This is a genomic window from Azospirillum argentinense (genome assembly GCF_000632475.1).
GTDB classification, from domain to species: domain Bacteria; phylum Pseudomonadota; class Alphaproteobacteria; order Azospirillales; family Azospirillaceae; genus Azospirillum; species Azospirillum baldaniorum.
On sequence record NZ_CP007795.1, the window covers coordinates 817,501 to 875,171 of the forward strand.

General features: G+C 69.3%; 44 protein-coding genes and 1 pseudogene. 26 read left to right on the top strand and 19 right to left on the bottom strand.

The window, feature by feature from the left end:
- The first annotated feature begins 109 nt into the window (after positions 1-109).
- The 7 genes from ABAZ39_RS26025 (at position 110) to ABAZ39_RS26055 (ending at position 8,858) form a co-directional block, all read left to right on the top strand.
- A complete protein-coding gene (locus ABAZ39_RS26025; protein ID WP_040136931.1) occupies positions 110-880 on the top strand; it encodes an enoyl-CoA hydratase/isomerase family protein in 771 nt (256 codons plus the stop codon).
- Positions 881-1,003: 123 nt separating this feature from the next.
- The gene (locus ABAZ39_RS26030) at positions 1,004-2,077 is read left to right on the top strand and encodes a polyamine ABC transporter substrate-binding protein (protein ID WP_040136933.1); all 1,074 of its coding nucleotides are present in this window, start codon (positions 1,004-1,006) and stop codon (positions 2,075-2,077) included.
- A gap of 30 nt (positions 2,078-2,107) precedes the next feature.
- Positions 2,108-3,211, top strand: a complete 1,104-nt coding sequence (locus ABAZ39_RS26035; RefSeq protein WP_040136936.1) for an ABC transporter ATP-binding protein — start codon at positions 2,108-2,110, stop codon at positions 3,209-3,211.
- A complete protein-coding gene (locus ABAZ39_RS26040) occupies positions 3,208-4,977 on the top strand; it encodes an ABC transporter permease subunit (RefSeq protein WP_040136938.1) in 1,770 nt (589 codons plus the stop codon). Before ABAZ39_RS26035 ends, ABAZ39_RS26040 begins: the two co-directional genes overlap by 4 nt.
- A gap of 55 nt (positions 4,978-5,032) precedes the next feature.
- A complete protein-coding gene (locus tag ABAZ39_RS26045) occupies positions 5,033-6,562 on the top strand; it encodes an AMP-binding protein (RefSeq protein WP_040136940.1) in 1,530 nt (509 codons plus the stop codon).
- A gap of 121 nt (positions 6,563-6,683) precedes the next feature.
- Positions 6,684-8,387, top strand: coding sequence for a methyl-accepting chemotaxis protein (locus tag ABAZ39_RS26050; protein WP_040136942.1), 1,704 nt, complete (start codon positions 6,684-6,686; stop codon positions 8,385-8,387).
- Positions 8,388-8,504: 117 nt separating this feature from the next.
- On the top strand, positions 8,505-8,858 hold the full coding sequence (locus ABAZ39_RS26055) for a hypothetical protein (RefSeq protein WP_040136944.1): 354 nt from the start codon (positions 8,505-8,507) through the stop codon (positions 8,856-8,858).
- 69 nt (positions 8,859-8,927) lie between these two features.
- Here the strand turns inward: ABAZ39_RS26055 and scpC are convergent, their stop codons facing one another.
- Entirely contained in the window at positions 8,928-10,421 is a 1,494-nt protein-coding gene (gene scpC / locus ABAZ39_RS26060) for a succinyl-CoA:acetate CoA-transferase ScpC (protein WP_040136946.1), read from the bottom strand.
- A gap of 281 nt (positions 10,422-10,702) precedes the next feature.
- Here scpC and ABAZ39_RS26065 point away from each other — a divergent pair, with 281 nt between their 5' ends.
- The 13 genes and pseudogenes from ABAZ39_RS26065 (at position 10,703) to ABAZ39_RS26120 (ending at position 30,342) form a co-directional block, all read left to right on the top strand.
- Positions 10,703-11,881, top strand: coding sequence for a pyridoxal phosphate-dependent aminotransferase (locus ABAZ39_RS26065; protein WP_040136948.1), 1,179 nt, complete (start codon positions 10,703-10,705; stop codon positions 11,879-11,881).
- A 356-nt stretch (positions 11,882-12,237) separates the two neighbouring features.
- Positions 12,238-13,590 carry an MdtA/MuxA family multidrug efflux RND transporter periplasmic adaptor subunit gene (locus ABAZ39_RS26070; protein WP_040137321.1) on the top strand — a complete coding sequence of 451 codons (1,353 nt, stop codon included), beginning with the start codon at positions 12,238-12,240 and terminating at the stop codon, positions 13,588-13,590.
- Positions 13,591-13,605: 15 nt separating this feature from the next.
- Positions 13,606-16,707 (top strand): MdtB/MuxB family multidrug efflux RND transporter permease subunit, encoded by a 3,102-nt coding sequence (locus tag ABAZ39_RS26075; RefSeq protein ID WP_040136950.1) that lies wholly within the window; start codon positions 13,606-13,608, stop codon positions 16,705-16,707.
- Positions 16,704-19,966, top strand: a pseudogene (locus ABAZ39_RS26080) (efflux RND transporter permease subunit). The gene ABAZ39_RS26075 and the pseudogene ABAZ39_RS26080 overlap by 4 nt, the downstream one beginning before the upstream one ends.
- A gap of 156 nt (positions 19,967-20,122) precedes the next feature.
- Positions 20,123-21,604, top strand: coding sequence for an efflux transporter outer membrane subunit (locus ABAZ39_RS26085; RefSeq protein WP_051658558.1), 1,482 nt, complete (start codon positions 20,123-20,125; stop codon positions 21,602-21,604).
- A gap of 228 nt (positions 21,605-21,832) precedes the next feature.
- On the top strand, positions 21,833-23,506 hold the full coding sequence (locus ABAZ39_RS26090) for an FAD-dependent oxidoreductase (protein WP_040136951.1): 1,674 nt from the start codon (positions 21,833-21,835) through the stop codon (positions 23,504-23,506).
- A gap of 177 nt (positions 23,507-23,683) precedes the next feature.
- Entirely contained in the window at positions 23,684-25,174 is a 1,491-nt protein-coding gene (locus tag ABAZ39_RS26095) for a PAS domain-containing sensor histidine kinase (RefSeq protein ID WP_040137323.1), read from the top strand.
- Positions 25,164-25,856 carry a response regulator transcription factor gene (locus ABAZ39_RS26100; RefSeq protein ID WP_063922725.1) on the top strand — a complete coding sequence of 231 codons (693 nt, stop codon included), beginning with the start codon at positions 25,164-25,166 and terminating at the stop codon, positions 25,854-25,856. Before ABAZ39_RS26095 ends, ABAZ39_RS26100 begins: the two co-directional genes overlap by 11 nt.
- A gap of 158 nt (positions 25,857-26,014) precedes the next feature.
- Complete coding sequence (locus ABAZ39_RS26105) at positions 26,015-26,389, top strand: response regulator transcription factor (protein WP_051141058.1); 375 nt, start codon at positions 26,015-26,017, stop codon at positions 26,387-26,389.
- 106 nt (positions 26,390-26,495) lie between these two features.
- A complete protein-coding gene (locus ABAZ39_RS26110; RefSeq protein ID WP_040136954.1) occupies positions 26,496-27,170 on the top strand; it encodes a nitroreductase in 675 nt (224 codons plus the stop codon).
- 634 nt (positions 27,171-27,804) lie between these two features.
- Entirely contained in the window at positions 27,805-28,497 is a 693-nt protein-coding gene (locus ABAZ39_RS35830; RefSeq protein WP_144243637.1) for a hypothetical protein, read from the top strand.
- Between the two features lie 366 nt (positions 28,498-28,863).
- On the top strand, positions 28,864-29,718 hold the full coding sequence (locus tag ABAZ39_RS26115; protein WP_040136956.1) for a hypothetical protein: 855 nt from the start codon (positions 28,864-28,866) through the stop codon (positions 29,716-29,718).
- A 45-nt stretch (positions 29,719-29,763) separates the two neighbouring features.
- Positions 29,764-30,342 (top strand): YceI family protein, encoded by a 579-nt coding sequence (locus ABAZ39_RS26120; RefSeq protein ID WP_040136958.1) that lies wholly within the window; start codon positions 29,764-29,766, stop codon positions 30,340-30,342.
- Between the two features lie 9 nt (positions 30,343-30,351).
- On the opposite strand, the gene ABAZ39_RS26125 is transcribed toward ABAZ39_RS26120, so the two are convergent.
- The gene (locus ABAZ39_RS26125; protein ID WP_051658559.1) at positions 30,352-31,050 is read right to left on the bottom strand and encodes a Crp/Fnr family transcriptional regulator; all 699 of its coding nucleotides are present in this window, start codon (positions 31,048-31,050) and stop codon (positions 30,352-30,354) included.
- Between the two features lie 158 nt (positions 31,051-31,208).
- On the opposite strand from ABAZ39_RS26125, the gene ABAZ39_RS26130 reads away from it, so the two are divergent.
- Positions 31,209-32,909 (top strand): adenylate/guanylate cyclase domain-containing protein, encoded by a 1,701-nt coding sequence (locus tag ABAZ39_RS26130; protein WP_040136960.1) that lies wholly within the window; start codon positions 31,209-31,211, stop codon positions 32,907-32,909.
- 41 nt (positions 32,910-32,950) lie between these two features.
- Here the strand turns inward: ABAZ39_RS26130 and ABAZ39_RS26135 are convergent, their stop codons facing one another.
- From ABAZ39_RS26135 to ABAZ39_RS26205, 15 genes are all read right to left on the bottom strand, one after another.
- Positions 32,951-33,610: a TerC family protein gene (locus ABAZ39_RS26135; RefSeq protein ID WP_040136962.1), complete on the bottom strand. Its 660-nt coding sequence runs from the start codon at positions 33,608-33,610 to the stop codon at positions 32,951-32,953.
- Positions 33,611-33,780: 170 nt separating this feature from the next.
- Entirely contained in the window at positions 33,781-34,479 is a 699-nt protein-coding gene (locus ABAZ39_RS26140; RefSeq protein ID WP_040136964.1) for a response regulator, read from the bottom strand.
- Entirely contained in the window at positions 34,476-37,220 is a 2,745-nt protein-coding gene (locus ABAZ39_RS26145; RefSeq protein ID WP_040136966.1) for a DUF4118 domain-containing protein, read from the bottom strand. Before ABAZ39_RS26145 ends, ABAZ39_RS26140 begins: the two co-directional genes overlap by 4 nt.
- Positions 37,221-37,308: 88 nt before the next feature.
- Entirely contained in the window at positions 37,309-37,917 is a 609-nt protein-coding gene (locus ABAZ39_RS26150) for a K(+)-transporting ATPase subunit C (RefSeq protein ID WP_040136968.1), read from the bottom strand.
- 10 nt (positions 37,918-37,927) lie between these two features.
- On the bottom strand, positions 37,928-40,057 hold the full coding sequence (kdpB, locus tag ABAZ39_RS26155) for a potassium-transporting ATPase subunit KdpB (RefSeq protein WP_040136970.1): 2,130 nt from the start codon (positions 40,055-40,057) through the stop codon (positions 37,928-37,930).
- Positions 40,058-40,070: 13 nt separating this feature from the next.
- Positions 40,071-41,780, bottom strand: a complete 1,710-nt coding sequence (kdpA, locus tag ABAZ39_RS26160) for a potassium-transporting ATPase subunit KdpA (protein WP_040136972.1) — start codon at positions 41,778-41,780, stop codon at positions 40,071-40,073.
- Between the two features lie 10 nt (positions 41,781-41,790).
- Positions 41,791-41,880: a K(+)-transporting ATPase subunit F gene (locus ABAZ39_RS26165; RefSeq protein WP_035680142.1), complete on the bottom strand. Its 90-nt coding sequence runs from the start codon at positions 41,878-41,880 to the stop codon at positions 41,791-41,793.
- A 409-nt stretch (positions 41,881-42,289) separates the two neighbouring features.
- Entirely contained in the window at positions 42,290-43,000 is a 711-nt protein-coding gene (locus ABAZ39_RS26170) for a GntR family transcriptional regulator (protein ID WP_040136974.1), read from the bottom strand.
- A gap of 64 nt (positions 43,001-43,064) precedes the next feature.
- Positions 43,065-44,111 (bottom strand): AbrB family transcriptional regulator, encoded by a 1,047-nt coding sequence (locus ABAZ39_RS26175; protein ID WP_040136977.1) that lies wholly within the window; start codon positions 44,109-44,111, stop codon positions 43,065-43,067.
- Between the two features lie 107 nt (positions 44,112-44,218).
- Complete coding sequence (locus ABAZ39_RS26180) at positions 44,219-44,872, bottom strand: isochorismatase family protein (protein ID WP_040136979.1); 654 nt, start codon at positions 44,870-44,872, stop codon at positions 44,219-44,221.
- 10 nt (positions 44,873-44,882) lie between these two features.
- Positions 44,883-46,016, bottom strand: a complete 1,134-nt coding sequence (locus ABAZ39_RS26185) for an ABC transporter ATP-binding protein (protein ID WP_040136981.1) — start codon at positions 46,014-46,016, stop codon at positions 44,883-44,885.
- Positions 46,013-47,086 carry an ABC transporter ATP-binding protein gene (locus tag ABAZ39_RS26190; RefSeq protein ID WP_308217019.1) on the bottom strand — a complete coding sequence of 358 codons (1,074 nt, stop codon included), beginning with the start codon at positions 47,084-47,086 and terminating at the stop codon, positions 46,013-46,015. The genes ABAZ39_RS26185 and ABAZ39_RS26190 overlap by 4 nt, the downstream gene beginning before the upstream one ends.
- Positions 47,087-47,097: 11 nt before the next feature.
- The gene (locus tag ABAZ39_RS26195) at positions 47,098-47,985 is read right to left on the bottom strand and encodes an ABC transporter permease (RefSeq protein ID WP_040136983.1); all 888 of its coding nucleotides are present in this window, start codon (positions 47,983-47,985) and stop codon (positions 47,098-47,100) included.
- Positions 47,986-47,989: 4 nt separating this feature from the next.
- Positions 47,990-48,928 carry an ABC transporter permease gene (locus tag ABAZ39_RS26200; RefSeq protein WP_040136985.1) on the bottom strand — a complete coding sequence of 313 codons (939 nt, stop codon included), beginning with the start codon at positions 48,926-48,928 and terminating at the stop codon, positions 47,990-47,992.
- Between the two features lie 2 nt (positions 48,929-48,930).
- A complete protein-coding gene (locus ABAZ39_RS26205; protein ID WP_040136987.1) occupies positions 48,931-50,514 on the bottom strand; it encodes an ABC transporter substrate-binding protein in 1,584 nt (527 codons plus the stop codon).
- A 346-nt stretch (positions 50,515-50,860) separates the two neighbouring features.
- Here ABAZ39_RS26205 and ABAZ39_RS26210 point away from each other — a divergent pair, with 346 nt between their 5' ends.
- The 4 genes from ABAZ39_RS26210 (at position 50,861) to ABAZ39_RS26225 (ending at position 54,892) form a co-directional block, all read left to right on the top strand.
- Entirely contained in the window at positions 50,861-51,490 is a 630-nt protein-coding gene (locus ABAZ39_RS26210) for an isochorismatase family protein (protein ID WP_040136989.1), read from the top strand.
- Positions 51,491-51,592: 102 nt separating this feature from the next.
- Positions 51,593-52,993 carry an amidase gene (locus ABAZ39_RS26215; RefSeq protein WP_040137013.1) on the top strand — a complete coding sequence of 467 codons (1,401 nt, stop codon included), beginning with the start codon at positions 51,593-51,595 and terminating at the stop codon, positions 52,991-52,993.
- A 43-nt stretch (positions 52,994-53,036) separates the two neighbouring features.
- On the top strand, positions 53,037-54,320 hold the full coding sequence (locus ABAZ39_RS26220) for an amidase (protein ID WP_040137016.1): 1,284 nt from the start codon (positions 53,037-53,039) through the stop codon (positions 54,318-54,320).
- A 92-nt stretch (positions 54,321-54,412) separates the two neighbouring features.
- Positions 54,413-54,892 (top strand): GFA family protein, encoded by a 480-nt coding sequence (locus tag ABAZ39_RS26225; RefSeq protein WP_040137018.1) that lies wholly within the window; start codon positions 54,413-54,415, stop codon positions 54,890-54,892.
- Positions 54,893-54,911: 19 nt separating this feature from the next.
- On the opposite strand, the gene ABAZ39_RS26230 is transcribed toward ABAZ39_RS26225, so the two are convergent.
- Both ABAZ39_RS26230 and ABAZ39_RS26235 read right to left on the bottom strand, forming a co-directional pair.
- Positions 54,912-55,685, bottom strand: a complete 774-nt coding sequence (locus tag ABAZ39_RS26230) for an ABC transporter permease (protein ID WP_200478491.1) — start codon at positions 55,683-55,685, stop codon at positions 54,912-54,914.
- Entirely contained in the window at positions 55,682-56,608 is a 927-nt protein-coding gene (locus ABAZ39_RS26235) for an ABC transporter ATP-binding protein (RefSeq protein WP_035680117.1), read from the bottom strand. The genes ABAZ39_RS26230 and ABAZ39_RS26235 overlap by 4 nt, the downstream gene beginning before the upstream one ends.
- Before the next feature lie 226 nt (positions 56,609-56,834).
- On the opposite strand from ABAZ39_RS26235, the gene ABAZ39_RS26240 reads away from it, so the two are divergent.
- Positions 56,835-57,518 carry an HD domain-containing protein gene (locus tag ABAZ39_RS26240; RefSeq protein ID WP_051658560.1) on the top strand — a complete coding sequence of 228 codons (684 nt, stop codon included), beginning with the start codon at positions 56,835-56,837 and terminating at the stop codon, positions 57,516-57,518.
- Positions 57,519-57,671: the final 153 nt, after the last annotated feature.

Genomic DNA, 57,671 nt, shown 5'->3' on the forward strand with positions numbered 1-57,671 from the left:
AGCCAAGCTATTCAATACCAAGTATCGTATTGCAATACGACGCGCCGCCCCGACGGGCGCCGGAACATCCGCAAGGCGCGCGAAACGCCCCGCATACAGGAGTGGTCCCGTGTTCAAATTCATCCTCACCGAGGTCCGCGGCCCGGTCGGCATCATCACGCTGAACCGCCCGGAGATCCTGAACGCCTGGAACGCCGCGATGCGCGACGAGTTGGTCGTCGCCTTCGACCAGTTCGAGAACCAGGACGGCGTGCGCGCGATCATCCTCACCGGGGCCGGGGACCGTGCCTTCGGCGCCGGACAGGACCTGAACGAGACCAAGACCTTCGACGCCGACCGCGCCGAGGAGTGGGTGGCGGAGTGGGAGCGCCTCTACCACCGCATGCGCACCCTGTCGAAGCCGCTGATCATCGCGCTGAACGGCGTCGCCGCCGGCTCCGCCTTCCAGGTCGCCCTGCTCGGCGACTTCCGCATCGGCCATGCCGGGGTGCGCATGGGCCAGCCGGAGATCAACTCGGGCATCGCCAGCACCACCGGCCCGTGGATCATGAAGGAGATGATCGGTCTGGCCCGCACCATGGACCTGACGCTGTCGGGCCGTTTGATGGACGCCGAGGAGAGCCACCGCATCGGCCTGATCAACCGCATCGTCCCGCAGGACCGCGTCATGGCCGAATCGCTGGCCCTGGCCGAGGAGCTGGCCGCCAAGCCGCCGGTCGCCATGCGCCTGGACAAGCAGCGCTTCCGCGAGATGACCGAGGCCGGCTTCCGCGACGCGCTGGCCGCCGGCGTGCGCATCCAGCGCGAGGCCTACGCGTCCGGCGAACCGGCCCGGATGATGGAGGAGTTCCTCGCCAAGCGCGCCGCGAAGCGCGCGTAAAGCAGACACCCAGTCCAACAGCCAGTCCAAGGGCGCAACGATCCGCCCATCCGCGCCGCCATGGCGGCGCTCCTCCACCGGGGCAACAGAGACGCCCCGGCCGCACAGAACAGGGAGTTTCACATGAGCAAGACCTCCGGCTTCTCCATGGGCCGCCGCAGCCTGATGAAGGGGGCCGCCGGCGTCGCGCTGGGCGCCACCCTGCCCGCCGGGCTGCTGCGTCCGACCTTCGCCGCCACGCAGATCACCGTCGCCGATCCGGGCGGCCCCTACAGCCCGGCCTTCCGCAAGGCCTTCTACGACCCGTTCGAGAAGGCCACCGGCATCAAGGTGGTCAACGTCGCCCGCGAGGCGGAGCCGACCGCCCAGTTCAAGGCCATCGTGGAGACCAAGTCCTACACCTGGGACGTCTGCACCCTGACCCTGTCGGCCCGCGACATCCTGATGACGCAGAACCTGCTGGAGCCGCTGAACTTCACCGCGGCGGACGCGCCCGGCCTGATGCCGGAATCGCTGACCAGCCATTGGATGGGCACCGACGTCTATTCGACCATCCTCGGCTACCGCGCCGACAAGTTCGCCTCCAACGCCCCGCAGAGCTGGGCCGATTTCTGGAACGTCGAGAAGTTCCCCGGCCGCCGCTCGCTGCGCAAGAACCCGATCGACACGCTGGAGCAGGCGCTGCTGGCCGACGGCGTGCCGCTCGACAAGCTCTACCCACTCGACGTCGACCGCGCCTTCAAGGCGCTCGACCGCATCAAGCCGCACGTCGCCGTGTGGTGGACGGGCGGCGCCCAGTCCAGCCAGCTCATCCAGAGCGGCGAGGTCGACATGATCGCCCTGTGGAACGCCCGCGCCCAGGCGGTGATCGACGGCGGCGCCCCGGTGAAGATCAACTGGAACCAGGGGCTATACTCGATCGAGGGCTGGGGCATCCCGCGCGGCAACCCGCGCGCCGACGCCGCCCGCCAGTTCATCAAGTTCTGCGCCGATCCGTCCCGTCAGGCCGTCTTCACTGAGGTTCTGGCCTACGGCCCGACCAACCTCGACGCCTACAAGAGCATCCCGAAGGAGCGCGCCCAGGCGCTGCCGACCTTCGAAGACAATCTGAAGGTGATGACCATCGCCAAGGAAGATTGGTGGGGCGCCAACCGGGCGAAGATGAACGAGCGCTTCAACGCCTGGATCCTCGGCTAAGCCCGCCTGTCGGAAAGGAGACCCGCCGCCATGCTCTCACCGCTCGCACAGGCGCGGACAGCGCCGGTCCAGGCCGGAGCCGCCGCCACGCCGAAGCTGCTGGTCGACGGCCTGACCAAACGGTACGGCGCCATCACGGCGCTGGAACCCACCCGCCTGGAAGTCCCGGCGGGCGAGTTCCTGACGCTGCTCGGCCCGTCGGGGTCCGGCAAGACCACGCTTCTGCAGATGATCTGCGGGCTGGTGGAGCCGAGCGGCGGGCGCATCCTGATCGATGGGCAGGATGAGACCCGGACTCCCGTGCACAAGCGGGACATCGGCCTCGTCTTCCAGCACTACGCTCTGTTCCCGCACCTGACGGTGGCGGAGAACATCGGCTTTCCCCTGCGCATGCGCGGCGTCGCCGCGGCGGACCTGGCGCGGCGCGTAAAGGAAGCCCTGGAGATGGTCCATCTCGGCCACCTCGCCGGGCGCTTCCCCAAGGAGCTGTCCGGCGGGCAGCAGCAGCGCGTCGCCTTGGCGCGCTGCTTCGTCTACCAGCCCTCGGTCATTTTGATGGACGAGCCGCTGGGCGCCTTGGACAAGAAGCTGCGCGAGCATATGCAGTACGAGATCAAGCGCCTGCACCGCGAAACGGGCGCGACGATCATCTACGTCACCCATGACCAGGAGGAAGCCCTGGCCATGTCGGACCGCATCTGCCTGATGAACCACGCCCGGATTGAGCAGCTCGGCACCCCGCACGACATCTACGCCCGCCCGAAGACCGCGTTTGCCGCCGACTTCATCGGCGTCTCGAACATCTTCCGCGGGCAGGTCCGGCGCGACGGCAGCGGAGCGCCCATGCTGGTCACCGGCAACGGCAGCTTCCGCCTGTCCGTCGACACGCCGGACAGCCAGGACGGCACGCTGGTCGTCCGTCCCGAGCAGCTCGACATCGACGGCGACGGCGACAACGAGGTGCGCGGCGAGGTGGTGGACACCGTCTATGCCGGCTCCGAGACCCGCGTCCTGGTGTCGCTCGGCGGCGAGGAGACGATCACCGTCCGGCTGCGCCGCGGCACCGCCCCGCCGCGGCTGGGCGAGGTGGTCGCGGTGCGCTGGCGCGCCGACGCCGGGGTGCTGGTGTCATGAGCGCCGCCACCCTGAACCATGACGGCGCCTTCGCCGCGGCGCGGCGGCGGCTGCGCTTCGGCCCGCTGTGGCTGGCCGCCCCGGGCCTCGCCTTCCTCGCCATCTTCTTCCTGTTCCCGGTGCTGCGGCTGCTCGGCCTCAGCGTCCAGGACCTGGAGACCTCGGTCTGGACCGGCGACCATTACGCCCGCATCGTCGCCACGGACGTCTATTTCCGCGTCCTGATGAGCACCTTCCGCATCGCCGGGCTGACCGCCCTGCTGTCGCTCCTGTTCGGCTATCCGCTGGCCTACTGGCTGGCGCAACTGCCGGAGCGCCAGCGCGGGCTGGCGATCCTGGCGGTAATGGTGCCCTTCTGGACCAGCTATCTGGTGAAGACCTTCGCCTGGATGGTCATCCTGGGGCGCACCGGCGTCATCAACCAGATCCTGTCCGGCACGGGGATGTCCCCTCTGCCGCTTCTGCACAACGAGTTCGGCGTGATGGCCGGCATGGTCCACGCCATGCTGCCGCTGGCCGTGCTGACCATGCTGCCGGTGATGACCACCATCGACCGCCGGCTGGTCCAGGCGGCGGAAACGCTGGGCGCGCCGCCGGCCAACGCCTTCTGGCTGGTCTATTTCCAGCTGTCGCTGCCCGGCGTGGCCGCGGCCGGGCTGCTGACCTTCATCTCCTCGCTCGGCTTCTTCATCGTGCCGGCGCTGCTCGGCGGGCCGCAGCAGACCATGCTGGCGCAGCTCATCATCTCGCAGATCCAGGAGATGCTGAACTGGGCCTTCGCCGGCGCGCTGGCCACCTTCATGCTGGTCGCGGCGCTGGTCACCTGCTGGGTCTACGACCGGCTGTTCGGCCTGTCCTCCCTGTCAGGAGAAACCTCCGGGCGGACCGGCGGCGGCCAAGGGCACCTGCGCAGCGCCGGGATAAAAATCCTGTCGGCGCTTGCCAAGGCGTCGTCGGCACTGGGCGGACCGGTCGGGCGCGCGCTGGGGCCGAAGATGATGGACCGGCTGCTGCCGCTCTACTCCGCGGCGGTGATCGTCTTCCTGGTCGCTCCGGCGCTGGTCGTCGTTCCCATCGCCTTCACCACCTCCCCCTTCCTCGACTTCCCGCCGCCGGGCTACGGGCTGGAGTGGTTCCGCGTCTACTTCAACTCCGACCTCTGGGTGTCGGCGACGATCCGCTCCTTCGCGGTGGCCTTCGCCACGGCGGTCCTGGCGACGCTCGTGGCCGGTCTGGCCGCGCTGGCGCTCGCCCGCTCCTCCTCGCGCTGGCGGGGGGCGATCTTCGCCTTCTTCCTGGCGCCGATGATCGTGCCGCGCATCGTCATCGCGGTCGGGCTGTTCTACCTGTTCGCCCAGATCGGGCTGGTCGCCACCGACCTCGGCCTGATCATCGGCCACACGGTGCTGGCCCTGCCCTTCGCCTTCGTCGCCATCTCCGCGGTGGTCAAGGGGCACGACTGGCGGCTGGACCAGGCGGCGGCGACGCTGGGGGCGAACCGCTTCAAGACGCTGATGCTGGTCACCGTGCCGCTGATCCGCGGCGGTCTGGTGGCGGCCTTCCTGTTCGCCTTCATCACCTCCTTCGACGAGCTGACCGTGGCGATCTTCGTCAGCGGCGGCGTCAAGACCACGCTTCCGAAGCAGATGTGGGACGACATGATCCTCCAGTTGAACCCGACGCTGGCCGCCGTGTCCGTCGTGGTCTTCGCGATCGTGATGGCCCTGCTGCTGATGGCGGAATGGCTGCGCCGTCCTGCGCGGTGATCCGCAACCCCTTTCGGCCGTAACCAACCGACCAAACGCATTCGAGATACGCATCATGTCCGATTTCGAAGAAGGGTTCGTCCGCCTGTTCACGCAGGCGGCCCGGACCGGACACGCCCGCCTGTTCGCCCGCTTCAACGGCGAGGCGCTGAGCTTCGCCACGCTCGACCGCCAGTCCGACGGCGTGGCGGCGGAGCTGCGGCGGCTGGGGCTGAAGCCCGGCGATCGCGTGGCGCTGATGCTGCGCAACAGCCCGCTGGTGCTCTCCACCCTGTTCGGCCTCGCCAAGGCCGGGCTGGTCTGGGTGCCGATCAACGCCCAGCAGCGCGGCGAGGGCCTGCGCTACATCCTGGAGCATTCGGAGCCCGGCGCCATCATCGCCGAGGCCGAGTTCCTGCCGGTGATCGCCGAGACGGGCGCCGTGCCCGCCGGCACGCCGCTGATCGTCCAGGGGGACCCGGCTGCGGCTCTGCGGCTGGAGACCCTGCTGGAGTCCGACGCCGCCTTCGAGGAGGCGCCGCCCGCCCCCGACGACACCTTCGCCATCATGTACACCTCCGGCACCACCGGGCGGCCCAAGGGCGTGCTGGTGTCGCACCGCATGATGCGGCTGGCCGGCGAGGCGGTGGCCCGCGTCTCCGCCGCACGCGACGGCGACGTGCTGTTCGTGTGGGAGCCGCTGTACCACATCGGCGGCGCGCAGATGATCGTCATGCCGCTGATCCGCAGCGTGTCGCTCGCCATGGTCGATCGCTTCAGCGCCAGCCGCTTCTGGGATCACGTGCGGGAGTATGGGGCCACCCACATCCATTATCTGGGCGGCATCCTGCAAATCCTGCTGAAGCAGCCGGTCTCGCCGCGCGACCATGACCACCCCGTGCGCATCGCCTGGGGCGGCGGCTGCCCCAAGGAGACCTGGACGCCCTTCGAAGAGCGGTTCGGCGTGCAGATCCGCGAATGCTACGGCATGACCGAGGCGTCGAGCATCACCACCTGCAACGACGAGGGCGTGGTCGGCGCGGTCGGCCGTCCGATGCCGTGGTTCAGCGTGGAGCTGCTGGACGGCGCCGGCCAGCCGGTGCCGAAGGGCGAGCGGGGCGAGATCGTCGTCCGCACCGACCGGCCCGGCGCCATCTTCGCCGGCTATTTCCGCAACCCGGAGGCCACGGCCCGCGCGCTCAAGGACGGCGCCCTGCACACTGGCGACCTCGGCTCGCTCGATGACAGCGGGACGCTGCTGTTCCACGGCCGGATGACCGACAGCGTGCGCTGCAAGGGCGAGAACGTGTCGGCCTGGGAGGTCGAGCATGTGGCGGCCACCCACCCCTCCGTCGAGGACTGCGCCATCATCGGCGTCGCCGCCGACGTCGGCGAGCAGGACATCAAGCTGTTCGTGAAGCCGAAGGCCGGGGCGACCCTGGACATCCCGTCGCTGTCCGGCTGGCTCGGAAAACAGCTCGCTCCCTATCAGAATCCGCGCTACATCGCGGTGGTCGAGGAGTTCGAGCGCACCCCCAGCCAGCGCATCATGAAGCACAAGCTGTCCCCCGCCTTAGACGGCTGCTGGGACCGGCTGGCCGGCTGACGGCGCGTCTCACCTCCCCCCGCATGCCGCAAGGCTGCGGGGGAATTTTTTATGGACCCGGCTCCTGGCGCCGCCCGCGCCGTCCCCCCGATCGAGCCCGATTTACTGGAAAGCCCTGGACATGCCGCTGCACCGCTGGTTTTCGAACCGCAAATTATTGCACAAGATTCTCGTTCCGGTTCTCGTCCTGCTGATCGTCATCGCCAGCCTCGTCTGGACCGCCCGGAGCGCGATCTCCGATCTGACAAGCTCCACCGCCCGCATCACCGAGCTGGTCGCCGACCGGCTCGGCGCGACCATCGCCGTGCAGTCGGCGCTGGGCGACGCCATGGACACCGAGGCGAACGCCATCGTCGCCTCGTCCCGCGAAGCCATCGACGCCGCCAACGCGCAGCTCACGACCAACATCGCCAAGGCCCTGTCCGCCATCGACACGCTGGCCGAGGCCTACGACGACCCGGCGGAACGCGAGAGCATCCAGGCCATCAAGTCGATCGTCGGGGAGTATGAGCGCGTCGCCCAGACCACCGTGCAGCTGGCCCGCGGCTTCGACACCGACGGCGCCATCCGCGTGTCCATCGACGTCGGCCGCCCGGTCCGGCAAAAGCTGACCGCGGCGCTGGGCGAGCGGGTGGAGCAGAGCATGGCCGAGACGCGGGAGGCCGAGCGGCGCGCCACCACCCTCTCCCAGCAGGTCATGACGCGGCTCTACACGGTCGCGGGCGCCGGTCTGCTGTTCGCCTTCGGCCTGCTCGGCTCCATCCTGCTGTTCTTCGTGGTGCGTCCGCTGCACCGCCTGACGTCGGAGATGACCTCCATCGCCGCCGGCGACCTGACCGTGGCCATCCAGGGCACTGAACGCACGGACGAGGTCGGCCTGCTCGCCCGCGCGCTCCAGGTCTTCAAGAGCAACGGCCTGGACATGCGCCGCCTCCAGGAGGAGAGCGACGCGCAGAAGCGCCAGATGGAGGCCGATCGCCGGTCCGCCATGCTGGCCCTGGCCGACCAGTTCGACGCCAACGTGCAGGGCGTCGTCCAGGCCGTCTCGCAGGCCGCCCGCCAGCTTCAGAGCAACGCGCAGACGATGACCGGCGCCGCCGAGACGACGACGGAACAGGCCTCCTCGGTCGCCGCCGCGACGGAGCAGGCGTCGGCCAACGTCGCGACGGTCGCCGCGGCGTCGGAACAGCTGGGCAGTTCCATCGGGGAGATCGGCCGTCAGGTCAACGGTGCTGCGACGGTCGCCCGCGACGCCGTGGCCGAAGGGGAACGGACCAACGCGCTGGTCGAGCGGCTGGCCAGCGCCGCCCAGAAGATCGGTGACGTCGTCAACCTGATCCAGAACATCGCGAGCCAGACCAACCTGCTGGCGCTGAACGCCACCATCGAGGCGGCCCGCGCGGGCGAGGCCGGCAAGGGCTTCGCCGTGGTGGCGGGCGAGGTGAAGGCGCTGGCCACCCAGACCTCCCAGGCGACCGAGGAGATCGCCAGCCAGATCACCGAGATCCAGGCGATCACCGAAGGCACCGTGACGGCCATCCGCAACATCGCCCGGACCATCGCCGACGTGGACGCCATCGCCGGCGCCATCGCCGCCGCCGTTGAGGAGCAGACCGCCGCCACGCACGAGATCGGCCGCAACATCCAGCAGGCCGCCCAGGGCACCCGGCTGGTCTCGGGCAACATCGGCGGCGTCAGCCAGTCGGCCACCGACGTGCGCGAGGCCGCCGCGGAGGTGCTGGACGCCGCGAACAGCCTGTCCCGCGACTCCGACCTGCTGCGCGATGAGATCCACGGCTTCATCGCGCGGGTCCGCGCCGGCTGATATCTCCGCAAGAGCGTGACCCCCGCGTGACCATTTTCGCATCACGCGGGGGTGGCGCCCCCAACGGCCGAATTCGTGGTAGCATGGCGCTCCACAGTCGGAAGCCTTTGGAACCCCATGCCGAGCCTGTCCAGCGGCCTCAACGCCCTCATCGCCACGGTCCTGCGCAGCCACCCGTCGCTGCGGGTGCTGCCGGTGTCCCGCTACACCCGGGATCAGGCCGCCGCCTACGCTGCCGCCAACGGGCAGGCCATCGCCCACGCCGTCGACGAGCGGGGGCGGCAATCGCTCCTGGTCGCCATGACCGGGCTGGATTACGTCAGCGTCTGCGACCTCGACCATGACCTGACGGTACCCGCCGAACAGCCGGTGTCGCTGATCGTGCCCGAGCTGCGCGGCGGGCTGCTCGCCCGCTTCACCCCGCGGACCGCCGGAGACGTGTGCCGGATCGTCGAGGCCGTCTGCCCCTGAACCGAGGCAACAGGCCCTCGCGGCCCCCACCCAACCCTCCCCCGCTGCGCAGGGGAGGGCATCGGGACCTCAGGCCGGCTGCATGCTCCCCGTCTGCTGGTAGCGCAGGTGCCAGGAGAAGGCCTCCTCCAGCAGATGCGGCGTGTGGCCGCCGCGCTGCAGCGCCCGGCGGTGATAATCCAGCGCCAGCTCGCGGTAGCTGGGGTGGACGCAGTTGCGGATGATCGTCTCCGCCCGCTCGCGCGGGGCGAGGCCGCGCAGATCGGCCAGACCGGTCTCGGTCACCAGGACATCCACGTCATGCTCGTTGTGGTCGGTGTGGGTGACCATCGGCACGATGCTGGAAATCCTCCCATCTTTCGCCAGCGACTTGGTGACGAAGATGGCGAGGTGGGCGTTGCGGGCGAAGTCGCCGGAGCCGCCGATGCCGTTCATCATCTGCGTGCCGTTGACGTGGGTCGAGTTCACGTTGCCGTAGATGTCGCACTCCAGCGCCGTGTTGATGCCGATCACGCCCAGCCGCCGGATGACCTCCGGGTGGTTGGAGATTTCCTGCGGGCGCAGCAGCAGCCGGCCCTTGTAGCTGCCGATCCTCGGCAGGACCTCCGCGTATTTCCCGGCGCTCAGCGTGATGGAGGAGCCCGACGCGAAGGTCAGCTTGCCGGCGTCGAACAAGTCGAAGGTGCTGTCCTGCAGGACCTCGCTGTACATGGTCAGGTCGTGGAACGGGCTGTCGATCATGCCGTGCAGCACGGCGTTGGCGATCGTCCCGATCCCGGCCTGGAGCGGGTTCAGCGAGCGACCCAGCCGGCCCTGCCGAACCTCGCGGTCGAGGAATTCGATCAGGTGCCCGGCGATGTTCCGGGTCTCGCCGTCCGGCGGCAGGATGGTGGCGCTGCTGTCCTGCTTGCGGGTCACCACGATGGCCGCGATCTTCGACGGGGCGATGGGGATGTAGGGCAGGCCGGCGCGGCTCTCCGCCGTCACCACCGGGATCGGCTCGCGGAAGGGGCGGCGCGTCGGAATGTAGACGTCGTGCATCCCCTCCAGGTCGAGCGGCTGGGTCAGGTTCAGCTCGACGATGATCTTCTCCGCCAGGATGGCGAAGGTCGCCGAGTTGCCGATGGAGGTGGTGGGGACGATCCCACCCGTCTCGGTGATCGCGCAGGCCTCGATCACCGCCACGTCCACAGGCCCCATCTGGCGGGAGCGCAGAAGCTCCACCGTCTCCGACAGGTGCTGGTCGACGAACATCACCTCGCCGCGGTTGATCGCCTTGCGCAGCACCGGGTCGGCCTGGAACGGCAGGCGGCGGGCCAGCACCCCGGCCTCCGTCAGGATGCGGTCCACGTCGTTGCCGAGCGAGGCGCCGGTCATCAGCGTGACCTTCAGCCGCTCCGTCGCGGCGCGCTCGGCCAGCGCCAACGGCACCGCCTTGGCATCCCCGGCGCGGGTGAAGCCGCTCATGCCGATGGTCATGCCGTCACGGATCAGCAGGGCCGCCTCTTCCGGCGTCACCACCTTGCCCCACAGGGACTTCAGGCGAATACGATCGCGGTACATGGTTATCCTTTGCACGTTCTCGGGCGTTTGTTGCCTGTTGAAATTGTTCGGCGGACGATTCACTCATTCTTTTCTTTGAGGTCCGTCATAGGCCCCGTTTTCGCAGCGCTGCAATTGCCGGTCGGTCATATCAGGGTGTCCTAATGGGCATGAATGGCCGCCTTGCGCCGCCGCTTCTCAAACGCCCGGTTGTGCCCCGGCATTGCCCTGGGGCATATGGATGGGCTTCCGCCGTGACCCGTGTCCGGCCAACGGGAAAGCCTGTCAGGGAGCCTCCGTCGATGCGTTTCTCTTCCCTCACCGACCGCATCCGCGGCGACCGCGTCGCGGCCTGGGACATCCATTTCGCCGCCTGGACCGCCAAGGGCCGCGGCGAGGATGTGATCGTGCTGAGCGTCGGCGACCCGGATTTCGACACGCCCGCCCCGGTGCGCGACGCCGCCATCGCCGCCCTTCACGCCGGCGACACCCACTACACCCCGATTCCCGGCCGTCCGGAACTGCGCGCCGCGCTGGCCCGCGACGTCGCCCGCCGCACCGGCCTGCCGGTGGAGCCGGAGAATGTCATCGTCTGCGCCGGGGCGCAGAACGGCCTGTTCAACGCCACCCTCTGCCTCGTCGAGGCGGGGGACGAGGTGCTGGTGCCGGAGCCGATGTACCTGACCTACGAGGCCTGTGTCCGCGCGTCGGGCGCCACGCTGGTCCCGGTGGCCCCGGACGCCGCGACGCTGCGGCTGGACCCGGCGGCGCTGGCCGCCGCGGTCACCCCGCGCACCCGCGCCATCTTCCTGGCGACCCCCGCCAACCCCACCGGCATCGTCATGTCGATGGAAGAGCTGGAGGCCGTGTCCGACCTCGCCCGCCGCCACGATTTGTGGGTGGTCGCCGACGAGGTCTACGCCAGCCTGACCTTCGACCGGCCGCACATCAGCATCGCCTCCCTGCCCGGCATGGCGGAGCGCACGGTGACCATCAACAGCCTGTCCAAGTCGCACGCCATGACCGGCTGGCGCGCCGGCTGGGTGGTCGCCCCGGCGCCGCTGGTCGCCCATATGGGCACGCTGGCGCTGTGCATGCTCTACGGCCTGCCGGGCTTCGTCCAGCAGGCGGCGCTGGTCGCCGTCGAGCAGGGCGACGAGGCGGTGGCGGCGATGCGCGAGGGCTACCGCCGCCGCCGCGACATCGCGCTGGAGGCGCTCGGCTCCGTTCCCGGCCTGCGCTGCCTGAAGCCGGAGGCCGGCATGTTCATGCTGGTGGACGTGCGCGGCACCGGCCTGCCGACCATGGAGTTTGCGTGGCGGCTGTTCCGTGAAACCGGCGTGTCGGTCCTCGACGCCGGCGCCTTCGGCCCGGCGGCAGCGGGCTGCGTCCGCCTGTCCTTCGCGGTCAGCGAGGCGGAGCTGGCGGAGGCCTGCCGACGCATCGCCGCCTTCGTGACGGGGTTGGCGTCTGGCGGCTGAGTAACATAGCCCTCTCCCCTCTGCTCACGCGCAAACGAAGTTTGCGCTGACGCGACAGGCGGACCTTCGGTCCGCCGAAAGCGGGGAGAGGGTGGCCCGCAGGGCCGGTGAGGGGGTTGCGCGTTTCCGGCACGTCCGGCAAAAGCGCACCCCCCTCACCCTGACCCTCTCCCCGGAGGGGAGAGGGGACTTCAAACGCCCCCTCGACGCTGTTACCGAGCGTTACAAATCTAATCCCTTCTGGACATATTCTGCGCGCGACGCCGTGATAGCGTCCCGCCGGGATCAGGGCCGGGCCATCGGCACCCCTCCCGACGCGACTTTCCGGACGACGCCCGCAGGCGATGAAGGACCCGATGGATTTGGACACGCCCCTGAAACCGCCGCCCGCGCCCGGGTCGGACAGTCCCGCCACGGCAGCGCCGGAGGCCCGCCGGGACCGGACGGCTCCCGAGGCCCAGCGGACCGACGCGCCCAAGCGCCGCTCGATTCTGGGCCGGGTGCTGGCCTGGCTGGTCGTGCTGGCGCTGATCGGCGGCGGGGTGTGGTGGTTCGCCTTCCGCCCGGCGCCCGAAATGGCGGCCCGTGGCGGCCCCGGCGGGTTCCGGCCCGGCATGCCGACCGCCTCGCCGGTGGTGACCGCCACGGTGGAGAAGGGCGACATGCCGATCCGGCTGAACGGGCTCGGCACCGTCTCCTCGCTCGCCACCGTTACGGTGCGCCCGCAGGTCGGCGGCCAGCTCACCCAGGTCGCCTTCACCGAGGGGCAGGCGGTGCAGAAGGGCGACTTCCTGGCGGAGGTGGACCCGCGGCCCTTTCAGCTCGCCGTCGAGCAGGCCGAAGCCCAGCTGCTGCGCGATCAGGCGCTGCTGAAGAACGCTCGGCTGGACCTGGAACGCTACCGCCTGCTGGTCAAGCAGGACTCCATCGCCAAGCAGCAGCGCGACACCCAGGAATCGCTGGTGCAGCAGTATGAAGGCACCGTGAAGGCCGATCAGGTGGCGGTGGAGAACGCCAAGTTGAACCTGTCCTACACCCGCATCACCGCGCCCGTGTCGGGCCGCGCCGGGTTGAGGCTGGTCGATCCCGGCAACTACGTCACCGTGGGCGAGGCCGGCGGCCTCGTCGTCATCACCCAGGTGCAGCCGATCTCCGTCCTGTTCACCCTGCCGGAGGACAACATCCCGGCGATCATGGCACGGCTACGCGACGGGGCGCACCTGCCGGTCACCGCCTACGACCGGACGCGCGACCGCGTGCTGGCGACCGGCACGCTGACCACGGTGGACAACCAGATCGACGTGACCACCGGCACGGTCAAGCTGCGCGCCCAGTTCGACAACGCCGACCAGTCGCTGTTCCCCAACCAGTTCGTCAACGTCCAGCTTCTGGTGGACACGCTGGCCGGCGTGCCGATGGTCCCGGTGGCGGCGGTGCAGCGCGGGGCGCCCGGCACCTACGTCTATGTGGTGAACGGCGAGGACAGCACCGCCTCGGTCCGCCCGGTGACGCTGGGCGCCAGCGACGGGGCGAAGACCGTCATCACCAAGGGCGTGCAGCCCGGCGAGACGGTGGTGATCCAGGGCGCCGACCGGCTGCGCGAGGGCGCCAAGGTCGCGGCGACCGACGGCGCGGCCCAGCCGGCCGCCCCCACCCCGTCCAGCGAAGGGCCGCGCCCGCAGCGCCGTCCCCAGCGCAACGCGTCGTAACGCGCCTCCCCGCCCATGAACATCTCCCATCCCTTCGTCGTCCGCCCGGTCGCCACCTCGCTGCTGATGCTGGCGATCCTGCTGGTGGGGGCGGTGTCCTACCGCTTCCTGCCGCTGTCGGCGCTGCCGGCGGTGGAATATCCGACGATCCAGGTCCAGACCTTCTTCCCCGGGGCCAGCCCGGAGGTGATGACCTCCTCGGTCACCGCCCCGCTGGAGCGCCAGCTCGGCCAGATGCCGGGGCTGGTCCAGATGTCCTCGGTCAGCGCCGCCGGGGCGTCGGTCATCACGCTCCAGTTCGGTCTGGAGCTCAGCATCGACATCGCGGAGCAGGAGGTCCAGGCCGCCATCAACGCCGCCGGAAACCTGCTGCCCTCCGACCTGCCCGCCCCGCCGATCTACGCCAAGGTCAACCCGGCGGACGCGCCGATCCTGACGCTCGCCCTGACGTCGAAGACACTGCCGCTGACCCAGGTGCAGGACCTCGCCGACAGCCGCTTTGCGCAGAAGCTGTCGCAGCTTCCCGGTGTCGGTCTGGTCAGCCTCAGCGGCGGGCACCGGCCGGCGGTGCGCATCCGCGCCAACGTCCAGGCGCTGGCCGCCTACGGGCTGAACATCGACGACCTGCGCAGCACCATCAACACGGCCAACGTCAACTCGCCCAAGGGCACCATCGACGGGCCGACCCGCAACTACACCATCAACGCCAACGACCAGCTCCGCCGGGCCGACGAGTACAAGGACCTCGTCGTCGCCTATCGCAGCGGCGCCCCGGTGCGCCTGTCCGACGTGGCCGAGGTGCTGGACAGCGCCGAGAACACCCGGCTGGGCGCCTGGATGAACGACACGCCGGCCATCCTCCTGAACATCCAGCGCCAGCCCGGCGCCAACGTGATCGAGGTGGTGGACCGGGTGAAGGAGATGCTGCCCAACCTGACCGCCGCCCTGCCCGGCTCGGTCGACGTCGCCGTGCTGACCGACCGCACCGTGACCATCCGCGCCTCCGTCGAGGACGTGCAGATGGAGATGATGGTGGCCATGGGGCTGGTCGTCCTGGTGATCTTCCTGTTCCTGCGCAACATCCCGGCGACGATCATCCCCAGCCTGTCGGTGCCGCTGTCGCTGGTCGGCACCTTCGCGGTGATGTATCTGGCGGGCTTCAGCCTGAACAACCTGTCCTTGATGGCGCTGACCGTCGCGACCGGCTTCGTCGTCGACGACGCCATCGTGATGATCGAGAACATCGCCCGCCATGTGGAGCGCGGCGAGCCGCCGCTCCAGGCCGCGCTGAAGGGGTCGAAGCAGATCGGCTTCACCATCGTGTCGCTGACCGTCTCGCTGATCGCGGTGCTGATCCCGCTGCTCTTCATGGGCGACGTGGTGGGCCGGCTGTTCCGCGAGTTCGCCATCACGCTGGCCGTCACCATCCTGATCTCCGCCGTCGTCTCGCTGACGCTGGTGCCGATGCTCTGCGCCAAGCTGCTGCGCCACCGCGAGCCGCGGGAGATGTCCGCCATCGCGCGGCGCAGCGAGGCGTGGTTCGACGCGGTGATCGCCGGCTACGCCCGCACGCTGCGCTGGGTGCTGGACCGCCAGGGGACGACACTGCTGGTCGCCGTCGGGACGCTGGCGCTGACGGTGGTGCTCTACACCGCCATCCCCAAGGGCTTCTTCCCGGCGCAGGACACCGGCCTGATCCTGGGCGTGACGGAGGCCACCCAGTCCGTCTCCTACGCCGCCATGGCGGAGCGGCAGCGGGCGCTGGCGGTGGAGGTGCTGAAGGACCCCGACGTGGTCAGCCTGTCCTCCTTCATCGGGGTGGACGGCACCAACACCACCATGAACAGCGGGCGCCTCCTCATCAATCTGAAGCCGAAGGAGCAGCGGACGGATCCTGTGGCCGACATCATCCGCCGCATCCGCCACAACACCGCCGCCGTCCCCGGAATCGAGCTGTTCATGCAGCCGGTGCAGGACCTGACCATCGACGCCACGGTCAGCCGCACCCAGTACCAGTTCGTCCTCGAGGACGCGAACCCCGAGGAGTTGCGCGTCTGGGCGCCCAGGCTGATCGACCGGCTGGCCGCGGTGCCGGAGATCACCGACGTCACCAGCAACCTTCAGGAGAAGGGGCTGTCGGCCGCCATCACCATCGACCGCGACACCGCCGCGCGCTACGGCGTCACCACGGCGGCCATCGACAACGCGCTGTACGACTCCTTCGGCCAGCGCATCGTCTCCACCATCTTCACCCAGGCCAACCAGTTCCGCGTGATCCTGGAGGCCGACCCCGACCGCATGACGGTGGACCAGCTGCTCACCTCCATCCATCTGCCCTCGGCGGGCGGCGGGCAGGTGCCGCTGGCCGCCTTCGCGCGGATGGAGGTGCGCAACGCGCCGCTCCAGATCAACCATTTCGGGCAGTTTCCGGCGGTCACCGTCTCCTTCAACCTGGCGCCGGGGGTGTCGCTGGGCGCCGCGGTCAAGGCCATCGAGGCGGCGGAGCAGGACCTCGGCCTGCCGGCCAGCGTGCTGACCCGCTTCCAGGGCGCGGCCCTGGCCTTCCAGGCGTCGCTGGGCAACCAGCTCCTGCTGATCCTGGCGGCCATCGTCACGATGTACATCGTGCTGGGCGTTCTCTACGAGAGCTACATCCACCCGATCACGATTCTGTCCACCCTGCCCTCGGCAGGCGTCGGGGCGCTGATCGCGCTGATGCTGGCCGGGCATGACCTGGACATCATCGCCATCATCGGCATCATCCTGCTCATCGGCATCGTGAAGAAGAACGCGATCATGATGATCGACTTCGCGCTCGACGCCGAGCGGGAGGAGGGCAAGCCGCCGCGCGAGGCCATCTATCAGGCCTGCCTGCTGCGCTTCCGGCCGATCCTGATGACGACGATGGCGGCGCTGCTCGGCGCCCTGCCGCTGATGCTCGGCTCCGGCACGGGGTCGGAGCTGCGCCAGCCGATGGGCGTGTCCATCGTCGGCGGGCTGATCCTCAGCCAGCTTCTCACCCTCTACACCACGCCGGTGATCTATCTGGCCTTCGATCGGCTGGCCGCGCGCCTGCGCGGGCGTACCGGCGGGCAGGCGGAAGGGGCCGCGCGATGAGCTGGGCGGCCAACCTGTCGGCGCCCTTCATCCGGCGGCCGGTGGCGACGACCCTGCTGACGCTCGGGCTGGCGCTGGCCGGGGCGCTGGGCTTCGTCGGGCTGCCGGTGTCGCCGCTGCCGCAGGTGGATTTCCCGACCATCTCGGTCACCGCCTCGATGCCCGGCGCCAGCCCGGAGACGATGGCGGCCAGCGTCGCGACGCCGCTGGAGCGGCATCTGGCGCAGATCGCCGACGTGACGGAGATGACCTCCTCCAGCTCCGCCGGCTCGACGCGCATCACGCTGCAGTTCGGGCTGAACCGCGACATCGACGGCGCGGGGCGGGAGGTGCAGGCCGCCATCAACGCCGCCCGCGCCGACCTGCCGTCCAGCCTGCGCAGCAATCCGACCTACCGCAAGGTCAACCCCGCCGACGCCCCGATCCTGATCCTGACCATGACCTCGGCGACGCTCAGCCAGGGGCAGCTCTACGATTCCGCGGCGACCGTGCTCCAGCAGAAGCTGTCGCAGGTCGAGGGCATCGGGCAGGTCAGCATCGGCGGCAGCTCGCTGCCCGCCGTGCGTGTGGAGCTGAACCCGCGCGCCCTGTTCCAGTACGGCATCGGGCTGGAGGACGTGCGCGCCGCCATCGCGTCGGCCAACGCCAACGCCCCCAAGGGCGCCGTCGAGGACGGGGAGCTGCGCTTCCAGATCTACACCAACGATCAGGCCCGCAAGGCGGAGGAATACCGGTCGCTGGTCATCGCCTACCGCAACGGGGCCGCCGTCCGCCTGTCCGACGTGGCCGAGGTGTCGGACAGCGTGGAGGATCTGCGCAACGCCGGCATCACCAACGGCAAGCCGTCGGTCCTGCTGATGCTGAACCGCCAGCCGGCGGCCAACATCATCGAGACGGTGGACCGGGTGAAGGCCATGCTGCCGGAGCTGCGCGCCTCCATCCCCGCCGACATCGACCTGTCGGTTTCCAGCGACCGCACCACGACCATCCGCGCCTCGCTGGCCGAGGTGGAGCACACGCTGATCATCGCCGTCGGACTGGTGGTGATGGTGGTGTTCCTGTTCCTGCGCAACGCGCGGGCGGCGTTGATCCCCAGCGTGGTGGTGCCGGTGTCGCTGGTCGCCACCTTCGGCGCCATGTATCTGCTCGGCTACAGCCTGAACAACCTGTCGCTGATGGCGCTGACCATCGCCACCGGCTTCGTCGTCGACGACGCCATCGTCGTGCTGGAGAACATCGCCCGCCACATCGAGAACGGCATGTCCCGCACCCAGGCCGCGCTGCGCGGTGCGCGGGAGGTCGGTTTCACCGTCCTGTCGATGAGCGTGTCGCTGGTCGCCGTCTTCATCCCGATCCTGCTGATGGGCGGCATCGTCGGGCGGCTGTTCCGCGAGTTCGCCCTGACCCTGTCCATCGCCATCCTGGTCTCGATGGTCATCAGCCTGACCACCACGCCGATGATGTGCGCCGTCCTGCTGCGTGAGCCGCGCAAGGCCAGGGAGCCGGGCCGCATTGTGGCCGCTCTGCGCCGGGTCGGGGCATGGATCGGCGGCGGCACGCTGCGCCTCTACGACCGGACGCTGACGGCGGCGCTCGACAACAGCCTGCTGACCATGGTGGTCTTCGCGGCGACCGTGGCGCTCAGCGTCCATCTCTTCACGATCATCCCCAAGGGCTTCTTCCCGCAGCAGGACACCGGACGGCTGATCGGCTTCGTCGTGGCCGACCAGAGCACCTCCTTCACGCTGATGAAGGAGAAGATGGAGCGGTTCGTCGCGCTGGTGCAGGCCGACCCGGCGGTGGACACGGTGGTGGGCTACACCGGCGGCAGCCGGACCAACAGCGGCTTCATGGCCGTGTCGCTGAAGCCGCTGGCGCAACGCGACGTCACCGCCGACGCGGTGATCGCCCGGCTGCGCACCCAGCTCACCCAGGTCCCCGGCGCCAACCTGTACCTGTCGGTCATGCAGGATTTGCGGGCGGGCGCGCGGCAGGCCAACGCCAACTACCAGTTTACGCTTCAGGGCGACACGCTGGACGAGTTGCAGACCTGGGCGCCCCGCCTGACCCAGGCGCTCCAGCAGGTGCCGGAGCTGACGGAGGTGAACTCCGACCAGCAGCAGCGCGGGCTGGCGCTGGAGGTGACGGTGGACCGCGACGCCGCGGCGCGGCTGGGCCTGTCCTTCAACCAGATCAACAACACGCTCTACGACGCCTTCGGCCAGCGCTCCGCCTCGACCATCTACAACCCGCTGAACCAGTACCGCGTCATCATGGAGGTCGCCCCCCAGTACCGCGAGGACCCGGAGATGATGAAGGACATCCTCATCAGCAAATCCGGCGGCGCGGTCAGCGGGACGCAGGCGACGAGCGCCATCGCCGGCGCCGCCACCGCCGACACGGAGGCCGCGCGCAACCAGCGCATCAACCAGATCGCCACCACCGGCCGCACCGCCGCCTCCACCGGATCGGCGCTCAGCACGGGGGTGGAGACGATGGTGCCGCTCTCGGCGATCGCCCGTGTCGCGCTGGAGAACACGCCGCTGTCGGTGAACCACCAGGGGCCGTTCGTCGCCACCACCCTCTCCTTCAACCTCGCCCCCGGAGTCTCGCTGGGCGAGGGGCTGGCCGTCATCCGCCACACCATGGATAAGATCGGCGTGCCGACGACCATCCAGGGCAGCTTCCAGGGCACCGCGCGGGTGTTCCAGCAGTCGATCGGCGACCAGCCGGTGCTGATCCTGGCGGCGCTGCTGGCCGTCTACATCGTGCTGGGCGTGCTCTACGAGAGCTACATCCACCCGCTGACCATCCTGTCCACCCTGCCTTCCGCCGGGGTGGGGCGCTGGTCGCGCTGATGGCGCTGGACAAGGAGCTGAGCATCATCGCGCTGATCGGGGTGATCCTGCTGATCGGCATCGTCAAGAAGAACGCGATCATGATGATCGACGTGGCGCTGGAGGCGGAGCGGAGCGAGGGGCTGGACCCGCGCACCGCGATCCACCGCGCCTGCCTGCTGCGCTTCCGCCCGATCATGATGACCACGGTCGCCGCCCTGCTGGGCGCCCTGCCGCTGGCGCTCGGCTCCGGCGACGGGGCGGAGCTGCGCCAGCCGTTGGGCATCGCCATCGTCGGCGGTCTGGTGGTCAGCCAGATGCTGACCCTCTACACGACCCCGGTCACCTACCTGTACCTCGACCGTTTCCGGCTGTGGTGCCGCCGGCGCTGGCGGCGCCCCGAGGCGGGTGTCGCGGCATGATGGCACTTATCGTAGCCCTCTCCCCTCTGGGGAGAGGGTGGCCCGCAGGGCCGGTGAGGGGGTTGCGCGTGGCGGTGCGTTCGGCAAAAGCGCAACCCCCTCACCCTCCCCTCTCCCCAGAGGGGAGAGGAAAATTGACGTGCGGATGGACCTGACATGACGACGATCATCGGGCGGCGCGCCCGTCTTCTGGGCACGGCGTTCGGCGCCCTCACGCTGTTGTCGGCCTGCGCGGTGGGGCCGGACTACGAGCGGCCCTCCGCCGCCGTGCCGCCGGCCTACAAGGAGGGCGGCGTCATCCCCGTGGCCTTCGCGCCGCCCGTCCCGCGCGACGACGGCTGGCGCCCCGCCGCCCCCGGACAGGCGGAGCCCGGACCCTGGTGGACCGTCTTCAACGATCCGGTGCTGGACGGGCTGATGCGCCGGGTGGAGGTCGACAACCAGAGCCTGAAGGCGACGGAGGCCGCCTACCGGCAGGCCAAGGCGCTGTCCGATCAGGCCCGCTCCTCCTTCTTCCCCGTGTTGTCGGTCAGTGGCGGGGCCGACCGGGCCGGCACCGTCGGGTCGGGCAACCGCAGCGTTTCCGGCACCGGCGTCAGCCGCGGCGGAACCCCGGTGACCACCTACGACGCCGGGCTGGGGGCGAGCTGGGCGCCGGACCTCTGGGGCCGCATCCGCCGCTCTGTGGAAAGCAACGATGCCAATTTCCAGGCCAGCGCCGCCGACCTTGCCGCCGCCCGCCTGTCGGCGCAGGCGCAGCTCGCCACCGCCTACGTCCAGTTCCGCGTGGCGGATGAGCGCAAGGCGCTGCTGGAGCGGGCCATCGCCGCCTACCGCCAGTCGCTGGAGATCGCCCGCAACCGCCACGCCGTGGGCACGGCGACCCTGGCCGACGTCTTCACCGCGGAAACGCAGGTCCGCTCCACCGAGTCGCAACTCGTGGCGCTGGGGGTGCAGCGCGCCCAGTTCGAGCACGCCATGGCGGTTCTGGTCGGGCAGGCGCCCGCCGCCTTCGCGCTGGCACCGGCGCCGCTGACCGCCGCGGTCCCGGCAATCCCGCCGGGTGTACCCTCCGCCCTGCTGGAACGCCGCCCGGACATCGCGGCGGCGGAGCGGCAGATGGCCCAGGCCAACGCCCAGATCGGCATCGCGGAGTCGGCCTGGTACCCGGACGTGGTGCTGTCCGGCTCCCTTACCAACAGCGCGACGATCCTGCCAAAGCTCCTCCAGGCGCCGACGGCGATCTGGGCGGTCGGGGCGCAGGTCGCCCAGACCCTGTTCGACGGTGGCACGCGAGCGGCCGAGGTGGAGCTGCGCCGCGCCGTCTTCGACCAGAGCGTGGCGCAGTACCGCCAGACCGTGCTGACCGCCTTCCAGGAGGTCGAGGACCAGCTCGCCGCCCAGCGCATCCTGGCCCAGCAGGCCGCCGTGCAGGACGACGCCGTGCGGCTGGCGCGCGAGGCGGAGCGGCTGACCCTGAACCAGTACCGGGCCGGCACCCTGCCCTACAGCAGCGTCCTGACCGCCCAGACCGCCGCCCTGTCGGACGAGGAAAGCGCCCTGTCGGTGCGGCAGAGCCGCCTGCTGGCCGCGGTGTCGCTCCTCCAGGCGTTGGGGGGCACTCCGCCGAATTTTTAATCCGGGAAAAGACCGGGCTACCCCTTTGGATTCCGCGTCGGAAGGGGTGCGGGGAAGGGGCGGCCAATCCTTTGACGAAACGGGTAAAATCCGCGCGAATGCTGGCGACGGGGGTGGTGCCGGGGCAATCCCACTGGACGGGCTAGCCCGCAATTTCAGTAACGGCACCAGGAACTTGGGATTTATCTGAGTCCCGTGCGTTCAACCCCAAAGAAAAGCAGGCGCAGCATGATCCTCGATGCTCGCTCGGTGTCCTCGGGCACCAACCTTGACGCGGACCTCTGCATCGTCGGCGCCGGCGCCGCCGGGCTCGCCATAGCCCGTGCGCTGGCCGGGTCGCGCTGGAAGATCGTCCTTCTGGAAAGCGGCGGGCTCGACCCCGACGGCCACACCCAGTCGCTCTACGCCGGCGAGAATCTCGGCCTGCCCTACGAGCGGCTGTCGACCGCGCGCAGCCGCTATTTCGGCGGCAGCACCAACTGCTGGGGCGGCTTCTGCCGGCCCTTCGAGCCGATCGACATGGAGGCGCGGCCCTGGGTGCCGAACAGCGGCTGGCCCTTCGGGCCGGAGATGCTGGCCCCCTATTACGCCCGCGCCCACAGCCACCTGAACCTGCCGTCGAGCATTTATGACAACGGCCATTGGGAACAGACCCTGGCGCCGGACGGGATCGAGCTGCTGCCGGTCGAGGGCGGCGCGCTGGAGAACCGGATCGCCCAGATCAGCGACCAGCCGCGCGTCGGCGTGACCTCCGTCGACGAGATCGTCCAGGCCGCGAACATCGCCTGCTACCTGAACGCCAACGTCACCGAATTCGAGACCAACGACTCCGCCACGGTGGTCGAGCGGGTGCGCTGCGCCGCGCTCAGCGGCGCCCGCTTCACGGTCACCGCGCGGCAGTTCGTCCTGTGCTGCGGCGGCATCGAGAACGCCCGCCTGCTGCTGCTGTCCAACCGGGTGCAGAGCGCCGGGCTGGGCAACGGCCACGATCTGGTCGGCCGCTACTTCACCGACCACCCGCGCATCAAGGCTGGCTCGGTCCGCCTGACCGATCAGGCGCGGCACCGCCGCCTCTACGACATGACGCTGACCCTGTCGCGCCGCCGGCTGAACGCCAAGCATCTGCCCGTCTCCGCCTCCCTGTCGCCGACGGTGGAGACGCAGCGCCGGCTGGGGCTGATGAACTCGCGCAGCTATCTGGTGGCGCAGTACCATGGCGAGGCGACCGCCGGGGTGCGGGCGCTGCACGACCTGCGCATGCTGATGTCCGACCGCCGCAAGTTCGGCCACGCCGAGGGCGACCTGCGCGCCCTACTGCGCGAGGCGGTGCCGCAGATCGCGCTGCACCTGCCGAACCTCGCCTACGCGCTGTTCGACAATGTGGTGAACCCGGCCTGGGTGACGCGCAGCTTCCTGCTGGAAACCATCGTCGAGCCGGTGCCCAACCCGGACAGCCGCGTGACCCTGGCGGCGGAGCGTGACGCGCTGGGCCTCAACCGGGCCGACACGGTGTGGCGCCTGACCGAGCAGGATCGCGACAACTTCCTGCGCACCAACGAGCTGGTGCGGACGGAGCTGACCCGCAACGGCCTGATCACGGTGACCGAGGCCGACCCGCAGGAGGCCGCCGAACGAGCCTGGGCGGAGCGCATCTCCTGGTGCTGGCACCATATGGGCACCACCCGCATGCACGACGACCCGAAGCAGGGCGTGGTGGACGCGCGCTGCAAGGTGCATGGGATGCACAACCTCTACATCGGCGGCAGCTCGGTCTTCCCCAGCATGGGTTGCGACCACCCGACCATCAACCTCGTGGCGCTGGCCTTCCGCCTCGCCGAGGAGGTGGCGGCCCAGCTTCAGCACGACCGCGCGGTCACGCTGGAGGGCCAGCAGGCGGCGTGAATCGCCGGTCCGGCAGGGGCGGGGAGCGATCTTCCCGCCCGCAACCCCCAATCCCCACCCCAATCCCGGTTGACCGAGAAATCAACTCAACTACTCTGGAGCCAAGAACGGTTCGAGGGACAAAAGACGTTGGGGACGGGGATGGCGGACGATATCGGGACGGGAAATCCGGACCTCATGCTGCGCTTTCAGGCCATGCTGGACACGGTGCCGGACGGAGTCGTCATCATCGACGCCGAAGGGCGCATCCAGACCTTCAACCCGGCCTGCGAGCGGCTGTTCGGCTGGACGGCGGCGGAGGTCATCGGCCACAACGTCAAGATGCTGATGCCGCCACCCTACCGGGAGGAGCATGACGGCTATCTGGAGCGCTACCACCGGACCGGGGAGCGCCGGATCATCGGCATCGGGCGCGAGGTCACCGGCCTGCGCCGCGACGGCACCACCTTCCCCATGGAACTGTCGGTCGGCGAGGCCTGCCGGGAGGCCGGCGGCGGCGGGGTCTACATCGGCATCATCCGCGACATCAGCGAGCGCAAGCGGGCCGAAACCGCCCTGCGGGAGCGCGAGGCCCGCCTGACCTCCATCCTGGAGACCGTGCCCGAGGCGATCATCGTCATCAGCGAGCGCGGCCTGATCGAATCCTTCAGCCCAGCGGCGGAGCGGCTGTTCGGCTACAGCGCCGCCGAGGTGTCGGGACGGAACGTCAGCATGCTGATGCCCTCCCCCTACCGGGAGCAGCACGACCGCTACATGGACCATTACCTGACCACCGGGGAGCGCCGGATCATCGGCATCGGGCGGGTTGTCTCCGGCCTGCGCCGCGACGGTTCGGTCTTCCCCATGGAGCTGGCGGTGGGCGAGGTGCGGTTGGCCGGGCACCGCTGCTTCACCGGCTTCATCCGCGACCTGACCGAGCGGCAGGCCACCGAGAAGCGCCTTCAGGAGCTTCAGGCGGAGCTTCTGCACGTCAGCCGGGTCAGCGCCATGGGCCAGATGGCCTCCACCCTGGCGCACGAGCTGAACCAGCCGCTGACGGCCGTCATCAACTACGCCAAGGCGGTGAAGCGCCTGCTCGACCGTCCGGACGGGGCGGACAAGGCGCGCGAGACGATGGACAAGGCCACCGCCCAGGCCGCCCGCGCCGGCCAGATCATCCGCCGCCTGCGCAACTTCATCGAGAAGGGCCAGACCGAGCACTCGGTGGAAAGCATCGGCAAGGTCGTCGAGGAGGCCAGCGCCCTCGCCCTGGTCGGCGCCAAGGAGCGCGGCGTCCATGTCCGGCTGGAGATGAGCGGCGACGAGCGGCCGGTGCTGATCGACAAGATCCAGATCCAGCAGGTCGTCCTCAACCTCGTCCGCAACGCCATCGAGGCGATGGCCGAGTCGGGGATTCGGGAATTGACGGTCGCCACCGGCCCCGACCCGGAGTCGGCGGCGCTGATGCGCGTCACCGTCCGCGACACCGGCCCCGGCCTGAACGAGACCGTCCTGGCCCAGCTCTTCCAGCCCTTCGTGACCACCAAGGAGAAGGGGATGGGGCTCGGCCTGTCGATCTGCCGGTCGATCATCGAGGCCCATGGCGGCCGCCTGTGGTTGGAACCGGGGGATGGAGGGGCCACCTTTGCCTTCACCGTGCCGGTTGCCGGAGAGGATGATGCGCCCTGAGTCCCCATTGCCGCCCGAACTTCCCCCGTCGGACATGACGGTCTTCGTCCTGGACGACGACGAGGCGGTGCGCGATTCCGTCGTGATCCTGCTGGAATGCGAAGGCTTCCGGGTCGAGAGCTTCGCGTCCCCCCTCGCCTTCCTGGAATCGGACGCGCCGTCGCGCCCCGGCTGCCTGCTGGTCGACGTGCGGATGCCGCAGATGAGCGGGCTCGACGTGCAGGAGCGGCTGGTGCAGGAGGGGCGCGGCCTGCCGGTGATCGTCATGACCGGGCACGCCGACGTGCCCCTGGCGGTGCGCGCCATGAAGGCCGGCGCCATCGACTTCGTTGAGAAGCCCTTCGACGAGCAGGCCCTGATCGGCAGCGTGAAGGCCGCCCTGGCCCGCGCCGTTCCGCCCGCGGCCCCGCAGGCGGCCCAGGCGCCGCTTCCGGCCCCGGCCGCCCCCACCGTGTCGCCAGAGGTGCTGGAGCGGCTGTCCAGCCTGACGCCGCGGGAACGCGACGTGCTGCAATGGCTGGTCGAAGGCAAGTCGAACAAGGTCATCGCCTTCGAGCTGTCCATCAGCCCGCGCACCGTGGAGATCCACCGTGCCCGCGTGATGGAGAAGATGCGCGCCGACAGCCTGCCCTCGCTGGTCCGCATGGCCCTGTCCGCCGGGATCACCCCAAAAGGGGAGTGATTCGGGCCGCCGGGCGGCGCCGGCGGCAACTGATCCACATCAAAACCACGCCCGATAAGGGGAACTCCGTATTCCGGCACCGCCGGTCGGCTTCTATCTTCCCTGTAACGCCCCACGACGGGCGTCATTCCGCGTGATTTCCGATGCTGGAGGCAGTCTTGGCCGAACCGGGCGATAGCATCGTCTACATCGTCGACGACGACGAGCCGGTGCGGGACTCGATGAAGGCGCTGCTCGAAGCCTGTGCCTTCGAAGTACGCGACTATGCGTCGTGTCAGAGTTTCATGGATCAGTACAACGGCAAGCCGTCGGGCTGCCTCGTTCTCGACCTGCATCTGCCGGTGATGAGCGGGCTGGAGTTCATCGAGCGCTTCGGCGCGAACCTGCATGGCCTGCCCGTCATCATGGTGTCGGGGCGCGGCGATCCCGCGACCTTCGCCCGCGCGCGGGAAGCCGGCGTGACCGCCTTCCTGGAAAAGCCGTTCGAGGAGGACCAGCTCCTTGACGCGGTGCAGCGCCTCCTGCCAGCCTGACCGTCCTTCTCGGTCCTGAGAGGGCCGCCGTTCCCCGGACAGGGTTCACGAGACACCGTCCGCAGCGGAGCGTGCCCATGGCGTCCGAAGACCCCACCCCCGCCCCTTGTCCGCGCTGGACGCCGTGCGCAGCCGCCGCAGCGTCCGCGCCTTCACCGCCGAGCCGGTGCCGCGCGCCGTGGTGGTGGAGATCCTCGCAGCCGCCAGCCGGGCGCCCAGCGGGTCGAACATCCAGCCCTGGAAGGTCCATGCGGTGGCCGGCGCGGCGCGCGAGGCGCTGTCGGCGGAGCTGCGCGCCGCCCATTTCGACCCGACGGACGATCAGGCCGGGGCGGAATACACCTATTACCCGACCCAGTGGTTCGAGCCCTATCTGGCGCGGCGGCGGAAGATCGGCTGGGACCTCTACGGCCTGCTTGGCATCGCCAAGGGCGACCGCGAGGCGATGGCCCACCAGCACGCCCGCAACTACGACTTCTTCGGCGCCCCGGTCGGGCTGTTCTTCACCATGGACCGGCGGATGGAGCAGGGAAGCTGGCTCGACGTCGGCATGTTCATGGAGAATGTGATGGTGGCGGCGCGGGGCTTCGGGCTGGACACCTGCCCGCAGGCCGCCTTCATCTCCTATCACCGCATCGTCCGCCGCCATCTCGGCATTCCGGACAGCGACATCCTGCTGAGCGGCATGGCATTGGGCCACGCCGACCCCGACGCGCCGGAAAACCGCCTGGAAACCGAGCGCGCCCCGGTCGCCGACTTCACCCGCTTCCACGGATTCTGACGGCTACTCCCAATCCCGGAGTGGGAGAAGGGTGCCAAGGGCACGGCCCCCTTGCGTGACGGTGCCGGTGCATTTTGAAGCACGGACGGTCGGCGCTCGCCGCCGACTGATGCCGAACACACCGATCCGGCGGCGCGGAGGGGCCATGGGCGAAGCCGCCCGGAGGGTGGAGGGGCATCCGCGCCCGCCCTGGGGCGGGGTTCCGCCGGTTCAGCTCTCGCTTTCGGAGCACCCTCGAACGTCTGAATCTGACCTAAAGCAGACCTTTATTCACGCCCATTTTGCGCTAGAAGCGCCACTTCAAGCAGCTCCATAGTTGTATAATTGTTTACAATTCCAGTCTCCGGTGATAGAAGCTCGGTAACGATTTTGAGCGGGCAAGTCTCTCTAAGACGATCCGCTTGCTGAGCAAGCCTAAATGATAATCTGACTGCAGCGCATATGGAGCAGTTACATGTGGCGATTAGTTATGGAAAATAGAGAGTGGATTTTTAGCGGGATAGGTGTGGCAGCAATAGCGGCAATGTTCAGATTTTTCCGGAACCCGAAGCCTAGTCAAAGCATCAGATCTGGATCTAATTCCACTAATATTCAGTCTGGTAATGATACCAAAATTAATAAATGAGGATTCAATATGTTTAACAAAGAAAATGTTAATCAGAACATGTTTAGTGGTGATAATTGCGTTCTCGTGCAGGCGGGGCGAGATGTTAATCTAATTATCAAACGACGCCCCCCAGACATCCGCCTTGTCAAGCTCAGTATCGAGGAATTTATTGAATGCTCACTAACTCGTCAGAAAATTACTGTCATTTTAAAGAATAACGGCGATACAACGGCTGTTTTGCTCAAAGGCATGATAAAAAGTAATGGACAGCAGACCATCAAGGACTGCAGTCATATGAATTCGGCTTTTTCACTGGTGGAATCTGACTGGGTATATGATGTGGATATTACTGAAGAAAGTCCACAATTTGCAGGAAAACACGCAATCGCTCCGAATGAAGTTGTCAGCTTCGATGTGATGGTCGGAAGGAAGCAAGGAGGACATGAGCTTACAGTTTATCGATGTTATCTACTTTTGGAATTCGACGAAGGAGAACCACTAGAAACTGACATTTTCTACTTTGGAATTTCAGGTCCCACCGAAATAGCTGGTTCATACACGCATAAAGGGCCCACGAAAGAGCAATGGGGAAAATGCTGGGCGGATAATATTAGAAGGCTCGACGCTCTCGGATACGATGCACGGTGGATTATACATCCCGAATCGGCCCCCATAATTGAAAACGTTGCACCAGGCCTGATGGAGCGAAAGGCAGACTGACAGCAGCGGATTTGCAATCAATGCCGAAGCCAACGGCGTCAAGAGTCTGCCGCATGACCGCTCCTGGCGCTGAACCGACACACGCTAATGGCTGGCCGGGGGAGCAGCCCCGACCTTTGCAACGTGGTATCCATCCTCCAATCCGGCACGGAAGGCACGCGGGAGCTGAACGGAGATTTGGCTCCAACGGCGTCGGTCACGCCCAAAAACCCAGTTGCGCCGCGTTCGCGATGTGCGTTTTCGCACAGGCGTCGGCGGGCCGTGACGGCACTCTCCAGCCGCGCCGCGAAGCGCTGGCCTGACCGTTCCATCCCGGCAGGCTCCGCGCCCCGCGTCCCGTTTCCTGCGGCTTGGAGTGTTCCGACGATGGCTCTGCTCGATGATCTTGTGGTGCAGACCGCCCTGTTTCCCCTGGTGGTCGGCGTCGCCGCCGTCGGTGTGGTCCGGCTCGCCGGCGGTCGCACGCGGGGGCCCCGGTTGGCGGCGGCGGGTGTTGCCGCCGCCTTCCTGGCGGCCTACGCGCTGATCGTCGGCCTGCCGGCCCTGCCGCCGCCCTCCAGTATGGGCCGCCTGTTCTGGAGCGCGGTGGCCGGTCTGGTCATCGGCGTCGGCGCCGACCTCGCCGGGCTGGACCGCCGCCGCGGCACATGGCTGCTCGGCGCCTGGGTGACGGCGTCCTTGCTGTGGATCGCCCTGCCGGTGCTGCCGGGCAGCCTGGACACGATCACGGCCGCGGTCCTGCTGCTGGCCGGCGGCTGGATCGCCCTGTCACGCACCGCCGGCGAGGGCGAGGGAGCGGCGACGCCCGGCGTCGCCCTGTTGGCCGCCGCGGTGGCGGTGGGCGGGGTGGCGCTGGTCGGCGCCTCGGCCTCCGTCGCCCAGCTCGCCTTCGCGCTGGCTGCGGCCACCGGTGGCCTGCTGCTGTGGAACTGGCCGGTGGAGCGCCATGCCTGGGGCAACGCCGGTCAGGCGGCGCTGGGCATCCTGGTGCTGCTGGCCGCCACCCTGACCTTCTTCTCCTCCGCCCACGCCGAAGCCCTGCTGCTCGTCCTGCCGGCCTTCTTCGCCGACCGGCTGCGCGACCGCCTGCCCCTGCCGCGCACCGCCGCGGGCCGGGCCATGGGCACCGTGGCGCTGACCGCCATCGCCCTGGTGCCGGCCGTCGCCGCCGTGGGCGTCGCCTTCCTGCTCTCCGCCGGTTCCGACGTGTCCGGCTACTGATCCACCCCCTTCATCCCGTTCCATCCGACAAAGGACTTCCGAATCATGAAGCGTCTTCTCTCCGTCGCCGCCCTGTCCGCCCTCGTCGCCCTGCCGATGACCGTCCAGGCCGCCCCGGTCGCCTACAAGCTCGACCCGGCCCACACCGCGGTGGTCTTCATCGTCGACCATCTGGGCTTCTCCAAGGCCGTGGGCAGCTTCAACACGGTGGCCGGCGAGCTGGCCTTCGACAAGGACGCCGCGGACAAGAGCAGCCTGTCGGTGACCATCGACACCGCCAGCATCGACACCAACCACGCCAAGCGCGACGAGCATCTGAAGTCGCCGGACTTCTTCAACGTGAAGGAGTTCCCGAAGCTGACCTTCAAGAGCACGAAGATCGAGAAGACCGGGGACAAGACCGGCAAGCTGCACGGCGACCTGACCCTGCTGGGCGTCACCAAGCCGGTGGTCCTCGACGTGACCTTCAACAAGGACGGCGTCAGCCCGGCCAGCAAGCAGGAGACGGTCGGCTTCTCCGCCCGCGGCACGATCAAGCGCTCCGACTTCGGCATGAAGTACGGCGTGCCGAACATCGGCGACGACATCCAGATCATCATCGAGTCCGAGGCGGTGAAGGCGTAAGGCGCGCCGTCAATCCTCCTCCGCCGCCTGCCGGACCCGCTCCCGCAGGCGGCGGGTGTCGAGCAGGACCAGCGCCCCCCGCCGCTTTTCCAGCAGCCCGTCGCGCTCCAGGGCGCTCAGTTCCCGCGAGACCGCCTCGCGCCGGGTGCTGACACGGGCGGCGAGGTCGGCGTGGGGCGGCGGCGGGGAGATGGTGGCGCTGTGCTCCCCCCGCCCGTCCGGCCGGGCCAGCCGCAGCAGCTCGGCGTAGATGCGGTGGCGCACGTCCAGCGTGTTGAACTCGTTCACCCGCGTGGCGAGCTTCCGGATCTCCCCGGCCAGCAGCACCATCACCTGGTCGCAGACGTCAGGGTGGCGGTGGATGCAGTCGCGGAACAGCGGGGCGGGCATGCAGGCGACCGTGGCGTTGGTCACGGCGACGATGCCGGCGGAGCGGGCCTTGCCGTCGATGGCCGCCAGCTCCCCGAAGAATTCCCCGGCGGGAATGTCGCGCAGGATCACCGTTCGCCCGGAGATCGCGCGGATCGTCACCCGGACCAGACCGGCGGCGACGACGAAAACGTCGGTGCCCTCATCCTCGAAATCGATGATCCATTGCCCGGCCTCCACCCGGCGCCAGAGGCAGCGGTCCTCCAGCGCCCGCAGCTCGTCGGGGGACAGGGAGCGGAACAGCGCCGCCCCGGCCAGCGTTTCGCTCCGGCGCCTCATGAACGGGTGTGGATGTCCGGCTGTGGCATGGCGCGGGATGATCTCATAGGATGCCAAGGGACGCCACGCAGAAGCCGAGACCCACAGCCCGAGTCCGCCGACCGACATGACGACCGTCCCATCCGCCGCCCGGCCCCGTTCATGACCGGGACCCGTTCATGAAACGCCGGATCGAACGCCCGTTGCGCCTGTTCACCGGCCTGACGCTGTTCACCTTCGTCATCACCCATTTCCTCGCCCACGCCGCCGGGCTGCTGCTGCTTCCGGGGATGGAGGTGGCGCGCCGCACCTTGCTGTGGGTGTGGGACACGCCGCCGGGGCAGGCGCTGCTCGCCGGCTCCTTCGTCACCCACGCCGGGCTGGGTCTGTGGGCGCTGTACCGGCGGCGCCACCTGCGCATGCCCGCCGGGGAGGCGTGGCAGCTCGGACTCGGCCTGTGCATCCCGCTGCTGCTGATTTCGCACGGCATGGCCGGGATGCTGTCGGACGACCTCTACAACGACCCGCTGACCTACCCGCGGGCGATCGTCCTCTACTGGATCACCGCGCCGGAAACCCTGCTGTGGCGCCAGCTCCTGCTGCTGGTGATCGTGTGGGTCCATGGCTGCATCGGGGTGCGGGGCTGGCTGATGACGAAGCCCTGGTACCGGCGCCGCGCCTCGCTGCTCGGCGCCTTCGCCATGCTGCTGCCGCTGCTGGCGCTGGCCGGGATCGTCAACGCCGGCTGGGACGCCGAGCGCCGGGCCGCCGCCGACCCCGCCTATCTGGAGCAGTTCCGCCCGCCCCCCGCCGGCACGCCGGAGGCGGAGAACCGCGCCGCGCTGGCGGCGATCAGCGGCGGTGTGTTCAACACCTACGTCCTGCTGCTGGTCGGCACGCTGGGATTGCGGCAATACCGCAACTGGCGGGCGCGCGCGACCAGCCCGGTGCGCATCGCCTACCCCGGCGGGCGCACGGTCACCGTCCCGCGCGGAACCTCGGTGCTGGAGGCCAGCCGCGCCAACGGCATCCCGCACACCGCGCTGTGCGGCGGGCGGGGGCGCTGCTCGACCTGCCGCATCCGCGTGACCGAGGGGGTGGACGCCCTGCCGCCGCCCAACGCCACGGAACGGGCGGTGCTGGAGCGGATGAAGGCGCCGCGCGCCGTCCGTCTCGCCTGCCAGCTCCGCCCGGTGGCGCCGCTGTCGGTGACGCCGCTGCTGTCGGCGCGGGACAACGGCCGCACCTTCGCCGTCACCGCCCCCATGGACAGCGGGCGGGAACTGGCGATCACCGCGCTGTTCGTGGATTTGCGGGGATCGACCTCGCTGGCGGCGGAACGGCTGCCCTTCGACGCCCTGTTCATCGTCACCCGCTATGTCCAGGTGGTCACGGATGCGATCCGGAAGCATGGTGGCTACGTCATCGCCATCGCGGGCGACGGGGTCATGGGCATGTTCGCCAACGAGGACGACCCCACCGCGGCGGCGGCCAGCGCGCTGCGCGCCACCGCCGACCTGTGGCGCGACATTGAGGTGCTGAGCCGCGACCTCGCGGAGGAGCTGGACCAGCCGCTGGCCTTCGGGGCCGGGGTGCATTCCGGCCTCGCCGTGGTCGGGGCGGTGGCCTGTTCGGAGGACGGGTCGCTGCAATTCATCGGCGACACCGGCAACGTCGCCGCAAGGCTGGAGGAGATGACCAAGACGCTGGGCGCCACCGTGGTCTTCTCCGACGCGGCCGCCGAACTGGCGGGGCTCCGGCAGTTGGAGCACCTGGAGCGCCGGGAAGTGGCGATCCGGGGCCGCGACGGCACGCTGGGGGTCCGGACGGTCCAGCGACAGGAGGATTTGCGGTCGCTGCTGGAGGGGGCTGGCGCCTGAAGAAAAAACCCCCGCCGAAAGGGCGGGGGTTTTTCGGTTCATCAGAGCAAGTGGGCCTGGGTCAGGACCTCGTTGCCGCCGCGCCAGATCATGTCGAGCGCCACGTATGTGATGATGGCGAGGCCGATCCAGCCGATCCAGCGGTGCTTGTGCAGGATGTGGGCGATCACGTTGGCCGCGGCCCCCATCAGGATGACCGACAGCAGCAGGCCGAGGACCAGGACCGTCGGATGGTCCTTGGCGGCCCCGGCCACGGCCAGAACGTTGTCGAGCGACATCGACACGTCGGCCACCACGATATGCCAGACCGCCGCGCCGAAAGTGGTCGTCGCCACCGCCGCACCGACCGCGGCGTCCCCGGAGCCGGAGCCGGTTGCGGCCAGCGCCTCGTCGGGCGTCACCTCGTCCGCCCCTCCGGAGCGCAGCTCGCGGAACATCTTCCAGCAGACCCACAGCAGCAGCACGCCGCCGGCCAGGGTCAGCCCGATGATGGCGAGGAGCTGGGTGGTGATCAGCGCGAAGAAGATGCGCAGGATGATGGCGGCGCCGATGCCCCAGAAGATCACCTTGCGGCGCTGCTCCACGGGAACGGCGGCGGCGGCCATGCCGACCACGATGGCGTTGTCGCCGGCGAGAACGAGGTCGATGGCAACCACCTGCCCAAAGGCGGTGAGCTGCGACCAGAGATCGACGCTTTCCATATGAAAATCTCTTCGAAGGCTTCGGTTGGGCTCAATTGCGGTGTGCGGTCATCTTTTTTGTTGGGGCTTGCGCCTGAAACAGCGGCCCTGGGGGTTCTGTCGCACGAATCCAACCACGGCGCAGCAGGTTTGGCGTGCAGCGGTGGGTTGCAACGGATGTGGGTGCGGGATCAATCCGGCGCGCGCAGCCGATAGCCGACACCGGTCTCAGTCAGGATGTGCGAGGGCCGCTCCGGCTCCGTCTCGATCTTCTGGCGGAGCTGGCGGACGTAGATGCGCAGATACTGCACGTCGGTGTCCGCACCCCAGACTTCCTTCAGGATGAAGCGGTGGGTCAGCACCTTGCCGGCATGGGCGACCAGCAGACGCAGCAGGTCGTACTCGCGGGGCGACAGCTTCACCTCGGCACCGCGAACCGTCACGATCCGCCGGACCAGATCGACGGCAAGGTCGCCACTGCGGAACAGCGGGCGCTCCCCCTGCTGCTGCAGGCGGTGGCGCAGGGCGGCGCGGATGCGGGCGAGAAGCTCGTCCATGCCGAAGGGCTTGGTCACGTAATCATCGGCGCCGAGGTCCAGCGCCTCCACCTTCCCCGCCTCGTCGGCGCGGCTGGACAGCACGATGATCGGGGCGGCCACCCCGTCGGCACGCAGGCGGCGGATCACCTCCAGCCCGCCGATCCCCGGCAGGCCGAGGTCGAGAACGAGCAGGTCCGGCGGACGCCGCCGCACCGCCTCCAGCGCGCCCGCCCCGTCCTCCGCCTCGGCGATGTCGTAGCCCTGGGCGGACAGGGTGGTGCGCAGGAAGCGACGGATCGGCGGTTCGTCGTCCACCACCAGGACGCGCAGCGGCAGGGTGTCCGACCTCATGGTGTCCCCTCTTCCTCAAGGCTGGGACCCTCAAGGCTGGGAAGGGCGGCGGCGGCGGGCATGGTCAGGGTGAAGACAGCGCCGGAGCGGTCCTTGCGGTTGCCGGCGGCGATGGTGCCGCCCATCGCCTCGACGAAGCCGCGGCAGATGGCCAATCCCAGCCCGGTCCCGGCGCGCTGCCGGTCCTGGGCCTGGACGCGGTAGAACTTGTCGAAGATGCGCTCGACATCCGCCGCCGGGATGCCGTCGCCCTCGTCCCGCACCTCGATGCGCACCCGACCGTCCTCCCGCGACGCTCCGACCTGGATCAGCGAGCCTGTTGGCGCGTATTTGGCCGCGTTGTCCAGCAGATTGAAGAGAACCTGTTCGAACAGCACGTCGTCCGCCTCCAGCATCGGCAGGTCGGCGGCCAGATCCACGTCCACCCGGTGCCCGGCCAGGATGCGCCCCGCCCGCCCCAGCGCGCTGCCCACCGTCTCGGCCAGATCGACCGGGCCGGTGCGCGGACGGATGGCTCCCGATTCCAGGCGCGTCATGTCCAGCAGGTTGGCGATGAAGCGGTTCAGCCGCTCCGCCTCCTCCTGGATGGTGGCGGCGAGGTCGCGGCGCGACGCCTCGTCCATCCCGGCGCCGTAGGCGGTCAGGCTGGTCGCCGACCCCAGGATGGAGGCCAGCGGCGTGCGCAGGTCGTGGGAGATCGAGGTGAGCAGGGCCGAGCGCAGCCGCTCCGTCTCGGCGGCCAGACGGGCACGGTCGACATCCTCCGCCAGGGTGACGCGCTCGATGGCGAGTGCGGCCTGATCGGTCAGCGCGTCGAGCAGGCGGCGCTGGTCGGGGGTCAGCAGGGCGCCGGGCTTGCCGGTGCGGGCGGTGTCGGTGTCGATGCCGACCACCCCGACCGGGCCGCGCCCGGTGCGCAGTGGAAGGAACAGCCACTTGGCGCCGGGCAGCGTGTCCGAGCCACGCCCGGCCGGCCGGTTGTTTTCCCAGGCCCAGACGGCGGCGGCGAGGTCGGCCTCGCGCAGTTCGTCCTCCGGCGGGTAGCCGGCGCGGACGGAGACGGTGCCGCCGTCGGGCAGCAGCAGGACCACATGCACCTTCAGCATCGCCGCGATCTGGTGGGCGGTCGCCCACAGCAGGTCGTCCATGGTGACCACCCCGGCCAGCTTGCGGCTGAAGCCGTAGAGATCCTCGGTCGTCTTGGCGCGCAGCCGGGCGGTGACGGCCTGGGCGCGCACGCGGGCGGTCAGGTTGCTGGCGATCACCGCGACCACCGCGAAGAAGAACAGCGCGACGATGTTCTCCGGATCGGCGATGGAGAAGGTGTAGAGCGGGTTCAGGAAGAAATAGTTGAAGGCCAGGATGCTGGCGACGCAGGCGTAGAGCGACGGCCCCAACCCGCCGGTCACCGCGCTGGTCAGCACCGCCGTCAGGAACACGAGCGCGACGTTGCTGACGTCGAGCACCTGCTGAAGCACCTCCCCGACGCCCAGCGCCAGGGCGACATAGCCGGTGGCGGCGGCGTAGGGCCACCAGGACAGCGCCGGGCGCCGGGGGGCCGCGGTGCGCACCGTCTTGGGCGGTATCGGCTCCTCGGCGTCGTCGGCGATGACGTGCACGCTGATGCCGCCGGCCTGCCGGATCAGCCGGAAGGCGATGGAGCTGCGCAGCAGCTCCGCCCAGGGGCCGCGGTGGGACTTGGCGATGACAATGTGGGCGACGTTGTTGGTCCGCGCATACTCGACCACCGTGCCGGCGACGTCGCCGCCCGGGATGGTCACCGCCTCGCCCCCCAGCTTCTCGACCAGCCGCAGCGCGTCCGCGATGCGGTCGCGCTCGGCCTCGTTCAGGCGCAGGCTGCGCGGAGTCTCCACATGCAGCGCGGTCCAATGGGCGCGCAGCCGCTCGGCCTGACGGCGGGCGTAGCGGACGACGGCGGCGCAGGCCGGGTCTTCGTTCACGCAAACCAGCAGCCGCTCCCCCGCCGCCCAGGGGCCGGCGATGGCGTGGGCCTGCATGTGGGTGAGCAGCTGGTCGTCCACCCGCTGGGCGGTGCGGCGCAGCGCCAGCTCGCGCAGCGCCGTCAGGTTGCCGGGGGAGAAGTAATGGCGGATCGCCCGCTCGGCGGTGCGCGGAACGTAGACCTTGCCGTCCTTCAGCCGCTGGATCAGATCGTCCGGCGTGATGTCGATGACCTCGATATCGTCGGCCCGGTCGAGGATGGAGTCCGGCACCGTCTCGCGCACGCGGACGCGGGTGATCCGGGCGACGACGTCGTTCAGGCTCTCCACATGCTGGATGTTCATCGTCGTGTAGACGTCGATCCCGGCGGCGAGTATCTCCTCCACGTCGAGGTAGCGCTTGGCGTGGCGGCTGCCGGGGGCGTTCGTGTGGGCCAGTTCGTCCACCAGAACGATGGCCGGGCGGCGGGCGAGGATGGCGTCGAGGTCCATCTCGTCGAGCCGACGGCCCTTGTACTCGACTTTGCGGCGGGGAAGGACCGTCAGGCCGGCGAGCAGCGCCTCGGTCTCGCGCCGGCCATGGGTCTCGACCACGCCGACCACCACGTCCACCCCGTCGCGCCGCTTGGCCTGAGCGGTCAGCAGCATCTCGTAGGTCTTGCCGACGCCGGGGGCAGCGCCCAGGAACAGCTTCAGCCGCCCGCGCCCTTCCCGCGCCGCCGCGCGCAGGAGCGCTTCGGGCGAAGGCCGGGCGGCGGCGGCGGTTCGGTCGTTCGGCATCGGAGGGCGGCTTTCGGAACGGATCGACGGCCCCGTCTCCTCCCCCGCCCGTGCGGGAGAACGGACGGGGCCGCCTGTTGACCTTCAGCTAATGCGTCGCCGCGGCGGCGTCGAGGGCGAGATTGAGCCGCAGCACGTTGACCACCGGTTCCCCCAGCGGTCCGAGCAACGAGGGCTCGGTGCTCATGGTGACCAGGGCGCCGACCTGGACCTCCGACAGACCGCGGGCGCGGGCGACGCGGGGGACCTGGAAGTCGGCGGCGGCGGGCGACAGATGCGGGTCGAGGCCGCTGGCCGAGGTGGTCACCAGCTCGACCGGCACCGGGGCGTTGGGATTCTCGGCCTTCAGCCGCTCCATCTCCTCCCGCACCCGGTCGGCCAGCGCCTGGGACGTCGGGCCGAGGTTGGAGCCGCCGGAGGCCGCAGCATTGTAGGGCGCCGGCACGCTCTTCGACGGATCGGCCGGGTCCGGCCCCAGCGTGGCGGAGGGCCGCCCGTGGAAATAGCCCTCCCCGGCGAAGCCTTGGCCGATCAGAGCGGAACCGACGACCGTTCCGTTCCGCTCGATCAGGCTGCCGTTGGCCTGATGCGGGAAGACGGCCTGGGCGATGCCGGTGACGGCCAGCGGGTAGATCAGCCCGGTCACCACGGTCATCGCGGCGATCATGACGAGGGCGGGGCGCAGTTCCTTCAGCATGGCGGGGTCCTCACACGAGTCCGATGGCGGTGACGAGCAGGTCGATCAGCTTGATCCCGACGAAGGGCACGATCAGGCCGCCCAGCCCGTAGATCAGCAGGTTCCGGCGCAGCAGCCGGGCCGCGCCCACCGCGCGGTAGGCGACGCCGCGCAGCGCCAGCGGGATCAGCGCGACGATGATCAGCGCGTTGAAGATGATCGCCGACAGGATGGCGCTCTCCGGGCTGGCCAGCCCCATCACGTTCAGGGCGCCCAGCTGCGGGTAGAAGGCCAGGAACATGGCGGGGATGATGGCGAAGTACTTCGCCACGTCGTTGGCGATGGAGAAGGTGGTCAGCGCGCCGCGGGTCATCAGCAGCTGCTTGCCGATCTCCACGATCTCGATCAGCTTGGTCGGGTCGCTGTCCAGGTCGACCATGTTGCCGGCCTCGCGGGCGGCGACGGTGCCGGTGTTCATCGCCACGCCGACGTCGGCCTGGGCCAGCGCCGGGGCGTCGTTGGTGCCGTCGCCGCACATGGCGACCAGCTTGCCCCGCGCCTGCTCGTCGCGGATCAGCCGCAGCTTCATCTCCGGCGTCGCCTGGGCCAGGAAATCGTCCACCCCGGCCTCCGCCGCGATGGCGGCGGCGGTCATGGCGTTGTCGCCGGTGATCATCACCGTCTTGATGCCCATCTGGCGCAGCGCCGCGAAGCGCTCCCGGATGCCGCCCTTGACGATGTCCTTCAGGTGGATGACGCCGAGCAGCCGGCCGTCGCGGGCGACGGCCAGCGGCGTGCCGCCGGACTTGGCGACGCGTTCCGCGATGGCCTGGACCTCGCGCACCGCCGCCTCCAGGGCGGGATCGGGGCGGAGCACGGTGACGGTGTTGCCCTGGTGGGCGGCGCCCGTACCGAGCGCCCGCACATGGGCCAGCACGGCGTCCACGGCGCCCTTGCGGATGATCACGCCGTCGCTGTCGATGCCGCTCAGCCGCGTCTGGGCGGTGAAGGGCACGAACTGGGCGTGCAGCCCGGCCATGTCGCGGGCGCGGATGCCGTACTTCTCCTTCGCCAGGACGGTGATGGAGCGGCCCTCCGGCGTCTCGTCGGCCAGCGAGGCGAGCTGGGCGGCGTCGGCGAGGTCGCGGTCGGCCACGCCGGAGATCGGCAGAAACTCCGCCGCCTGCCGGTTGCCCAGCGTGATCGTGCCGGTCTTGTCGAGCAGCAACGTGTCCACGTCGCCCGCCGCCTCGACCGCCCGGCCCGACATGGCCAGCACGTTGAAGCGGACCAGACGGTCCATGCCGGCGATGCCGATGGCCGACAGCAGCGCGCCGATGGTGGTCGGGATCAGCGTGACGAACAGCGCCGCCAGGACCAGCACCCCGACCGACCCGCCGGCGTAGGCGGCGAAGCTGGGGATGGTTGCCACGGCGATGACGAAGATGACCGTCATGCCGGCCAGCAGGATGTTCAGCGCGATCTCGTTGGGCGTCTTCTGCCGCTGCGCGCCCTCGACCAGCCCGATCATGCGGTCGAGGAAGGTGTTGCCCTGGGCGGCGGTGATCCGCACCTTGATCCAGTCGGAGATCACCTGCGTGCCGCCGGTCACCGCCGAGCGGTCGCCGCCGGATTCACGGACGACCGGGGCGGATTCGCCGGTAATCGCCGCCTCGTTGACGCTGGCCACGCCCTCCACCACCTCGCCATCGGAGGGGATGAGGTCGCCCGCCTCCACCAGAACGAGGTCGCCGGGCTTCAGGAGGGTGGCCGGAACGCTCTCCCAGCCCTCGCCCGCCAGCCGCTTGGCGGTGGTCTCCATGCGGGTGCGGCGCAGGCTGGCCGCCTGGGCCTTGCCGCGGCCCTCCGCCACCGCCTCCGCGAAGTTGGCGAAGAGCAGGGTGAACCACAGCCACAGCACGATCTGCAGGGAGAAGCCGATCCCCCCAGCGCCGGTCAGCCCGGCGCCCGTCAGGAGATCGCGCAGGAACAGCAGCGTGGTCAGCGCCGCCACCACCTCCACGCAGAACATCACCGGGTTGCGGGCCATCAGCCGCGGGTCGAGCTTGCGGACGGAGCCGGCGACGGCGGGCAAGAGGATGGCCGGGTCCAGCAGCGTGGAGGCCGGAGTCCGGGTGGCGGTTTTCGAATGGGTGTCCATGGAAGGTCCCCGGTCAGAAAAGGAGGCCGGCGCGCATCGCCAGATGCTCGGCCACCGGGCCGAGGGCGAGCGCCGGGAAGAAGGTCAGGCCGCCGACGATCAGGATGACGCCGGCCAGCAGCCCGACGAACAGGCCGCCATGGGTCGGGAAGGTGCCGGCCGAGGCCGCGCTGCGCGTCTTGGCGGCGAGCGAGCCGGCGACCGCCAGCATCGGCACGATGACCAGGAAGCGGCCCACCAGCATCCCGGCGGCCAGCGTCAGGTTGTACCAGAGCGTGTTGCCCGACAGCCCGCCGAAGGCGCTGCCGTTGTTGGCCGCTGCCGAGACGTAGGCGTAGAGCGCCTCCGAAAAGCCGTGTGGCCCGGCGTTGGCAAGTGCGGCAAGGCCGGTGTCCAGCACCACGGCGAAGGCGGTGCCGCCCAGCATCATCAAGGGCAGGCAGAGCACGGCGAGCATGGTCATCTTGACCTCCTTCGCCTCAAGCTTTTTCCCGAGATACTCCGGCGTGCGCCCGACCATCAGCCCGGCGACGAACATGGTGACGATGGCGAACAGCAGCATGCCGTAGAGGCCGGCTCCGACGCCGCCGACGATGATCTCGCCCAGCATCATGTTGACCATCGGCACCATGCCGCCCAGCGGCATGAAGCTGTCGTGCATGGCGTTGACCGCGCCGCAGGAGGCCGCCGTGGTCACCGCGGCGAACAGGGCGCTCATGGCGATGCCGAAGCGGGTCTCCTTGCCCTCCATGTTGCCGGCCGCATCGTCCAGCCCGAGGGCGGCGAAGGCCGGGTTGCCCTGGGCTTCCGCCCAGTAGACGGCGGCGACGCCGATGAAGAACAGCAGGCCCATGGCGGCCAGGATGGCCCAGCCCTGCCGCTCGTCCCCGGCCATGCGCCCGAACAGGTTGGTCAGCCCGGCGCCGATGGCGAAGATCGACAGCATCTGCATCAGATTGGTCAGGGCGTTCGGATTCTCGAAGGGATGAGCGGAGTTGGCGTTGAAGAAGCCGCCGCCGTTGGTGCCCAGCATCTTGATCGCCTCCTGCGAGGCGACGGGGCCGAGCGCGATGGTCTGCTTGACACCCTCCAGCGTGGTGGCGTCCACCGTCCCGGCCAGCGTCTGCGGCACGCCCTGCCACACCAGGAACAGCGCGTAGAGCAGGCTGAGCGGCAGCAGCAGGTAGAGCGTGCCGCGGGTCAGGTCGGTCCAGAAATTGCCGACCGTCCGCGCCCCGGTGCGGGTGAAGCCGCGGACCAGCGCCACGGCCAGAGCGATGCCGGTCGCCGCGGAGACGAAGTTCTGCACGGTCAGCCCGGCCATCTGCACGAGGTGGCTCATCGTGCTTTCGCCGCCGTAATTCTGCCAGTTGGTGTTGGTGACGAAGCTGGCGGCGGTGTTGAAGGCGAGGTCGGCGGGGACCGCGGCCATGCCCGTGGGGTTCAGGGGCAGGATGCCCTGCAGGCGCTGCATCGCGTAAAGCAGCAGCAGGCCGGCGACATTGAACAGCAGCATGGCGACGGCGTAGGTCACCCAATGCTGCTCCGCCTTCGCGTCCACCCCGGCCAGCCGGTAGAACCCGCGCTCGATGGGCCCGAGCAGCGGCGAGAGCAGCGTGCGCTCCCCGTTGAACAGCCGCGTCATGTAGCCGCCGAGCGGGCGCGCCACGGCGGCCACGAGGGCGGCAAAGAGCAGAATGTGAATCCAGCCGCTGACGGTCATGGGAGTCTCCTCAGAACCGTTCGGGGCGGATCAGGGCGTACACGAGGTAGCCCAGCAGCCCGGCGGCGACGAGGCCGCCAAGCGCGTAATCGACGATCATGGCCCGCCCCCCTCACAAGCGGTCGCAGGCGTGCACATAGGCGATGGACGCGGCGAAGAAGGCCGCGGTGATCGCCAGCGCGATAATGTCCAGCATGGTTGCCTCCGGGGCGCGTCCGGAGAGCCGGGCGCGCGTCAGCGTGGATCGGATGCCGGCACGGCTGTGTCCGGCACGATCAGGCTGCGCCCGATGCGCGTATAGATTCGAGGGGGGTGGAGAGGGGCGGAGAATATAAAGCGCGTATACGACGGGATGTTAAGCATTTGAAATGGTGAGGTTCTTTCCCCCACCCCAGCCCTCCCCCGCTGCACAGGGGAGGGAGACTATGCGAAGCGGCGGCAGTCCCCTCCCCTGCGATAGCGGGGAAGGGTTAGGGTGGGGGCACCGTCAGCACAGCGACACGCCCTCCTCACCCGCCCGGCATTTCCTCCATCCGGCGGAGAAGCAAATCGCACGGCCCCTGGAGATGCTCCCGCATCAGGAACTCCACACGCCCGCTCTGGCGGCGGGCGATGGCGTCGAGGATGCGACGGTGCTCCTCATTGTACTGGCGCAGGGTGGGGCCGTCCTTCTCCATCTCCAGGACGTCGTAGATCTTGGGGACCCGGTAGACGGTCTGGAAGGAGCGGTTGAACAGCCCGCTCGGCACCAGCCCCATCAGGGTGGTGTGGAAGCGCTGGTTCAACAGGCGCCACTGCTCCAGCGCCTCTCCCTCCAGCGGGCTGTCGCCGGATATCAGCGCCTCGGCGCGGTCGAGGCCGTTGCGCAGCGCCCGCTCCACGTCGAGCGGCAGGCCGCGCTCCGCCACGATGCGGCAGCCGTGCCCCTCCAGGAGGCTGCGCATCTCATAGCTCTCCAGAAGATCGCGCCGGGTGAACTGGCGCACCGTGTAGCCGCGGTTGGTCTCGTAGGTGACCAGCCCTTCCCGTTCCGCCGCCACCAGCGCCTCGCGGATCGGGGTCCGCGACACGCCGAACTGGGCGGCCAGCTCCGCCTCCTTCAGCTTGGTGCCGGGGAGCAGCTTGCCCTCCAGCACCCGGTTGCGCAGGGCGGTCATGATGGAGCCGACCTGCTCGGACCGGACGGTCCCGGTCGCCTTCTCATCGCTGAACGGGGTCACGGTGTCCTCCGGCCGGGGCTTCAGGCGCCGGCGGTTGGAAAATGGCGGGGCAAGGGACTGCGTTCTATCGGCGGCGCAGGAATCGCACAAGCAGAACGCTCATCAGGATCGTCCCGAACAGCCGCAGCGTCTGCAAGGTGAGTATGAAGGGCACGTCGGCGGCGCTGCCCAACGCCACCACCGTCACCGAATCCAACCCGCCGGGGCTGGTCGCCAGATAGGCGGTCAGCGGGTCCTTGCCGGTCAGCGTGACCAGCAGCCAGGCGGAGCCGAGCGACATCGCCACCAGACCGAAGGTGGACAGCAGCATCAGCGGCACCGACGCCACCAGATCGCGCAGCAGCTCCCGCCGGAAGCGCAGGCCGGTCGTCCAGCCGATGATCGTGAAGGCGACTGCGATCAGCCAGGACGGCGAATCCAGCACCACCAGCCCGGTCATGTTGAGGGTGCCGCCGAGCAGGATCGGGCCGAGCAGCGGCCCCGCCGGAAGCCGTGTCACGGTGCCGGCCCATCCGCCGGCCAGCGCGACCGCCACCAGCGCCAGCGTCGAGGCGACGGAGGCTGACGGTGCGGGAACAGCGCCGGGAACGGCGATTGGCGTGGGAACGCTGCCCAGCAGGAAATGGCAGACGAGCGAGGCCAGGACGACGACCACGATCACCCGCAGATACTGCATGACGGCGACGAAGCGCGGGTCGCCGCCGAAATCGCCGGCCATGGCAATCATCGCCGGGGCGGCGCCCGGCATGGTCCCCCACAGGGCGGTGCCGCCGGGAAAGCGGCCCGACCGCTCCAGCAGCCAGCCGACCAGCACCGCGCCGGCCAGCATCGTGGACAGCGCCATCAGCATGGGGAACCAGTGCAGCGCCACGTCGTGCAGGATGGTCACGTCCATGGACCGGGCGACGACGCCCCCCGTCAGCGCCTGGGCCAGCCAGGAGAAGCGCTTGGGCAGTTCGATGGAGGCGCCGCGCACCCCCAGCAGGATCGCCGCCGCCATGGGGCCGAGCAGCGTCGCGCCGGGAAGGCCGGCCACCATGAACAGGGCGGTGAACAGGAGGGTCGCCCCCACCAGCAGGCACCACTGGAGGGGATTGGAAAGGGGCATCATGTCGGCAGATTGCTCAGGGGCGCGCCCGCCGGTCGGCCGCGGGCGCGCCACCGCTCCATACAGTTCGGATGGACAGGTCGGATGGGGTCAGGGACGAAGGAACGGGATCAGGCGGCCACGGCCTCGGCCTGCTTCTCGACGTAGGCCATCACCTCCGCCACCGGCAGCACGTCGCCGTACTTGGCGTTCATGTCGAACAGGGCGGAATCGTGCGGGGCCTGGTGGCGGTCGCCCACGCATTCGGCGGGGACGATGACGCGGAAGCCGTGGGACACCGCGTCCACCGCCGTGGCCCGCACGCAGCCGCTGGTCGAGCAGCCGGTGAGGATCACCGTGTCGCACTCCATCACGCGCAGCATGGTGCTGAGCGGCGTGCCGAAGAAGGCGGAGGAATGGTGCTTGACCAGCACGACGTCCTGCGGCTCCGGCGTCACGCGGGCGTCGAACTCGGCCAGCGGGTTGTCGGCGGTGAAGGCGCGCAGCGCCGGGATCTTCTTGACGAACATGCCGCCCTCGGTCCCCGCCGCGTCATAGACGACCTTGGTGTAGATGACCGGCAGGCCGGCGCGGCGGGCGGCGGCGTAGAGCGGCACGCTGGCGATCGTCGCGTCCACCACCCCTTGCCCGAAGAACGGAGCGCCGGGCTGGGTGTAGAAGTCGATGAAGTCGATGGAGATGATGGCGGCCTTCCGCCCGAAGCCGATCCGGTTCTGGAAGACGCCGGAATAGTTGTCCTTGAGTTCGTCGGTGACGCTGAACATAGGATGATCCTTAAGCCGATTGCAGGGGGATGGGACGGATGGGCGGATAGCCGATGTCCTGAAGGACCGCCGTGGCGACCTCGGACCGGGTTTCCGGGGTTTCGGGGAAGTGGCAGGCGACTTGATCGGCGCCGCCGCAGGCTCTCAACGCCGGCTGGTCGATCAGGCAGGCGCGCGGCAGCAGGGCGTCGCCGCTGCGCTCGGTGGGCACGCCGCCCGCCGCGGCGACCAGCCGCGCCCGGTAGCAGCGCGGGTGGAAGCGGCAGCCCGGCGGCACGTTGGTGGCCGAGCCGATCTCGCCCATCGTCACCGAGGTGCGGCGGCGGTTGCGCATCCGCACGTCGGCGATGGGCACCGCCGCCAGCAGCGAGACGGTGTAGGGGTGCAGCGGCCGGCGGTAGAGGTTGTCGCGCTCCGCCATCTCCACGACCTTGCCGAGATACATCACGGCGATGCGGTGGCTGACGTGGCGGACCACCGCCAGATCGTGGGCGATGAACAGGTAGGACAGCCCGCGCTCCCGCTGGATGCGCTGGAGCAGGTTGATGATCTGCGCCTGGATCGACACGTCGAGCGCCGACACCGGCTCGTCCAGCACCAGGATCTTGGGGTCGAGCGTCAGGGCGCGGGCGATGCCGATGCGCTGGCGCTGGCCGCCGGAGAACTGGTGCGGGTAGCGGTCGGCGTGCGAGGGGTCGAGCCCGACGAGGCTCATCACCCCGTCCACCTTCTGCGGCCCGTCGCTGTCCCACAGCCCATGGACCTTCAACGGCTCGGCGATGCTCTGGCCGATGGTGACGCAGGGGTCGAGCGATCCGTAGGGGTCCTGGAAGACCATCTGGATGTCGCGCCGCATCGCCTGCATCTCGGCCTTGGACACGCCGGTCACGTCGCGCCCGTCGACCAGCAGCCGCCCGCTGGTCGGCTCGACCAGCCGCAGGGCGAGGCGGCCCAGCGTGCTCTTGCCGCTGCCGCTCTCGCCGACCAGCCCCAGCGTCTCGCCGGCGCGGATGGTCAGCGACACGCCGTCCACCGCCCGCACCGCTTTGCCGGCCTTCTTGAACAGGCCGCCGCGGCGGGTGAAGACGCGGGTGGCGTCGACGAGTTCCAGGGCCGGAGGGGGTGCGGAGAGGGTGTCGCTCATCGGGTGGCCTCCTTCCGGTCGGACAGGTCTTCGTGGAAACAGGCGCTGCGGTGGCCGAAGCGGTCACCGGCCAGCGGCAGCGGCCGCCGGGTGCAGCAGTCCGCCCGCCCGCGGCCGACCGTGCAGCGCGGCTCGAAGGCGCAGCCGGGCGGCAGCCGGGCGACGTTGGGCGGCTGGCCCTCGATGGCCGGAAGCTCCTCGTCCACCGGGCCGTCGAGGCGGGGGATGCTGCGGAACAGCGCGCGGGTGTAGGGGTGGCGAGGCCTGGTGAAGACCTCCTCCATGGAGCCGGTCTCGACCAGCCGCCCGGCGTACATCACCGCCACGTCGTCGGCGTATCTGGCGACCAGCCCGAGGTCGTGGGTGATGAGGACCAGCGCCATGCCGGTCTCCGCCTGGAGGTCGGCGAGCAGGTCGAGGATCTGCGCCTGCACCGTCACGTCGAGCGCCGTGGTCGGCTCGTCGGCGATCAGGATCTTCGGCGACAGGGCGATGGCCATGGCGATCAGCACGCGCTGGCGCTGCCCGCCGCTGAGCTGGTGCGGGTAGTCGTCAACCCGCCGCGCCGGGTCGGGGATCTGCACGCGGGCCAGCAGCTCGATGGCGCGGGCGCGGGCGGCGGAGCGGCCGATGCGCTGGTGGGCCCGCAGCACCTCGACGATCTGCTCGCCGATGGTGAAGACGGGATTCAGCGCGGTCAGCGGGTCCTGGAAGATCATCGAAATGACCGCCCCGCGCAGGCGGCGCAGCCGTTCCGGCGGCTGGTGCAGGATGTCGGCGCCGTCGATCCGCACCTCGCCGCGGCGGACGCGGCCCGGTGCCGCGACGAGGCCGAGCGCGGAGAGGAAGGTCATCGACTTGCCCGATCCGGACTCGCCGACCACCGCCAGCGTGCCGCCGGCCCGCACGGCAAGCGACACGCCGTCGATGACGGTGACCGGTCCGTCGTCGCCGGGAAAGACCGTGGTCAGGTCGCGCAGTTCCAGCGCGACCGGGCGGGGGGCCGTGGCGGGGGCGACGGGAGCCGCCGGCGCCACGGGATGAAGATTGGGCATGGCCTTGTTTGGCATAGGGGGCGTCCTCACAGCACGCGTCCGGAGGAGCGGCGCATCTGCGGGTCGAGCGTGTCGCGCAGGCCGTCCCCCAGCAGGTTCAGGGCGACCACCATCACCGCGATGCAGATCCCCGCCGACAGCGAGATCAGCGGGTTCGACGCCAGGAAGCTCTGCCCGTCGGCGATGACGTTGCCCCAGGTCGGGGCCGGCGGCTGGACGCCGAGGCCGAGGAAGCTCAGGCCCGCTTCGGCCAGGATGGCGGTGGCGGCGCTGACCGTGGCGACCACGATCACCGGCGGCAGGCTGTTCGGCACGACGTGCAGGAACAGCAGCCGCATCGTGCCCATGCCGATGGCCCGGGACGCCTCGACGTAGGTGCGCGGCTTGATCGTCAGGACGACCGCCCGCATCACCGCGGCGACCCGCGGCGTGAAGGCCAGCGCCACCGCGATGATGACCGATTCCAGCGACGAGCCGCGGGCCGCCACCAGGGCGAGCGCCAGCAGGAAGCCGGGGAAGGCCAGCAGGATGTCGATGATCGAGACGGTCACCCGCTCGACCCAGCCGCCGAAGAAGCCGGCGACCGCGCCGATCACCATCCCCAGCGACAGCGAGAGCGCCATCACCGCGACGGCGACCTGGAGGGAGATGCGGGTGCCCCAGATCAGGCGGGACAGCACGTCGCGCCCGAACTGGTCGGTGCCCAGGAGATGCGCGGCCGAGGGCGGGGCCAGCGTGTTGGCGAGATCAGTCTCGAGCGGCGACATCGGGGCGATCCAGGGGGCCGCCACCGCCACGATCAGCAGCAGGGTCAGCAGGATCACGCCGATCAGGAAGCCCGGATGGCGGAAATAGCGCATCAGGGACGACCGCCGCGCCGAAGCGGACGCGGAAAGGGTTGCTGTGGCTGCCATGGGGTCACCGTGTGGACAAGCGCGGATCGACCAGCCCGTAGGCGAGGTCGAGCAGGCTGTTGACGAGGACGACGGCGACGGCCAGCACCAGCACACCCGCCTGGACGAGCTGGTAGTCGCGGGCCGAGACCGCCTTCAGGATCATCGAGCCGATGCCGGGCCGGCTGAACACCACCTCGATCAGGATGGCGCTGCCCAGCGACCAGGCGAAGGTCACCCCGACGATGGCGAGGATCGGCACCAGCGCGTTCTTCAGCGCCAGCCGCCACACCACCCGGCGTTCCGGCACCCCCATCGCGCGGGCGACGCGGATGCAGTCCTGGCCCAGCACCTCCAGCATCGCCGATCGGGTCAGGCGGGTGATGTAGGCCGCGACCGAGATGCCCAGCACCCCCGCCGGAAGCACCAGATGGTGCAGGTGGGTGACGAACCCGCCACCCGAGCTGGCCCCCAGCGCCGGGAACCATTTCAGCTCCTGCGAGAACAGCAGGACGGAGGCGAGGCCGAGCCAGAAGACCGGGAAGGAGATGCCGAACAGCGCCACGATCATGATCAGCATGTCGCTCCACGATCCCTGCCGCTCCGCGGTGAGGATGCCGAGCGGGATGCCGATCGCCACCGCCACCGCGAGGCCGGCGAAGGCCAGGATCGCGGAGTCCGGGAGGCTGAACAGGATCTCCTCCAGCGCCGGGCGGCCGGTGACCACCGACGATCCGAAATCCCCGGTGACGGCGCGCAGCACGTAGAGCCCGTACTGCACATAGACCGGCTGGTCGAGGCCGAGCTGGGCGCGCAGCGTCGCCAGCGCCTCCTCGGTGGCGTAGTCGCCCAGCATGTACTGGGCGGGGTCGCCGGGGATCATCCGGACCAGGAAGAAGGTCACGGTCACGATGCCGAACACCGTGATCGCGAGCTGCGAGAGTTGGCGAAGAAGCCGGTCCATCGTCACGCCTCCAGCAGCGAGACCGGATAGGCGCTCATCGTGAACAGGGAGTTCTGGACGAAGCCGGAGACCTTCTTGGTGTGGGCGATGAACAGGTGGTCGGCGTAGAGCGGGATCACCGGCACGTCGCCCATCACCTTGGCCTGGATCTTCCCGTAGACCTCCTTGCGGGCGGCGTCGCCCTGGGCCTGCCGGGCGGCGGCGATCATGTCCTCGATGCCTTCGTAATGGGCGGTGTTGAGGCCCGGCGGGAAGGAGGACTTGGCGAACAGCGACAGGATCGGGCTGTCCGGGTCGGGGGCGCCGACGACGCCGGTGATGCAGGTCGGCACCGTGCCCTTGTTGCGCGCCTGGAGGTAGGCGCCGCGCTCCAGCACCTTGATCTTGGCGTCGATGCCCACGGCGGCGAGGTCGCTGGCGATCGGCACGACGATCTTGTCGTAGGGGTTGGCGCCCGGCGCCACGAGGTCCAGCGTGAAGCTTCCCACCCCGGCCTCCTTGAGCAGCGCCTTGGCCTTCGCCGGGTCGTAGGGGAACAGCGGGACCTGATCGGTGAATTCCTGGAAGGAGGAGGTCAGGACGCCGCTCGCCTCCGATTTGGTGCCCTTGAAGAAGCCGTCGATCAGCGCCTTGCGGTTGATGGCGTGGTGGATCGCCTGACGCACCCGCACGTCGCCCAGCGGTTTGATCGAGGTGTTGAGGACGAGGTTGATCGTGTGGTTGGCGTCGCGGTCGAGCACGGTGACCAGCCCGCCGCCCTTCAGGCGCTGGATGACCTCCGGCTGCTGCAGGCCGAAGAAGATGTCGATCTCGCCGTTCTCCAGGGCGATGGCCGCCGCCGTCTCGTCCTTGATGACGCGGAACTGCACCTCCTCGACCTTGGGCGCGCCCGCGAAATAGTCCTTGTTGGCGGACAGCTTCACCTCACGGCCCGGCGCCCAGTTCTGGAACACGAAGGGGCCGGTGCCGATGGGGTTCAGCGCGAAGGCCTTGTCGCCGATCTCGCCCAGCGCCTTGCGGCTGACGATCCAGCCCTGGTTGAAGGCCGACACCTTGTGCAGGAAGCCGGAATTCGGCTCCTTCAGCGTGATGACCACCTTGTCGGGGGACGGCGTCTCGATGGACTTGATGGAGGCGAGCTGCCCGCTGTAGCTGCTGCCGGTCTGCGGGTCGAGCACGCGCTCGAACGAGAATTTCACGTCGTCGGAGGTGAAGGGGCCGAAGCCCTTGTGCCAGGTGACGCCGCTGCGCAGGGCGAAGCTGTAGACGGTGCCGTCGCCGGAGATGTCCCAGCCGGTGGCGAGGTCGGGGACGATGGCGTTGCTCGCCTCGTCGTACTTGACCAGCCCGTTGAAGATCTGGGTGGCGACCGTCTGGTTCTCGATCTGGAAGATGCGGGCGGGATCGAGGTTGCCGATGTCGCTGCCGATGCGCACCCGCAGGACCGGCGGTGCCGCCGACGCCGGCAGAGGCCAGCCGCTGCCCGCCACCAGGGCGCCGGCGGCCAGCAGGGTGCCGAACTGGCGGCGGTTGACACCGCTCCGCTCGATCCGGCCGGCCCGTTCCTTGCGATTGATCCCGTCCATAAGCCTGCTCCTCTGTGTCAAAGATTTTACGGGCAGCGCCAAGATTTGTCCGGTCTATTTTTGCACACAATCTGCGCTGGACCCTTATGCCCGACCAAATTCGCAGGAATCGTGCCACCCTGCGACGGACTGTCGCAGACCGCCTATAAATCATTTTAAATCAGGTATTTAACGATTTGTTTCGTGGCATTGCTTATGAATACAGCAATATGCATATCTGCGCAAAAGGCGGGCAGAGGCAGGTTTAAAATGGTGAAACTATGGACTTTGAATGCAAAAAAACCTCGTTGTATGCTGGTTGGGCGCCCGTGATGCGGCGCAGCAGCGGAAGAAGGAACCTCCTGAAATGAGCGATCTTTCCATCTACGAGCGCCAGGGCATCGGCAAACCGCTCGGCTTTGGCCGCAAGTGCGCCGTCCTCATCATCGACTTCCAGATCGGTTTCACGCGCGAGGACGCCTTCGGCGGCTTCAACATCAACAGCGCCATCACCGCCACGGGAAAGTTGCTCGGACATGTCCGCCCCTTGGGCATGCCGATCGCCCATGCCTGCTTCATCGCGCCGGAGGCTCCGGGCGGCATCGGCCCGTTCGGCGAGAAGATTCCGTCGCTGCTGACCCTGACCGCCGATTCCCCGGACGTCGCCTTCGCTCCGGAGGTCGCGCCGCTGTCCAACGAGTTCATCGTGCGCAAGCAGCACGCCTCGGCCTTCTTCGGCACCGCCCTGTCGTCCTGGCTGCGGGCGAACGCGGTCGACACGCTGCTGGTCACCGGCTGCACGACCTCGGGCTGCGTGCGGGCCAGCGTGATCGACGCCTCCGCCCACGGGCTGCGCCCGATCATCGTGGAAGAGTGCGTCGGCGACCGGGCTGAGGAGCCGCACCGCGCCAACCTGTTCGACATGGGCAAGAAATACGCCGACGTGATGCCGCTGGATGCGGTCATCGCCCATCTGGCGCTGGCGGACGCCGCCTGACCCGGCGGTTCCACACCCAAGCGCAACCAAGCGACTTCAACAGGCCGTCGCCGGAGCAGTTCGTCCGAAGCCATCCGGCACGCGAGCGGAAAGCAGCAACGCATGTCCGATCTTTCGACAACGCATCCGGCCCGGTCCGGCGGCGGCAGCCCTTCCATGCCCGGCGCCAGCGAGGCGGAAACCCGCGCCCGCCTCGCCCGCATCGAGAGCCTGAACCCGATCGTCAACGCCCTGCTGGCGGTGGACGCCGACGGGGCAATCCGCCGGGCGCGGGCGCAGGACGAGGCGCGGGCGGCCGGCGACTGGCCCGGCCTGCTCGACGGGGTGACGGTCACCGTCAAGGACTGCTTCGAACTGGCCGGGGAGACGACCAGCTATGGCTCGTCCGACCGCTTCGCCCGGATGGGGCATCGGGACGCCCCGCTGATCCGCCGCCTGCGCGACGCCGGGGCCATCCTGGTCGGGCGCAACAACCTGTCCGAATTCTGCCTGGGCTCGACGAACCAGAACGAGCATCACGGCCCCTGTCGGAATCCGTGGGACACCGGGCGGGTGCCCGGCGGGTCGAGCGGCGGGTCGGCGGCCTCGGTCGCCGCCGGGCTGTGCCGGGTCTCCATCGGCACCGACACCGGCGGCTCCATCCGCATCCCGGCGGCGCTCTGCGGGGTGGTCGGGCTGCGACCCAGCGTCGGCCGGGTGTCCAACACCGGCGTGATTCCGTGCAGCGTCGATTTCGACACCGTCGGCCCACTGGCCTACTCGGTCGCCGATGTGGCGCGCGCCTTCGCCGCCATCGCCGGTTACGACCCGGAGGACCCGAATTCGGTCGACGCCCCGCTCGGCAACTTCCTGCCGGACCTCAAGGCGGGGATCGCCGGCACGCGCATCGGGCTGCCGCGCAACTTCTACTTCGACAATCTCCAGCCCGCGGTGGCGGAGCGGGTGCGCGCGGCGGCGGCGGTGCTGGAGAAGGCCGGCGCCGTTCTGGTGGATATCACCATCGAGGACGCGGAGGTGGCGCAGGCCCGCACCGCCTTCTCGCTGCTCGTCGCCGACATGGCGCAGTATCACCTCGACAAGATGGAGACCGCGCCGGAGTCCATCGGTCCGGAGGTGTTGCGCCGCCTGCAGCTCGGCCTGCCGGTGTCCGGCGTGCAGTACGCGGAATCGCGGCGCTGGCTGGCCTCGTGGAAGCTGCGGTTCCGTTCGCTGTTCGAGCGGGTGGACCTGATCCTCAGCCCAACCACCCCCATCGTGGCCCCGCGCATCTACGACAGCGCCGACATGATCGAGGCGACGCGGGCGGTCAGCCGCTTCACCTACGGCTTCGGCGCGCTCGGCCTGCCCGCCATGTCGGTGCCCTGCGGCTTCGACGGCGACGGGATGCCGGTGGGCATGCAGATCGTCGGGCGCTGGTTCGACGAGCCGCTGGTCTTCCGCGCCGGAGCGGCCTTCCAGGCGGCGACCGACCATCACCGCCAGCGCCCCGCCCTTCCCCTTTGAGTCTCCGGCCCGCCTGACGTCTGACTCACCGAAAGGACCCGCCATGGAACCGTTCGAACTCACGGCCAGCGAGGCCGCCCACGCCATCCGTGATGGCCGCCTGACCAGCGAGGCGCTGGTCCGCTCCTGCCTGGAGCGGATCGAAGACCGCGATCCGGAGGTGCGCGCCTGGATCACCGTCGATCCCGCCCTGGCGCTGGCCGCCGCGCGGGAGGCCGACAAGCGCACCGCCGCCGGCCCGCTGCATGGCCTGCCCTTCGGCGTGAAGGACGTGATCGACACCGCCGACCTGCCGACCACCCAGAACTCCCCGATCTTCCACGGCCACCGGCCCGCCCGCGACGCCGCCTGCGTGGCCATCGCGCGCAGCGCCGGCGGCATCCTGCTGGGCAAGACCGACACGGTGGAGTTCGCCTCCGGCGGACGCAAGGCGGCGACGCGCAACCCGGTCAACCCCGCCCACACGCCGGGCGGCTCCTCCTCCGGGTCGGGGGCGGCGGTCGGCGACCGGCATGTGCCGCTGGCCTTCGGCACGCAGACTGGCGGTTCGCACATCCGCCCCGCCGCCTTCAACGGCATCTACGGCTTCAAGCCAACCTGGGGCGTGGTCAGCCGCGAGGGGATGAAACACTACGCGGTGTCCCTCGACACGCTCGGCTGGTACGGGCGTTCGGTCGCCGATCTCGCGCTGATGGCCGAAGCGTTCCAACTGGAAGGCATGAGCAAGACGCCGCCGGTCACCCTGGCGGGCCTGCGCGTCGGGCTCTGCCGCTCCCCCGTCTGGTCGCGCATCGAGCCGGCGGGCGAGGCGGCGCTGCTGCTCGCCGCGAAGCGGCTGGAGGAGGCCGGCGCGGTGGTCATGCCCTTCGAACTGCCGGAAGACTTCTCGACCCTGGCCGAGGTGCAGGATGTGATCCGCCGCGGCGAGGGACGGGCCTCCTTCCTCGACCTTTACATCAGCGACCGCCACCGGCTGCACCCCGAACTGGCCGACCATTGCGAGCACAACCACGGCATCACCACGCGCACCCTGACCGAGGCCTACGATGTCGCCGACACCTGCCGGCCGCGTTTCGCCGCCCTGTTCGAGTCCATCGACGTGATCCTGACCCCGCCCGCGCCGGGCGAAGCGCCGGAGGGGCTGCACACCACGGGTGACCACATCTTCAATTCGATCTGGACGGTGCTGCACGTCCCCTGCCTCGCCATGCCCTGCGGCCGCGGGCCGCGCGGGCTTCCGGTGGGGGTGCAGCTGGTGGCGCCGCGTTTCCAGGACGCCGCCCTGCTGGCGATGGCCGAGGCGATGGCCCCTGTGGTCGACGTGTGAGGGCGGCGTCCCCCCGGAAACTTTCCCAGACCGGGCGGGTTGGACGGGTGCGGCGCCGCAGCCGGGCGCCCGAGGACGGGAGGAGAGGACGGATGAAGCTCGACGGGTCCTGCCACTGCGGCGCGGTGCGATTCTCGGTGGACGCCTACGCGCCGGTCCCCTACCTGCGCTGCTACTGCTCGATCTGCCGCAAGACGGCGGGCGGGGGCGGCTACGCCATCAATCTGGGGGCCAAGGCCGACACGCTGGAGGTGACGGGGGCGGAGCACATCTCCGTCTTCCACGCCCGCATCGACGGCGAGGAAAGCCCCGGCGAGCGGCGCTTCTGCGCGCGCTGCGGCTCCGCCCTGTGGGTGAGCGACCCGCGCTGGCCGGAGCTGGTCCACCCCTTCGCCAGCGCCATCGACAGTCCCCTGCCGGTGGCGCCGGCCCACGTCCACATGATGCTGGGGTCGAAGGCCAACTGGGTCCCGGTCGAGGCGGGGCCGAGGGACGAGCGCAGCGCCGACTACCCGCCGGAATCGCTGGAGGAGTGGCACCGCGCCCACGGGATGTTGGACGGCGGGGCATAACCCCCGCCGTCCGTGCCGATCAGTTCTTCAGCTTGTAGCCGGTGCGGAAGATCCACCAGACCGCCGTCAGGCAGAGCGCCAGGAACAGCGCGGTCATGGCGAGGCTGATCCCCACCGGCACGTCGGCCTGCCCGTAGAAGCTCCAGCGGAAGCCGCTGACCAGATAGACGACCGGGTTGAACAGGGTGATCTTCTGCCACAGCGGCGGCAGCATGCTGATCGAGTAGAAGCTGCCGCCGAGGAAGGCCAGGGGCGTGATGACCAGGATCGGCACGATCTGCAGCTTCTCCCAGCCGTCCGCCCAGACGCCCAGGATGAAGCCGAACAGGCTGAAGGTGACCGAGGTGAGCACCAGGAAGGCGACCATCCAGACCGGGTGCTGGATCGAGTAATCGACGAACAGCCGGGCGGTCAGCAGGATCAGCACGCCGAGGATCATCGACTTGGTCGCCGCCGCCCCGACATAGCCGAGCACCGTCTCGAAGGCCGAGATCGGGGCCGACAGCACCTCGTAGATCGTGCCGGAATAGCGCGGCATGTAGATGCCGAAGGAGGCGTTCGACACGCTTTCCGTCAGCACCGACATCATGACGAGGCCGGGCACCAGGAAGGCGCCGTAGCTCACCCCGTCCACCGCCGTGAAGCGCCCGCCGATGGCCGCCCCGAAGACGATGAAGTAGAGCGAGGTCGAGATCACCGGCGCCGCGATGCTCTGGAACAGCGTGCGCCAGGTGCGGGCCAGCTCGAACAGATAGATCGCCTTGACCGCATGAAGGTTGATGGGGGAGGTCATGCCCGCTCCTTCACAAGGCTGACGAAGATCTCCTCGAGGGAGCTTTCCTCGGTGTGCAGGTTCGTGAAATCGATGCCGTGGTCGCCGAGCTTGCGGAGAAGCCGGGCGATGCCCGTCTGGTCGTCCTGCGTGTCGAAGCTGTAGACCAGCTCCCGCCCGTCGCCGGACAGGGTCAGGGGGTAGCCGGCCAGCTCCGCCGGGATGGACTCCAGCGGGTTCTGGAGCTGCAGGGTCAGCAGCCGCTTGCCCAGCTTGCGCATCAGCGCGGCCTTGTCCTCGACCAGCACGATGCGGCCGTTGGAGATGACGCCGATGCTGTCGGCCATCTCCTCCGCCTCCTCGATGTAGTGGGTGGTTAGAATGATGGTCACGCCGCTGTCGCGCAGCCGCCCGATCATCTCCCACATGCCGCGGCGAAGCTCCACGTCCACCCCGGCGGTCGGCTCGTCGAGGAAGAGGATGCGCGGCTCGTGCGACAGGGCCTTGGCGATCATCACGCGGCGCTTCATGCCGCCGGACAGCGCCATGACCTTGCTGTCCTTCTTGTTCCAGAGGGACAGGTCCTTCAGCACCTTTTCGATGTGGGCGGGATCGGGCGGCTTGCCGAACAGCCCGCGGCTGAAGCTGACGGTGGCCCAGACGCTCTCGAACGCCTCGGTCGTCAGTTCCTGCGGGACGAGGCCGATCAGCGAGCGCGCGGCGCGCCAGTCGCGCACGATGTCGTGCCCGTCCACCGTCACGGTGCCCGCGGTGGCGTTGACGATGCCGCAGACGGTGCTGATGAGCGTCGTCTTGCCGGCCCCGTTCGGTCCCAGCAGGGCGAAGATCTCGCCGCGGCGGATGTCGAGATCGACCCCCTTCAGCGCCTGGAAGCCGGTGGCGTAGGTCTTTTCCAGCCCACGCACCTGAATGATCGGCTGCATGTCTCCCCTCTGCCTGTCGGTCGGCCCGTTCCGGGCGGGCGTCACCTTAACGGCGGGACGGTCCGTGGTCATCGGGCATTCGGCGCGACGCAACCATTCCGGATAAGGGGGGCCTGATTTGGGAGTCCCGATTCGGGGTGGGGGATGCCCGCCCACAAATGATTTCGGGACAACAGCCCTGCCCATCCCCATATTATGTAAAAAGCACGAAAGAGGACGAGCGCTCATGCCAAAAGATGTTGTGCTCAGCGATGTCGATGTTTGGGAAAGCTCCATCACCACATGGCTGCGTTCCAACGCGGCCGAGGACCCGGCCCACGATGTCGACCATCTTCTTCGCGTTTGGCGCACCGCCAAGGCTCTGGCCGCGGCGGAGGCCGAACGGGAGGGCGGACCGCCGCCCGACATGCTCGTCGTGCTGGCCGCGGCATTGCTCCACGACATCGTGAACGTGCCGAAGGACCATCCGGACCGCAGCCGCGCCTCCCGCCTGTCGGCGGACCGGGCGGAGGAAGTTCTGCGCGGCATGGGCTTCCCGGACGCGCTGATCCCCGCCACCCGCCACGCCATCGAGGCGCACAGCTACTCCGCCGGCATCCCGCCGCTGACCATCGAGGCGAAGCTGGTCCAGGACGCCGACCGGCTGGAAAGCCTGGGGGCCATCGGCATCGCCCGCTGCTTCGCCACCTCCGGCCTGATGAAGCGGGCGCTGTTCCACGGCGAGGACCCGATGGCCGAGACCCGCCCGCTGGACGACCTGCAATACGCGCTGGACCATTTCAAGGCGAAGCTGCTGCTGCTGCCCAACACCATGCAGACCCCGGCCGGCCGGGCGCGGGCGCAGGAGCGGGCGGCCTTCCTGCTGTCCTTCCAGGTCCAGCTTCTGGCGGAGATCGCCGGGGACGCCTGACGGTCCGGGCACGGCATGCGTGTAAAGGCAGGCCCGACAACAACGCTCTGCGCCCCGGGGCGGCGTCGCGTTAGCATAACCTAATGGAGCGTTCCGCGCCGGCGGTTCGGCTCTTGCGGACCGGGCCGCGGCGATCGCGGCGCGGCCCGTTCT

Coding starts and splice junctions, on each gene's coding strand:
- ABAZ39_RS26030 (WP_040136933.1), top strand. CDS start 1,004: ATGAGCAAGACCTCCGGCTTCTCCATGGGCCGCCGCAGCCTGATGAAG.
- ABAZ39_RS26035 (WP_040136936.1), top strand. CDS start 2,108: ATGCTCTCACCGCTCGCACAGGCGCGGACAGCGCCGGTCCAGGCCGGA.
- ABAZ39_RS26040 (WP_040136938.1), top strand. CDS start 3,208: ATGAGCGCCGCCACCCTGAACCATGACGGCGCCTTCGCCGCGGCGCGG.
- ABAZ39_RS26045 (WP_040136940.1), top strand. CDS start 5,033: ATGTCCGATTTCGAAGAAGGGTTCGTCCGCCTGTTCACGCAGGCGGCC.
- ABAZ39_RS26050 (WP_040136942.1), top strand. CDS start 6,684: ATGCCGCTGCACCGCTGGTTTTCGAACCGCAAATTATTGCACAAGATT.
- ABAZ39_RS26055 (WP_040136944.1), top strand. CDS start 8,505: ATGCCGAGCCTGTCCAGCGGCCTCAACGCCCTCATCGCCACGGTCCTG.
- scpC (WP_040136946.1), bottom strand. CDS start 10,421: ATGTACCGCGATCGTATTCGCCTGAAGTCCCTGTGGGGCAAGGTGGTG.
- ABAZ39_RS26065 (WP_040136948.1), top strand. CDS start 10,703: ATGCGTTTCTCTTCCCTCACCGACCGCATCCGCGGCGACCGCGTCGCG.
- ABAZ39_RS26070 (WP_040137321.1), top strand. CDS start 12,238: ATGGATTTGGACACGCCCCTGAAACCGCCGCCCGCGCCCGGGTCGGAC.
- ABAZ39_RS26075 (WP_040136950.1), top strand. CDS start 13,606: ATGAACATCTCCCATCCCTTCGTCGTCCGCCCGGTCGCCACCTCGCTG.
- ABAZ39_RS26085 (WP_051658558.1), top strand. CDS start 20,123: ATGACGACGATCATCGGGCGGCGCGCCCGTCTTCTGGGCACGGCGTTC.
- ABAZ39_RS26090 (WP_040136951.1), top strand. CDS start 21,833: ATGATCCTCGATGCTCGCTCGGTGTCCTCGGGCACCAACCTTGACGCG.
- ABAZ39_RS26095 (WP_040137323.1), top strand. CDS start 23,684: ATGCTGCGCTTTCAGGCCATGCTGGACACGGTGCCGGACGGAGTCGTC.
- ABAZ39_RS26100 (WP_063922725.1), top strand. CDS start 25,164: ATGCGCCCTGAGTCCCCATTGCCGCCCGAACTTCCCCCGTCGGACATG.
- ABAZ39_RS35830 (WP_144243637.1), top strand. CDS start 27,805: ATGTTTAACAAAGAAAATGTTAATCAGAACATGTTTAGTGGTGATAAT.
- ABAZ39_RS26115 (WP_040136956.1), top strand. CDS start 28,864: ATGGCTCTGCTCGATGATCTTGTGGTGCAGACCGCCCTGTTTCCCCTG.
- ABAZ39_RS26120 (WP_040136958.1), top strand. CDS start 29,764: ATGAAGCGTCTTCTCTCCGTCGCCGCCCTGTCCGCCCTCGTCGCCCTG.
- ABAZ39_RS26125 (WP_051658559.1), bottom strand. CDS start 31,050: ATGAGGCGCCGGAGCGAAACGCTGGCCGGGGCGGCGCTGTTCCGCTCC.
- ABAZ39_RS26130 (WP_040136960.1), top strand. CDS start 31,209: ATGAAACGCCGGATCGAACGCCCGTTGCGCCTGTTCACCGGCCTGACG.
- ABAZ39_RS26135 (WP_040136962.1), bottom strand. CDS start 33,610: ATGGAAAGCGTCGATCTCTGGTCGCAGCTCACCGCCTTTGGGCAGGTG.
- ABAZ39_RS26140 (WP_040136964.1), bottom strand. CDS start 34,479: ATGAGGTCGGACACCCTGCCGCTGCGCGTCCTGGTGGTGGACGACGAA.
- ABAZ39_RS26145 (WP_040136966.1), bottom strand. CDS start 37,220: ATGCCGAACGACCGAACCGCCGCCGCCGCCCGGCCTTCGCCCGAAGCG.
- ABAZ39_RS26150 (WP_040136968.1), bottom strand. CDS start 37,917: ATGCTGAAGGAACTGCGCCCCGCCCTCGTCATGATCGCCGCGATGACC.
- kdpB (WP_040136970.1), bottom strand. CDS start 40,057: ATGGACACCCATTCGAAAACCGCCACCCGGACTCCGGCCTCCACGCTG.
- kdpA (WP_040136972.1), bottom strand. CDS start 41,780: ATGACCGTCAGCGGCTGGATTCACATTCTGCTCTTTGCCGCCCTCGTG.
- ABAZ39_RS26165 (WP_035680142.1), bottom strand. CDS start 41,880: ATGATCGTCGATTACGCGCTTGGCGGCCTCGTCGCCGCCGGGCTGCTG.
- ABAZ39_RS26175 (WP_040136977.1), bottom strand. CDS start 44,111: ATGATGCCCCTTTCCAATCCCCTCCAGTGGTGCCTGCTGGTGGGGGCG.
- ABAZ39_RS26180 (WP_040136979.1), bottom strand. CDS start 44,872: ATGTTCAGCGTCACCGACGAACTCAAGGACAACTATTCCGGCGTCTTC.
- ABAZ39_RS26185 (WP_040136981.1), bottom strand. CDS start 46,016: ATGAGCGACACCCTCTCCGCACCCCCTCCGGCCCTGGAACTCGTCGAC.
- ABAZ39_RS26190 (WP_308217019.1), bottom strand. CDS start 47,086: ATGCCAAACAAGGCCATGCCCAATCTTCATCCCGTGGCGCCGGCGGCT.
- ABAZ39_RS26195 (WP_040136983.1), bottom strand. CDS start 47,985: ATGGCAGCCACAGCAACCCTTTCCGCGTCCGCTTCGGCGCGGCGGTCG.
- ABAZ39_RS26200 (WP_040136985.1), bottom strand. CDS start 48,928: ATGGACCGGCTTCTTCGCCAACTCTCGCAGCTCGCGATCACGGTGTTC.
- ABAZ39_RS26205 (WP_040136987.1), bottom strand. CDS start 50,514: ATGGACGGGATCAATCGCAAGGAACGGGCCGGCCGGATCGAGCGGAGC.
- ABAZ39_RS26210 (WP_040136989.1), top strand. CDS start 50,861: ATGAGCGATCTTTCCATCTACGAGCGCCAGGGCATCGGCAAACCGCTC.
- ABAZ39_RS26215 (WP_040137013.1), top strand. CDS start 51,593: ATGTCCGATCTTTCGACAACGCATCCGGCCCGGTCCGGCGGCGGCAGC.
- ABAZ39_RS26220 (WP_040137016.1), top strand. CDS start 53,037: ATGGAACCGTTCGAACTCACGGCCAGCGAGGCCGCCCACGCCATCCGT.
- ABAZ39_RS26225 (WP_040137018.1), top strand. CDS start 54,413: ATGAAGCTCGACGGGTCCTGCCACTGCGGCGCGGTGCGATTCTCGGTG.
- ABAZ39_RS26230 (WP_200478491.1), bottom strand. CDS start 55,685: ATGACCTCCCCCATCAACCTTCATGCGGTCAAGGCGATCTATCTGTTC.
- ABAZ39_RS26235 (WP_035680117.1), bottom strand. CDS start 56,608: ATGCAGCCGATCATTCAGGTGCGTGGGCTGGAAAAGACCTACGCCACC.
- ABAZ39_RS26240 (WP_051658560.1), top strand. CDS start 56,835: ATGCCAAAAGATGTTGTGCTCAGCGATGTCGATGTTTGGGAAAGCTCC.